Origin of the sequence: Streptomyces antioxidans (genome assembly GCF_000968685.2) — a bacterium.
Lineage (GTDB): Bacteria > Actinomycetota > Actinomycetes > Streptomycetales > Streptomycetaceae > Streptomyces > Streptomyces antioxidans.
In genome coordinates, this window is sequence record NZ_LAKD02000113.1 from 1 (window position 1) to 56,463 (window position 56,463).

At 70.6% G+C, this 56,463-nt stretch carries 52 protein-coding genes, 2 tRNA genes, 1 other RNA gene and 2 pseudogenes (1 of these 57 only partly in view); 23 read left to right on the forward strand and 34 right to left on the reverse strand.

Translation table 11 applies throughout. The features are described from left to right. Positions 1–104 precede the first annotated feature (104 nt). A complete protein-coding gene (locus VT50_RS32035; protein ID WP_240529392.1) occupies positions 105–1,349 on the reverse strand; it encodes a polysaccharide deacetylase family protein in 1,245 nt (414 codons plus the stop codon). Between the two features lie 727 nt (positions 1,350–2,076). Between VT50_RS32035 and VT50_RS32040 the strand changes: the two are divergent. The 6 genes and pseudogenes from VT50_RS32040 to VT50_RS40720 form a co-directional block, all read left to right on the forward strand. Continuing rightward, positions 2,077–3,168 (forward strand): annotated as a pseudogene (locus tag VT50_RS32040) (carbonic anhydrase); the annotation flags it as partial. Between the two features lie 114 nt (positions 3,169–3,282). Next, positions 3,283–5,244, forward strand: a complete 1,962-nt coding sequence (gene acs / locus VT50_RS32045; protein ID WP_046088196.1) for an acetate--CoA ligase — start codon at positions 3,283–3,285, stop codon at positions 5,242–5,244. A gap of 227 nt (positions 5,245–5,471) precedes the next feature. Then, complete coding sequence (gene nhaA / locus VT50_RS32050; protein ID WP_046088173.1) at positions 5,472–6,863, forward strand: Na+/H+ antiporter NhaA; 1,392 nt, start codon at positions 5,472–5,474, stop codon at positions 6,861–6,863. 104 nt (positions 6,864–6,967) lie between these two features. Further along, on the forward strand, positions 6,968–7,429 hold the full coding sequence (locus VT50_RS32055) for a phage holin family protein (protein WP_046088174.1): 462 nt from the start codon (positions 6,968–6,970) through the stop codon (positions 7,427–7,429). Then, entirely contained in the window at positions 7,426–8,352 is a 927-nt protein-coding gene (locus VT50_RS32060) for an alpha/beta fold hydrolase (RefSeq protein WP_046088175.1), read from the forward strand. Before VT50_RS32055 ends, VT50_RS32060 begins: the two co-directional genes overlap by 4 nt. 143 nt (positions 8,353–8,495) lie before the next feature. Then, the gene (locus tag VT50_RS40720; RefSeq protein WP_075200444.1) at positions 8,496–8,699 is read left to right on the forward strand and encodes a hypothetical protein; all 204 of its coding nucleotides are present in this window, start codon (positions 8,496–8,498) and stop codon (positions 8,697–8,699) included. Between the two features lie 60 nt (positions 8,700–8,759). Here the strand turns inward: VT50_RS40720 and VT50_RS32070 are convergent, their stop codons facing one another. Genes VT50_RS32070 through nth form a run of 3 tightly spaced genes read right to left on the reverse strand, consistent with a single transcriptional unit; the run spans position 8,760 to position 11,524 of the window. Beyond that, positions 8,760–9,962: a MarP family serine protease gene (locus tag VT50_RS32070; RefSeq protein ID WP_046088176.1), complete on the reverse strand. Its 1,203-nt coding sequence runs from the start codon at positions 9,960–9,962 to the stop codon at positions 8,760–8,762. A 12-nt stretch (positions 9,963–9,974) separates the two neighbouring features. Beyond that, a complete protein-coding gene (locus VT50_RS32075) occupies positions 9,975–10,658 on the reverse strand; it encodes an NUDIX hydrolase (RefSeq protein WP_206269518.1) in 684 nt (227 codons plus the stop codon). Next, positions 10,655–11,524 carry an endonuclease III gene (gene nth, locus VT50_RS32080; RefSeq protein ID WP_078840837.1) on the reverse strand — a complete coding sequence of 290 codons (870 nt, stop codon included), beginning with the start codon at positions 11,522–11,524 and terminating at the stop codon, positions 10,655–10,657. Before nth ends, VT50_RS32075 begins: the two co-directional genes overlap by 4 nt. 224 nt (positions 11,525–11,748) lie before the next feature. On the opposite strand from nth, the gene VT50_RS32085 reads away from it, so the two are divergent. After that, entirely contained in the window at positions 11,749–12,423 is a 675-nt protein-coding gene (locus tag VT50_RS32085; protein ID WP_046088179.1) for a Crp/Fnr family transcriptional regulator, read from the forward strand. Positions 12,424–12,608: 185 nt separating this feature from the next. Here the strand turns inward: VT50_RS32085 and VT50_RS32090 are convergent, their stop codons facing one another. The 4 genes from VT50_RS32090 to VT50_RS38725 all read right to left on the reverse strand — a co-directional run bounded on the left by VT50_RS32090 (position 12,609) and on the right by VT50_RS38725 (position 15,214). Beyond that, entirely contained in the window at positions 12,609–13,439 is an 831-nt protein-coding gene (locus VT50_RS32090) for an MBL fold metallo-hydrolase (RefSeq protein WP_046088180.1), read from the reverse strand. Continuing rightward, positions 13,436–14,416 (reverse strand): NUDIX hydrolase, encoded by a 981-nt coding sequence (locus tag VT50_RS32095; protein ID WP_046088181.1) that lies wholly within the window; start codon positions 14,414–14,416, stop codon positions 13,436–13,438. Before VT50_RS32095 ends, VT50_RS32090 begins: the two co-directional genes overlap by 4 nt. A gap of 172 nt (positions 14,417–14,588) precedes the next feature. Continuing rightward, positions 14,589–15,059 (reverse strand): RidA family protein, encoded by a 471-nt coding sequence (locus tag VT50_RS32100; protein WP_046088182.1) that lies wholly within the window; start codon positions 15,057–15,059, stop codon positions 14,589–14,591. Next, a complete protein-coding gene (locus VT50_RS38725; protein WP_087684235.1) occupies positions 15,059–15,214 on the reverse strand; it encodes a Sp36 family protein in 156 nt (51 codons plus the stop codon). The genes VT50_RS32100 and VT50_RS38725 overlap by 1 nt, the downstream gene beginning before the upstream one ends. 72 nt (positions 15,215–15,286) lie before the next feature. Here VT50_RS38725 and bagA point away from each other — a divergent pair, with 72 nt between their 5' ends. Both bagA and bagB read left to right on the forward strand, forming a co-directional pair. Beyond that, positions 15,287–16,264 (forward strand): ATPase BagA, encoded by a 978-nt coding sequence (bagA, locus tag VT50_RS32105; protein ID WP_046088183.1) that lies wholly within the window; start codon positions 15,287–15,289, stop codon positions 16,262–16,264. 53 nt (positions 16,265–16,317) lie between these two features. Then, positions 16,318–17,712, forward strand: a complete 1,395-nt coding sequence (bagB, locus tag VT50_RS32110) for an ATPase BagB (RefSeq protein ID WP_046088184.1) — start codon at positions 16,318–16,320, stop codon at positions 17,710–17,712. Positions 17,713–18,189: 477 nt separating this feature from the next. Here bagB and VT50_RS32115 read toward each other — a convergent pair whose 3' ends face one another. After that, positions 18,190–18,525, reverse strand: a complete 336-nt coding sequence (locus VT50_RS32115; protein WP_020870211.1) for a WhiB family transcriptional regulator — start codon at positions 18,523–18,525, stop codon at positions 18,190–18,192. Between the two features lie 385 nt (positions 18,526–18,910). Between VT50_RS32115 and VT50_RS32125 the strand changes: the two genes are divergently transcribed. Continuing rightward, complete coding sequence (locus VT50_RS32125) at positions 18,911–21,154, forward strand: transglycosylase domain-containing protein (protein WP_046088185.1); 2,244 nt, start codon at positions 18,911–18,913, stop codon at positions 21,152–21,154. 211 nt (positions 21,155–21,365) lie between these two features. On the opposite strand, the gene VT50_RS32130 is transcribed toward VT50_RS32125, so the two are convergent. After that, positions 21,366–21,836: a GatB/YqeY domain-containing protein gene (locus tag VT50_RS32130; protein ID WP_046088186.1), complete on the reverse strand. Its 471-nt coding sequence runs from the start codon at positions 21,834–21,836 to the stop codon at positions 21,366–21,368. A 77-nt stretch (positions 21,837–21,913) separates the two neighbouring features. Between VT50_RS32130 and VT50_RS32135 the strand changes: the two genes are divergently transcribed. The 3 genes from VT50_RS32135 (at position 21,914) to VT50_RS32145 (ending at position 23,513) form a co-directional block, all read left to right on the forward strand. After that, positions 21,914–22,843 carry a metallophosphoesterase gene (locus VT50_RS32135; RefSeq protein ID WP_206269519.1) on the forward strand — a complete coding sequence of 310 codons (930 nt, stop codon included), beginning with the start codon at positions 21,914–21,916 and terminating at the stop codon, positions 22,841–22,843. A 93-nt stretch (positions 22,844–22,936) separates the two neighbouring features. Further along, positions 22,937–23,010 (forward strand) — tRNA-Pro (locus tag VT50_RS32140). Positions 23,011–23,129: 119 nt separating this feature from the next. Beyond that, a complete protein-coding gene (locus tag VT50_RS32145) occupies positions 23,130–23,513 on the forward strand; it encodes a hypothetical protein (protein WP_046088188.1) in 384 nt (127 codons plus the stop codon). 82 nt (positions 23,514–23,595) lie between these two features. Here the strand turns inward: VT50_RS32145 and VT50_RS32150 are convergent, their stop codons facing one another. Further along, positions 23,596–24,000 carry a pyrophosphohydrolase domain-containing protein gene (locus VT50_RS32150; RefSeq protein WP_046088189.1) on the reverse strand — a complete coding sequence of 135 codons (405 nt, stop codon included), beginning with the start codon at positions 23,998–24,000 and terminating at the stop codon, positions 23,596–23,598. 111 nt (positions 24,001–24,111) lie between these two features. Here VT50_RS32150 and VT50_RS32155 point away from each other — a divergent pair, with 111 nt between their 5' ends. Then, a complete protein-coding gene (locus VT50_RS32155; RefSeq protein WP_046088190.1) occupies positions 24,112–24,534 on the forward strand; it encodes a TOBE domain-containing protein in 423 nt (140 codons plus the stop codon). Positions 24,535–24,597: 63 nt separating this feature from the next. Then, on the forward strand, positions 24,598–25,029 hold the full coding sequence (locus VT50_RS32160; protein ID WP_046088191.1) for a DnaJ family domain-containing protein: 432 nt from the start codon (positions 24,598–24,600) through the stop codon (positions 25,027–25,029). A gap of 79 nt (positions 25,030–25,108) precedes the next feature. Here the strand turns inward: VT50_RS32160 and VT50_RS32165 are convergent, their stop codons facing one another. Then, entirely contained in the window at positions 25,109–25,495 is a 387-nt protein-coding gene (locus VT50_RS32165) for a VOC family protein (protein WP_046088192.1), read from the reverse strand. A gap of 160 nt (positions 25,496–25,655) precedes the next feature. After that, positions 25,656–26,432 (reverse strand): VOC family protein, encoded by a 777-nt coding sequence (locus VT50_RS32170; RefSeq protein ID WP_046088193.1) that lies wholly within the window; start codon positions 26,430–26,432, stop codon positions 25,656–25,658. 308 nt (positions 26,433–26,740) lie between these two features. On the opposite strand from VT50_RS32170, the gene VT50_RS32175 reads away from it, so the two are divergent. After that, entirely contained in the window at positions 26,741–28,018 is a 1,278-nt protein-coding gene (locus tag VT50_RS32175; RefSeq protein WP_046088194.1) for a cytochrome P450, read from the forward strand. A gap of 147 nt (positions 28,019–28,165) precedes the next feature. On the opposite strand, the gene VT50_RS32180 is transcribed toward VT50_RS32175, so the two are convergent. Beyond that, the gene (locus VT50_RS32180) at positions 28,166–28,540 is read right to left on the reverse strand and encodes a nuclear transport factor 2 family protein (protein ID WP_046088058.1); all 375 of its coding nucleotides are present in this window, start codon (positions 28,538–28,540) and stop codon (positions 28,166–28,168) included. Positions 28,541–28,640: 100 nt separating this feature from the next. On the opposite strand from VT50_RS32180, the gene VT50_RS32185 reads away from it, so the two are divergent. Then, positions 28,641–30,506, forward strand: a complete 1,866-nt coding sequence (locus VT50_RS32185; protein ID WP_078840831.1) for a S9 family peptidase — start codon at positions 28,641–28,643, stop codon at positions 30,504–30,506. Here VT50_RS32185 and VT50_RS32190 read toward each other — a convergent pair. The 10 genes from VT50_RS32190 to ffs all read right to left on the reverse strand — a co-directional run bounded on the left by VT50_RS32190 (position 30,412) and on the right by ffs (position 41,343). Next, positions 30,412–31,347: an SURF1 family protein gene (locus tag VT50_RS32190; RefSeq protein WP_046088057.1), complete on the reverse strand. Its 936-nt coding sequence runs from the start codon at positions 31,345–31,347 to the stop codon at positions 30,412–30,414. The genes VT50_RS32185 and VT50_RS32190 overlap by 95 nt on opposite strands. Before the next feature lie 142 nt (positions 31,348–31,489). Further along, the gene (locus tag VT50_RS32195) at positions 31,490–32,542 is read right to left on the reverse strand and encodes a hypothetical protein (RefSeq protein ID WP_240529393.1); all 1,053 of its coding nucleotides are present in this window, start codon (positions 32,540–32,542) and stop codon (positions 31,490–31,492) included. 251 nt (positions 32,543–32,793) lie between these two features. Further along, positions 32,794–33,369: a SigE family RNA polymerase sigma factor gene (locus tag VT50_RS32200; RefSeq protein ID WP_030829843.1), complete on the reverse strand. Its 576-nt coding sequence runs from the start codon at positions 33,367–33,369 to the stop codon at positions 32,794–32,796. A gap of 378 nt (positions 33,370–33,747) precedes the next feature. Further along, positions 33,748–34,824 (reverse strand): aspartate-semialdehyde dehydrogenase, encoded by a 1,077-nt coding sequence (locus VT50_RS32205; protein ID WP_046088055.1) that lies wholly within the window; start codon positions 34,822–34,824, stop codon positions 33,748–33,750. Further along, positions 34,821–36,101, reverse strand: a complete 1,281-nt coding sequence (locus VT50_RS32210) for an aspartate kinase (protein ID WP_046088054.1) — start codon at positions 36,099–36,101, stop codon at positions 34,821–34,823. Before VT50_RS32210 ends, VT50_RS32205 begins: the two co-directional genes overlap by 4 nt. 427 nt (positions 36,102–36,528) lie before the next feature. After that, the gene (locus tag VT50_RS32215; RefSeq protein WP_046088053.1) at positions 36,529–37,194 is read right to left on the reverse strand and encodes a DUF5063 domain-containing protein; all 666 of its coding nucleotides are present in this window, start codon (positions 37,192–37,194) and stop codon (positions 36,529–36,531) included. Next, on the reverse strand, positions 37,187–37,786 hold the full coding sequence (recR, locus tag VT50_RS32220; RefSeq protein WP_020870189.1) for a recombination mediator RecR: 600 nt from the start codon (positions 37,784–37,786) through the stop codon (positions 37,187–37,189). The genes VT50_RS32215 and recR overlap by 8 nt, the downstream gene beginning before the upstream one ends. A gap of 262 nt (positions 37,787–38,048) precedes the next feature. Beyond that, positions 38,049–38,384 carry a YbaB/EbfC family nucleoid-associated protein gene (locus VT50_RS32225; RefSeq protein WP_046088052.1) on the reverse strand — a complete coding sequence of 112 codons (336 nt, stop codon included), beginning with the start codon at positions 38,382–38,384 and terminating at the stop codon, positions 38,049–38,051. A 129-nt stretch (positions 38,385–38,513) separates the two neighbouring features. Continuing rightward, positions 38,514–41,174 (reverse strand): DNA polymerase III subunit gamma and tau, encoded by a 2,661-nt coding sequence (locus VT50_RS32230; RefSeq protein ID WP_046088061.1) that lies wholly within the window; start codon positions 41,172–41,174, stop codon positions 38,514–38,516. 74 nt (positions 41,175–41,248) lie between these two features. After that, an RNA gene (gene ffs / locus VT50_RS32235) (signal recognition particle sRNA small type) lies at positions 41,249–41,343 on the reverse strand. A 74-nt stretch (positions 41,344–41,417) separates the two neighbouring features. Between ffs and VT50_RS32240 the strand changes: the two genes are divergently transcribed. Beyond that, a tRNA-Ser gene (locus VT50_RS32240) sits at positions 41,418–41,502 on the forward strand. Between the two features lie 78 nt (positions 41,503–41,580). Here the strand turns inward: VT50_RS32240 and VT50_RS32245 are convergent. Further along, on the reverse strand, positions 41,581–42,381 hold the full coding sequence (locus tag VT50_RS32245; RefSeq protein ID WP_078840830.1) for a CPBP family intramembrane glutamic endopeptidase: 801 nt from the start codon (positions 42,379–42,381) through the stop codon (positions 41,581–41,583). 179 nt (positions 42,382–42,560) lie between these two features. Beyond that, a complete protein-coding gene (locus tag VT50_RS32250; RefSeq protein WP_046088050.1) occupies positions 42,561–43,508 on the reverse strand; it encodes an alpha/beta hydrolase family protein in 948 nt (315 codons plus the stop codon). 61 nt (positions 43,509–43,569) lie between these two features. On the opposite strand from VT50_RS32250, the gene VT50_RS32255 reads away from it, so the two are divergent. The 3 genes and pseudogenes from VT50_RS32255 to VT50_RS32265 form a co-directional block, all read left to right on the forward strand. Continuing rightward, entirely contained in the window at positions 43,570–44,139 is a 570-nt protein-coding gene (locus VT50_RS32255; protein WP_046088049.1) for a helix-turn-helix domain-containing protein, read from the forward strand. A gap of 89 nt (positions 44,140–44,228) precedes the next feature. Beyond that, on the forward strand, positions 44,229–44,663 hold the full coding sequence (locus tag VT50_RS32260; RefSeq protein ID WP_046088048.1) for a hypothetical protein: 435 nt from the start codon (positions 44,229–44,231) through the stop codon (positions 44,661–44,663). Positions 44,664–44,719: 56 nt separating this feature from the next. Next, a pseudogene (locus VT50_RS32265) lies at positions 44,720–45,058 on the forward strand (response regulator transcription factor); the annotation flags it as partial. 121 nt (positions 45,059–45,179) lie between these two features. Here the strand turns inward: VT50_RS32265 and VT50_RS32270 are convergent. Then, complete coding sequence (locus VT50_RS32270) at positions 45,180–45,956, reverse strand: ABC transporter ATP-binding protein (protein WP_046088047.1); 777 nt, start codon at positions 45,954–45,956, stop codon at positions 45,180–45,182. Between the two features lie 300 nt (positions 45,957–46,256). Here VT50_RS32270 and gdhA point away from each other — a divergent pair, with 300 nt between their 5' ends. After that, complete coding sequence (gdhA, locus tag VT50_RS32275; RefSeq protein ID WP_046088046.1) at positions 46,257–47,603, forward strand: NADP-specific glutamate dehydrogenase; 1,347 nt, start codon at positions 46,257–46,259, stop codon at positions 47,601–47,603. 65 nt (positions 47,604–47,668) lie between these two features. Here the strand turns inward: gdhA and VT50_RS32280 are convergent, their stop codons facing one another. The 5 genes from VT50_RS32280 to VT50_RS32300 all read right to left on the reverse strand — a co-directional run bounded on the left by VT50_RS32280 (position 47,669) and on the right by VT50_RS32300 (position 54,273). Further along, positions 47,669–48,727: a PP2C family protein-serine/threonine phosphatase gene (locus tag VT50_RS32280; RefSeq protein WP_046088045.1), complete on the reverse strand. Its 1,059-nt coding sequence runs from the start codon at positions 48,725–48,727 to the stop codon at positions 47,669–47,671. Between the two features lie 234 nt (positions 48,728–48,961). Further along, entirely contained in the window at positions 48,962–49,741 is a 780-nt protein-coding gene (locus VT50_RS32285) for an IclR family transcriptional regulator (RefSeq protein WP_046088044.1), read from the reverse strand. Positions 49,742–49,884: 143 nt separating this feature from the next. Then, on the reverse strand, positions 49,885–50,343 hold the full coding sequence (locus VT50_RS32290; protein ID WP_046088043.1) for an SRPBCC family protein: 459 nt from the start codon (positions 50,341–50,343) through the stop codon (positions 49,885–49,887). 86 nt (positions 50,344–50,429) lie between these two features. After that, complete coding sequence (locus VT50_RS32295) at positions 50,430–51,854, reverse strand: amidase (RefSeq protein WP_046088042.1); 1,425 nt, start codon at positions 51,852–51,854, stop codon at positions 50,430–50,432. A gap of 22 nt (positions 51,855–51,876) precedes the next feature. Further along, on the reverse strand, positions 51,877–54,273 hold the full coding sequence (locus VT50_RS32300) for a terpene synthase family protein (RefSeq protein ID WP_240529394.1): 2,397 nt from the start codon (positions 54,271–54,273) through the stop codon (positions 51,877–51,879). A 329-nt stretch (positions 54,274–54,602) separates the two neighbouring features. Here VT50_RS32300 and VT50_RS32305 point away from each other — a divergent pair, with 329 nt between their 5' ends. Then, positions 54,603–55,058 carry a tellurite resistance TerB family protein gene (locus VT50_RS32305; protein ID WP_046088041.1) on the forward strand — a complete coding sequence of 152 codons (456 nt, stop codon included), beginning with the start codon at positions 54,603–54,605 and terminating at the stop codon, positions 55,056–55,058. A gap of 56 nt (positions 55,059–55,114) precedes the next feature. Here the strand turns inward: VT50_RS32305 and VT50_RS32310 are convergent, their stop codons facing one another. Then, on the reverse strand, positions 55,115–56,062 hold the full coding sequence (locus VT50_RS32310; protein ID WP_046088040.1) for a M56 family metallopeptidase: 948 nt from the start codon (positions 56,060–56,062) through the stop codon (positions 55,115–55,117). 3 nt (positions 56,063–56,065) lie between these two features. Further along, a protein-coding gene (locus tag VT50_RS32315; protein WP_046088039.1) for a BlaI/MecI/CopY family transcriptional regulator crosses the window boundary here: on the reverse strand, positions 56,066–56,463 show its 3' portion. Its footprint extends 13 nt past the window's final position; the window shows 398 of its 411 coding nt (coding positions 14–411); its start codon lies off the right edge, out of view; its stop codon occupies positions 56,066–56,068.

A 56,463-nucleotide genomic window follows, 5' to 3' on the forward strand; every position in this document is an offset into this window, starting at 1 on the left:
ACTGCTCACGCATCTCCGGACCAGCTCACTAGTCCCACTCCCGCCTAGCCGTCTCTACTCCCCGCTCCCGCTCAGCCGTCTGCGCGTGGTGCCCGGACGTCCGCTCACGAGCCGTCTCGCCGATCGGACGTCCGCCCCGGCTCGGCGGCCAGATAGCTCTTCCAGCCGCCCGGCGGCCGCATCCCGACGTCCAGCACCCGCAGTTTCTCCAGGACGCGGGGGTTCTGCGCGTCCAGCCAGTCGGCCAGTTGCTTGAAGGACACACAGCGCACCCCCGCGCGCGGGCAGACCTTCTTGATGACGTCCTCCACGGCGCGCATATACGTTCCGCCGTTCCAGGACTCGAAGTGATTGCCGATGAACAGCGGCGCCCGGTTGCCCTCATACGCCCGGTCGAAGGCGGCGAGCATGCCGTCGCGCATCGGACGGCCCCAGGTGGAGCGCTTGGGCCGCTTCCCGTTCTTCTTGGGCGGCTTGTTGGCGAGGAAGTTGTAGTCCATGGAGAGCGTCTCGAACGCGCGGCCCGGTACCGGGATCTGCTGCAGCGGGAAGTCCCAGATGCCGTCGATCTTGCCGGGCCAGATCTGAAGCCCGCCGGGTGAGCTCGCGTCATAGCGCCAGCCCAGCTTGGCGGCCGCCCGGATCAGGTTCTTCTGCCCCTGGAGGCAGGGGGCGCGACCGCCGACGAGCTCCTTGCCGTAGTCGAAGGGGAGCGGCTTCTCGTGCGCCAGACCCGCATTGGTCTTCCAGTTCTCGACGAACGACCGGGCCTGCTGGATCTCGCTGGTCCACTGCCGCGCCGACCAGGTGTCGACTCCACGGCGGCGGTCGCAGAAGTGGCCGTTGAAGTGGGTGCCGATCTCATTGCCGTCCAGCCAGGCGCCGCGCAACTGCTCCACGGTGGCCTTGATGCCCTCGACGTCGTTGAAGCCGATCGACGAGGCGCCGCGCCGGTGCTCGGGCGGATCGTAGAGGGAGCGCTTCTCCGAGGGCAGCAGGTACACCCCGCTGAGGAAGTACGTCATCGTCGCGCCGTACTTCTTGCCGACCGTGCGGAAGTGGGAGAACAGCTTCTGCTTGTCCTGGCCGGCGCCGTCCCAGGAGAAGACGACGAACTGCGGTGGTTTCTCGCCGGGTTGAAGCGGCTCGGCCTTCGGCTGATGGGGCTGGGGGCCGGTGTCGGAGGTCGATCCGTCGCCGATGAGCCGGATTGTCTTCGGAGCTTTGTCGGGGTGGATCGACGCCCCCGGACCCTTCTGCGGACTGTCCCTGTCTTGGCGCGAGCCCGCGGTGGCGCCCGGTTCATGGGCGGAGTCTTCCGAGCAGCCGACCGGCGCGGAGAGTGCCACCGCCGCGGCCAGCAGTGCAGTGACGTTTCTTCTGGCTCTCCCGGCCCCTCCAGCCCTTCTGGCCCTTCCGACCCCTCCAGCTCTTCGGGCTCTTCCGGCCCCTCCGGGTTTTCTGGCCCTCATGCCGCCACCTCGTCCCTCGTGTCGCACCCTGTCCCGCGGGAGATCCGTCTGGATAGGAGCAAACCTCGCATGGACGGATAAAAAGACAGAGGATGACAAGGCGTTTTAAATGACTATTCACCCTATAGAGGGAATACCGGATCACTCTCTCCCAAAAGTCTTCCCAGCGACTTTACTCAGCATTACGATTCATTTACCAATCCTTGGAAGTCCATACCGCAGTACGCCGTGACCCACGGCCGCGCGCCCATCCGCGACCGAAGCCCCGGAGGAGACGGGAATGTTGAAGCTCTTAAAACGGATCCACCGGGTCTCCCGCCTCAGACGAGGCGGTCTCTCCCCGTCAGCCCTTCTCTTCCGATTCGCCGTTCCTCTCTCACTGGGCATCGCCTCCGTCTCGCTGGGCATCACATCGGCCTGCGGCGCCTCGCTCCGGGCCGGACTCATGGCCGCCGCCCTGGCCTTCGCGATCACCCTCCTCACGGCGCTCCTCCGCACCTCGGGCTCCCGACAGCCCTCCGGCTCCCGGCGACCTTCGGGCTCCAGACGAACGGCAGGCTCCGAGTGGACGGCAGGCTTCAGGAGGGCGGCAAGCTTCAGGCGGACGGCAAGCTTCGGGCGGGTGTCGGCCGATGGGCGACCGGCCCGCGACAGACGGGCGGCGCGGTGGGTCGCGGAGGCGGGCGACGCCCGGGCCTGCCGACCGTGGACGCCTTGGCGTGATCACCACTGCACCCGTCCGGCCCCGGCGGCCATGGGCGTCGGGGCGAGCGTCGCTGCAAGCGGGGACGCGGACGGTCAGCTGCTCGGCGGGGTGAGCGCGTTTCAGCGCCATACGGCACCGCTGGTCCGCGATGAGCTGGCCCGGCTGGCGCGGGAGGGGCAGCGGCCCAGCCAGCTGTTCCTCACCTGTGCCGACTCCCGCCTGGTAACCAGCATGATCACCTCAAGCGGCCCCGGTGATCTGTTCACCGTGCGCAATGTCGGCAATCTGGTGCCGCCACCGGGCTCCGATGACTCCTGTGACTCGGTGGGGGCGGCGATCGAGTACGCGGTGGAGGTGCTGAAGATCAGCAGCATCACGGTGTGCGGTCACTCCGGATGCGGTGCGATGCAGGCGCTGCTCGACTCATCGGCGCCGGTCCGCACACCGCCCCAGCCAGGGGCGTCCACCGGCGGGGCCGAGGCATCCGGCGCCACCGGCATGGCCGGGGCATCCGGCCGAGCTGGGGCGCCCTCCGGTGGGCCCGGGGCATCCGCCCATGCGGACCGGACGCCGCTGGAGCGCTGGCTGCGCCACGGCAGACCGGCGCTGGCGCGGATGGAGCGGATCGGTCGGCTGGGGCGCGGCGAGGTCGCCCTGTCGAGCCGGGCGGTGGCCGACGATGTGGAGCGGCTGGCGCTGGTCAATGTGAGACAGCAGCTCGACCATCTGATGGAGCACGCCTGTGTGGCGCGGCGGGCGGCGGAGGGCGGGCTGGCGCTGCACGGCATGTATTTCCAGGTGGCGGAGGCCCAGGCGTATGTCCTGGACAAGGGCACGGGGAGCTTTCTGCCCGTACGCCCGGACCATGGCGTGCCGATGCCCGTCTGCCTCGCCACCGCGACGGCCCCCGCCCGGCCCGGAAGCGGCCGTTCCGTCGTGACTGAGCGGGGCTGCGAGCCCGCCCAGGGCGCCCTGGAGCTGGGACGGTAACCTAGCCAGCGACAGGTCTAAACCAATTTTCGGCGACAACCCTTGTCAGGGTGTGCCGTTGGCTGATGAGCTATGGCCTGGGACACAACGGACACCCTGGGAATGGGAGATGTCGTGAGTAACGAGAGCCTGGCCAACCTTCTTCGGGAGGAGCGTCGCTTCGCGCCGCCCGCCGAGCTGACCGCGAACGCCAATGTCACGGCCGAGGCGTATGAGCGGGCGAAGGCGGACCGCCTGGGCTTCTGGGCCGAGCAGGCCCGTCGGCTGTCCTGGGCGACCGCGCCGACCGAGACACTCGACTGGTCGAACCCACCCTTCGCGAAGTGGTTCGCCGACGGCAAGCTCAATGTGGCGTACAACTGCGTCGACCGGCATGTGGAGAACGGGCTGGGCGACCGGGTGGCGCTCCACTTCGAGGGCGAGCCCGGCGACACCCGCTCCCTCACCTACGCCGAGCTGCAGCGGGAGGTCTCCCAAGCGGCCCACGCGCTGACCGAGTTGGGGGTCCGGTCGGGCGACCGGGTCGCCATCTATATGCCGATGATCCCGGAGACCGTGGTCGCGATGCTGGCCTGCGCCCGTATCGGTGCCCCGCATTCGGTGGTCTTCGGCGGCTTCTCGGCCGACGCTCTCGCCACCCGCATCCAGGACGCCGACGCCCGGGTCATCATCACCTCCGACGGCGGCTACCGCCGTGGCAAGCCGTCCGCGCTCAAGCCCGCCGTCGACGAGGCGCTCACCCGGCCCGGCACCGAGAACGTGCGCAATGTGCTGGTCGTCCGCCGCACCGGCCAGGAGGTGGACTGGAGCGAGGGCCGTGACGTCTGGTGGCACGAGATCGTGGACCGCCAGCCGGAGCAGCACACCCCCGAGGCGTTCGACGCCGAGCACCCGCTGTTCATCCTCTACACCTCGGGTACGACCGGTAAGCCGAAGGGCATCCTGCACACCTCCGGCGGCTACCTCACCCAGGTCTCCTACACCCACCACGCCGTCTTCGACCTCAAGCCGGAGACCGATGTCTTCTGGTGCACGGCGGACGTCGGCTGGGTCACCGGCCACTCGTACATCGTCTACGGTCCGCTCTCCAACGGCGCCACCGAGGTGCTCTACGAGGGCACCCCGGACACTCCGCACCAGGGCCGCTGGTGGGAGGTGGTCCAGAAGTACGGGGTCACCCTCCTCTACACCGCCCCGACCGCGATTCGCGCCTGCATGAAGTGGGGCGACGACATCCCGGCCAAGTTCGACCTCTCCTCGCTGAGGATCCTCGGCTCCGTCGGCGAACCGATCAACCCTGAGGCATGGGTCTGGTACCGCAAGCACATCGGCGCGGACACCACGCCCGTCGTCGACACCTGGTGGCAGACCGAGACCGGCGGCATCATGATCAGCCCGCTGCCGGGCGTCACCGCCACCAAGCCCGGTTCGGCCCAGGTCGCACTGCCGGGCATCGCCGCCACCGTCGTGGACGACGAGGCCAATGAGGTGCCGAACGGCCATGGCGGCTATCTGGTGCTCACCGAGCCGTGGCCGTCCATGCTCCGCACCATCTGGGGCGACGACCAGCGCTATCTGGACACCTACTGGTCCCGCTTCGACAAGCGTTACTTCGCGGGCGACGGCGCCAAGAAGGACGACGACGGCGACATCTGGCTGCTCGGCCGGGTCGACGATGTGATGCTGGTCTCCGGCCACAACATCTCCACGACCGAGGTCGAGTCGGCGCTCGTCTCGCACCCCAAGGTCGCCGAGGCGGCGGTCGTCGGCGCGACCGACCCGCAGACCACCCAGGCCATCTGCGCGTTCGTCATCCTTCGCGGCGGCGCGGCCGAGGACGAGGGCCTGGTCGAGGAGTTGCGGGCGCATGTGGCCAAGCACCTCGGCCCGATCGCCAAGCCCAAGCGGATCCTGCCGGTGGCCGAGCTGCCCAAGACCCGCTCCGGCAAGATCATGCGTCGTCTGCTGCGCGATGTCGCCGAGAACCGGGCGCTGGGCGATGTCACCACGCTCACCGACTCCTCCGTCATGGAACTGATCCAGAGCAAGCTGCCCTCCGCCCCCAGCGAGGACTGACCCCGGCGCCCGTGCCGGACGGCCGGACGGCCGGACGGCAAGCGAACAGATGAGGGGCGCTCCCGCCTGGCGGGGGCGCCCCTTCGCCGTCGCAGGTGGCTGCCGCATAAGAATCAGGTGGCTGTCGCATAAGAATTGCGACAAGATGATGGACAGGAGCGCCGGGAAGTCTGGTCGGCATACGCCATACGTGTATCCGCACCTCGACCTACCCAGGAGGCCCGCCCGTGGCCGCGCCCACCAGCCGCAAGTTCCTTGGACGCCTTTCGCTGCCCGAGCGGACGTTCGTCATCGACGCGCTGCGCGCCGAGACCGTCGGTGGTGTGATCCTCCTGGTGGCCGCCGTCGTGGCGCTGATCCTCGTCAACACTCCCCTCAGCGGCGTCTACGGCGACGTCAGGGACTTCTCCTTCGGCCCCCAGGCGCTGCATCTGCACCTCTCGGTCGCCTCCTGGGCCACCGACGGTCTGCTGACGATCTTCTTCTTTGCCGCCGGAATCGAGCTCAAGCGCGAGCTGGTCGCGGGCGAGCTGCGCGACCCCAAGGCCGCCGCACTGCCCGTGATCGCCGCCATCTGCGGCATGGCCGTACCAGCGCTCGTCTACGTCATCGTCAGCGCGAGCGGCGGCGGCAGCCTCAAGGGCTGGGCCGTGCCGACCGCCACCGATATCGCCTTCGCGCTCGCCGTCCTCGCCGTGATCGGCACCGCGCTGCCCGCCGCGCTGCGCGCCTTCCTGCTCACCCTCGCGGTCGTCGACGACCTCGGCGCGATCCTCATCATCGCGATCTTCTTCACCCATCGCATCAACGTCGTCGCCCTGGTCCTCTCGGTCGCCGCGCTCGCCCTCTTCTGGCTGCTGCTCCGCAAGGGCGTCCGGACGGCCTGGATATACCTCCCGCTCGCCGTGGTGATCTGGGCACTGATGCACGCCAGCGGTGTGCACGCCACCGTCGCCGGCGTCGCGATGGGCCTGATGCTGCGCTGCACCGTACGGGAGGGTGAGGAGCGCTCCCCCGCCGAACGCGTCGAGCACCGGGTGCGACCGGTGTCGGCGGGTGTGGCGGTGCCGCTGTTCGCCCTGTTCGCCGCCGGGGTGCCGCTCTCCGGCGGCGCGATGGCGGATGTCTTCACCCGCCCGGAGACCCTAGGTGTCTTCCTCGGCCTCGTCGTGGGCAAGACCATCGGAGTCTTCGGCGGCTCCTGGTGCGCCGCCCGTTTCACCAGGGCCGAGCTGAACGAGGACCTGGCCTGGGCCGATGTCTTCGCCGTGGCCGCCCTCGCCGGAATCGGCTTCACCGTCTCCCTCCTCATCGACGAACTCGCCTTCCCGGGCGATCCCACGCTCGCCGAGGAGGTCAAGGCGGCGGTCCTCATCGGCTCGCTGAGCGCCGCCCTGTTCGCCGGGATCCTTCTCAAACTGCGCAACACCAAGTACCAGCGGCTGTGTCAGGAGGAGGAGCGGGACGAGGACATGGACGGCATCCCGGACGTCTATGAGCTCGACAGCCCCGCGTACCACCTGCGGATGGCCGCCATCCACGAGGCAAAGGCCGCCGAACACCGGCGGCTTGCCGAAGTGGCTGCCGCGAACGACTCCGGCGACGATGGTCCGGCATGATCTGAGAGGCTTGACACCCGCAGAAATGCGCAGAAGACGTAGCAAGCACTGACGACGCACCGAGCACTGACGCACAAGAAGCACAAGAGCAGAGGGAGATGGCGATGAGCGCAGCCGACGACGGCGGCAACCGCAGCCTCGGCCAGCTGGTGGCGACGGCGACCACCGAGCTGTCGGCGCTGATGCACGACGAGATCGCGCTGGCCAAGGCCGAGCTCCGGGTGGGGGCCAAGAAGGCCGCGGTCGGCAGCGGCGCGGGAATGGTGGCCGGAGTGCTGCTGCTGTTCTCGCTTCCGGTGCTGAGTTTCGCCCTCGCCTACGGCATGCGCTCATGGACCGGCCTCGGCCTCGCCTGGTGCTTCCTGATCGTGGGCGGGATCTACTGGCTGTTCGCCGGGATCCTGGGCCTGCTGGCGATGCTGAAGTTCAAGAAGGTCAAGGCGCCGAAGCGGTCGATCTCCTCGTCCAAGGAGACGGCCGCCGTACTGGGGAGCGTCAAGCCGCATCCGCGTGCCGGGAGCAATGGCGGACGCTCGGCGCGGGATGTGACACGCTCGTCGGCATGACCGTCCCTGATACCTCCGCGTCGGTCGTACGGCTCGATGGCCCCTGGACCCACCGGGATGTCGCGGCCAACGGCGCACGCTTCCACATCGCCGAACTGGGTGACGGCCCGCTGGTGCTGCTGCTGCACGGCTTTCCGCAGTTCTGGTGGACCTGGCGGCACCAGCTGCCCGCGCTCGCCGACGCCGGTTACCGCGCGGTCGCGATGGATCTGCGCGGGGTGGGCGGCAGCGACCGTACGCCGCGTGGCTACGACCCGGCCAACCTCGCCCTCGACATCACCGGTGTGATCCGCTCGCTGGGCGAGCCCGATGCCGCGCTCGTCGGCCATGACCTGGGCGGATACCTGGCGTGGACGGCCGCGGTGATGCGGCCGAAGCTGGTGCGGCGGCTCGCGGTGGCCTCGATGCCGCATCCCCGCCGCTGGCGATCGGCGATGGTCGCGGACGTCAAGCAGAGCGCCGCCGGCTCGCACATCTGGGGGTTCCAGCGGCCCTGGCTGCCCGAGCGCCAGCTGGTCGCGGACGACGCGGCGGCCGTGGGGCGACTGATCCGGGACTGGTCAGGACCCCGGCTGCCCGAGGACGAGGCGGTGGAGGTCTACCGGCGGGCGATGTGCATCCCCTCGACCGCGCACTGCTCGATCGAGCCGTACCGCTGGATGGTGCGGTCGCTGGCACGGCCGGACGGCTTCCAGTTCAACCGGCGGATGAAGCGGCCGGTGCGGGTGCCGACCCTGCATCTGCACGGGTCACTCGACCCGGTGATGCGCACCCGCAGCGCGGCGGGCTCCGGGGAGTATGTCGAGGCCCCCTATCGCTGGCGGCTCTTCGACGGCCTGGGCCACTTCCCGCACGAGGAGGATCCCCGGGCCTTCACCACCGAGCTGATCAACTGGCTGAAGGACCCGGAACCCGACCGCTGAGCGTCATCGGACGTACGCATTCCGACCATCCCTCCGCACACGGGCGAACATCTGTTTTTCGAACAGCCAATTGCCTGGAGCATAGGCCAATTGCCGCAGCCAGCGGCGATTACGGACCTTGGGTCAGGGGCACACACCGAGGTATGGGCTGGACGCACGACTACCGTGACGCACCAAACAGCCGCGGCCCCGAGGCCGCCGCTACCGCCAATGCCGCGCTGAGTGTTTCCGAGCGGGGCGGCTCCGGGCCTACCCAAGGCCATGACCCGAACATCGGGATTCCCCGCATCATCCGCCGCCGGGCCCGGTGGGTCTCGGCGCGGCTGCGCCATCCACGCAGCCGCTAGTAGCAGCAGCCGCTAATAGGTGACTCCGGCGCGGCGCGGGGAACACGGCGACACCGGAAGCTAAAGGGCACATCCCTGGCTGTCCACGGGCTGGTCGGCCGTGCGCCCCTTCTGGATGTCCTCGCTCACCTCGTCCGCCGTCAGCGCGTATCCGGTGTCGGCGTCGTCGAGGGACTTGGCGAAGACCACGCCGTACACCCGCCCCTGCGGGGTGAGCAGCGGGCCGCCGGAGTTGCCCTGCCGCACGGTCGCGTACAGCGAGTACACATCGCGGTGCACGGTGGAGCGGCGGTAGATGTCGGGGCCATTGGCCTCGATACGGCCGCGGACGCGCGCGGCGCGCACATCGAAGGCGCCGTTCTCCGGGAACCCGGCGACGATCGCGCCATCACCGGTGCGCGCGTCGTTCTGCGCGAACTGCAGCGCCGGGGCCTGCAGCGAGGGCACATCGAGGACCGCGATATCGCGCTTCCAGTCGTAGAGCACGACCTTGGCGTCGTAGAGCCGGCCCTCGCCGCCTATCTGCACGGTCGGGTCGCTGACGCCGCCGACGACGTGGGCGTTGGTCATGACCCGGTTCGGGGCGAAGACGAAGCCGCTGCCCTCGAGGACCTTGCCGCAACTGGGGGCGGTGCCGACGACCTTGACGATGCTGTCCTGCGCCCGCGTGGCCACCGGGGACTGGGCGAGCGCGGGGTCGGGCTGCGGCACCGTGGTGATCGGCTCATTGGCGAACGGCGAGAAGACCTGCGGGAACCCGTTCTGCGCGAGCACCGAGGAGAAGTCGGTGAACCAGGTGTTCGCCTCCTCGGGAACGACGCGGGAGACCCCGAGCAGCACCTTGGAGTCTCGGACCTCCCTGCCCAGGGTGGGGAGCGAGGTCTGCGCCACCAGGGAGCCGATCAGCCAGGCCACCAGCAGCATCGCCAGGACGTTCACCAGCGCGCCGCCGGTCGCGTCCAGGGCGCGCGCCGGTGACCAGGTGATGTACCGCCGCAGCTTGTTCCCCAAGTGGGTGGTGGCCGCCTGGCCGACCGAGGCGCACACGATCACCAGGACGATCGCCATCACGGCACCGACGGTGCCGGGGGAGGTCTTGTCGTCGGTGGTGCCGTCCCATATGAGCGGCAGCAGATAGATCGCGATCAACCCTCCTCCGATGAACCCCGTCACCGACAGCACGCCGACGACGAAACCCTGGCGGTAGCCGACGATCGCGAACCACACGGCGGCGAGCAGCAACAGGATGTCCAGCACATTCACCGGAACACCGTCTCACGCGCGCCAGTCGAGTGGGACGCGCTTGGCTCGGTCCCACGGTCGCTCCCACCCCGCGTGATGCAGGATGCGATCGATCACTCCGGCGGTGAAACCCCAGACCAGAGCGGATCCCACCAGGAAGGCGGGCCCCCGGTGGCCGCTGGGGTGGACGGTGGTGGTCCGGTTCGCCGGATCCGTGAGATCCGCCACGGGGACCGTGAAGACCCGGGCCGTCTCGGCGGGGTCCACCGGCCCGACCGGGGTGGGCCGGCGCCACCAGCCAAGCACCGGGGTGACGACGAAGCCGCTCACCGGGATGTAGAGCCTCGGCAGCACCGCGAAGACCTGGACGCCCGAGGGGTCGAGCCCGGTCTCCTCCTCGGCCTCGCGCAGCGCAGCGCGCAGCGGGCCGTCCTCCTCCGGATCCCCGTCCTCCGGGTCGAGGGCACCGCCGGGGAAGGAGGGCTGACCCGCGTGCGAGCGCAGTGAGCCGGAGCGCTCCATGAGCAGCAGCTCCGGGCCGTCGGGGCCCTCACCGAAGAGCACCAGCACGGCGGAGGGGCGGCCTCCGCCCTGCGCGGGCGGCAGATACCGGCTCAGCTGGCGCGGCTCGATCGTCTCGGCCAGCCGGGCCACCGGGAGCAGCCACTCGGGCAGCCCCTGGGCGCTGACCTCCACCTCCCCGTACGTGCTCGTCACTCGGCGGCCCCGAGGGGGGCGGCGGGCCGGCCGGGGTAGTCGGACGGAGGGCGCAGGCGCTGGCCCGGCTGACCGCCCATCTCGTACTTGAGCAGCTTCTTCGCCTTCTCCGGGTCGGTCTCGCCCTCCCCGTACGCCGGGCAGAGCGGGGCGATCGGGCAGGCGCCGCACGCGGGCTTGCGGGCGTGGCAGACACGGCGGCCGTGGAAGATGATGCGGTGCGAGAGCATCGTCCACTCGCTCTTGGGGAAGAGCGCGGCGATGTCCGCCTCGACCTTCTCGGGGTCCTCCTGGGCGGTCCACTTCCAGCGCCGCACCAGCCGCCCGAAGTGGGTGTCCACGGTCAGGCCCGGCACCCCGAAGGCGTTGCCGAGCACCACATTGGCCGTCTTACGGCCGACACCGGGCAGGGTGACCAGGTCCTCGAGCCGGCCCGGGACCTCGCCGCCGAAGCGGTCGCGGAGGGCGGCGGACAGGCCGAGCAGCGATTTGGCCTTGGCACGGAAGAAGCCGGTGGGCCGGATCAGCTGCTCCAGGGCCTCCGGGTCGGCGGCCGCCATGTCCTCGGGCGTCGGATACGCGGCGAAGAGCGCGGGGGTGGTCTGGTTGACCCGCAGATCGGTGGTCTGGGCCGAGAGGACCGTGGCCACCAGCAGCTGGAACGAGTTCTCGAAGTCCAGCTCGGGATGGGCGTACGGATACACCTCGGCGAGCTCGCGGTTGATGCGCCGGGCGCGGCGGACGAGGGCGAGCCGGGACTCGGGGCGGGCACCCTTCGAGCCCTTGACCGATTTATGTGGTTTCGAGGCTTCTGTTGAGTCGGCGGATTTTTGTTCGCCCACAGCGGAATTACGAGGTGCGGTCACCCGTCCGGCCCCCTTGCCCTGTGCTCTCACCGGCGTATTGGACACCCGGCCAGCCTAAGCCCACCCACTGACATCCGGCCCGACCACCGTGAAGAGGCCCCCAATCGGACCCCTGCCGCACTGCTCGGCAGGCCAGTGCGTCAAACTTGTGATTGATCGCACTGTTTTACCGTCCGGCATCATGGGGACGTCGGTCCCCTGTGCATGTCGACAAGGAGAGACTCGTGGACGACGTTCTGCGGCGCGCCCCGCTCTTCGCGGCGCTCGATGACGAGCAGGCCGCTGAGCTGCGCGCCTCCATGGGAGAGGTCACCCTCGCGCGGGGTGACGCGCTCTTCCACGAAGGGGACCCCGGCGACCGCCTGTACGTGGTCACCGAGGGCAAGGTGAAGCTCCACCGCACCTCTCCCGACGGCCGCGAGAACATGCTGGCCGTGCTCGGCCCCGGCGAGCTGATCGGCGAGCTGTCGCTCTTCGACCCGGGCCCGCGCACCGCCACCGCCAGCGCCCTCACCGAAGTCAAGCTGCTCGGCCTCGGCCACGGCGATCTCCAGCCGTGGCTGAACGCCCGGCCCGAGGTCGCCTCCGCGCTGCTGCGCGCGGTCGCCCGGCGCCTGCGCAAGACCAATGACCAGATGTCGGACCTGGTCTTCTCCGACGTTCCTGGCCGGGTCGCCAGGGCCCTGCTGGACCTGTCGCGCCGCTTCGGCGTGCAGTCGGAGGAAGGCATCCACGTCGTCCACGACCTGACCCAGGAGGAGCTGGCCCAGCTGGTCGGCGCCTCCCGCGAGACCGTCAACAAGGCGCTCGCCGACTTCGCGGGCCGCGGCTGGCTGCGCCTGGAGGCGCGCGCGGTGATCCTGCTGGACGTCGAGCGGCTGGCCAAGCGCTCCCGCTGACGCCGCCGGACGGAACACAGAGGCACAGAGACCGACGGAACACAGAGACCGTACGTAAGGGGCCCATCGGATTCCGGTGGGCCCCTTACGGCGCCCGTGAACGGCTGGACTCAGGCGCTCAGCCCGTGCTCGCCCAGTCAGATCAGTCCATGCCCGCCCAGTCAGATCAGCCCGTGCTCGCGCAGTCAGATCAGCCCGTGCTCGCGCAGATAGTCCAGCTGGGCCCGGACCGACAGCTCCGCCGCGGGCCACAGGGACCGGTCCACATCCGCGTACACATGCGCCACGACCTCCGAGGGCGTCCGGTAGCCGTCCTCGACCGCCGTCTCCACCTGCGCGAGCCGGTTGGCGCGGTGCGCGAGGTAGTACTCCACGGCGCCCCGGGCGTCGTTCAGCACCGGTCCGTGGCCCGGCAGGACGGTGTCCACCCCGTCGTCCACCGCCAGCGAGCGCAGCCGCCGCAGCGAGTCCAGATAGTCGCCGAGCCGCCCGTCCGGATGCGCGACCACGGTCGTGCCCCGCCCGAGCACCGTGTCGCCCGTAAGGACCGCGCCATCGGCCGGAAGGTGGAAGGACAGCGAGTCGGCGGTGTGGCCGGGCGTGGACACCACCCGCAGCTCCAGACCGCCGGTGGTTATGACGTCCCCCAGCTCCAGGCCCTCGTCCCCCAGCCGCAGCGCCGGATCCAGCGCCCTTACGGACGTCCGCGTAAGCTCCGCGAAGCGCGCCGCACCCTCCGCGTGGTCCGGGTGGCCATGGGTGAGCAGCGTCAGCGCCACCCGCCTGCCCGCCCGCTCGGCGGCCGCGATGACCTCCTTGAGGTGGGCGTCGTCCAGCGGCCCGGGGTCGATGACGACGGCGAGGTCGGAGTCGGGCTCGGCGACGATCCAGGTGTTGGTGCCGTCCAGGGTCATGGGCGAGGCGTTCGGGGCCAGGACGCAGACGGCCCGGTCGGTGGCCGGGCCGCCGATGGTGCCCCCGCGCGGCTGGCCGGGCAGAGCGGACGCGTACGTCATACGGAAGGTCCCCCCGCGGCTCCCGGGATGTGCTTGGTGAACTCATCATGGCCCGGCCAGCTCAGCACCAGCTCGCCGTTCTCCACCCGCGCCCGGGCCAGGACCGGCGTCAGATCCCGGTCGGTCGCGGCGGCCAGCGCGTCGGTGACCGAGTCGTAGGCCGCGAGCTGGCGCAGCGTCGCGATCGTGGGCGGCATCATCAGCAGCTCGCCCCGGTCGTAGCCGTCGGCCGCGTCACCCGGACGTATCCAGACGGTCCGGTCCGCCTCCGTGGAGGCATTACGGGTGCGTTGCCCCCGCGGCAGCGCAGCCACGAAGAACCAGGTGTCGTAGCGGCGCGGTTCGAACTCCGGGGTGATCCAGCGCGCCCAGCAGCTCAGCAGGTCCGAACGGAGTACCAGCCCCCGGCGGTCCAGGAACTCCGCGAAGGACAGGTCCCGGGCGACCAGCGCCGCGCGATCCGTCTCCCAGTCGTCCCCCGTCGTGTCCGCGACCACGGTGTGCGGCGTCGGGCCCGCGAGCAGCACCCCCGCCTCCTCGAAGGTCTCGCGTACCGCCGCGCACACGATGGCCTGCGCCTGCGTCCCCTCGCTCGGCTCCAGGCCCAGCCGCCGCGCCCACTGCGCCCGCGAGGGACCGGCCCAGGTGACCATCCGCTCGTCGCGCGGGTCCACGGAACCGCCCGGATAGGCGTACGCGCCTCCGGCGAAGGCCATGGAGGCGCGTCTGCGGAGCATGTAGACCGCGGGACCGGCGGCGGGACCTCCCACCGCGTCGAACTCGTCCGGTGCGTGCTCCTCGTCCCCGCCCTGAGCGTCCTGTGGTGCGTCCTGCCCGGCCGTTCCGTACGGTCCGTCCCGCAGCAGCAGGACGGTGGCGGCCCGGCGCGGTGTCACCGGTGTGAGCTCACCGGCCGACAGGAGCCGGATCCGCTCTGGCCACTCGGGTGGGTACCACTGGCCATTCGTAGTGGACATGGCCGGATGCTATGCGTTTACGGGCTGATGTTCGAGTGGCCCCCGCGGCGCCACGCCGGGGCCGGTCCGCGCACCGGCGGTCACACCGGTCCGCGTCCGCATACGCCCGCGCGCCCACAGGACCGCCAGCGGGGCCCCCATGGCCCCTCGCCGGTCCGCGCCCCGCAGCCCGCTAGTCCGCGACCTCGACCTGGATCTCGACCTCGACAGGCGCGTCCAGGGGCAGCACCGCCACGCCCACCGCGCTGCGCGCGTGCACACCCGCGTCACCCAGGGCCTCGCCCAGCAGCTCGCTCGCCCCGTTGATGACGCCCGGCTGGCCGGTGAAGTCCGGCGCCGAGGCGACGAAGCCCACGACCTTGACGACACGCACGATCCGGTCGAGGTCGCCGATGACCGACTTCACGGCGGCCAGCGCGTTCAGCGCACAGATCCGCGCCAGGTCCTTGGCCTCCTCGGGGGTGACCTCCGCGCCGACCTTGCCGGTCACGCCCAGCTTCCCCTCGACCAGCGGCAGCTGGCCCGAGGTGTAGACGTACGGGCCGGTGCGGAGCGCGGGCACATAGGAGGCCAGGGGTGCCGCGACCGCGGGCAGCGTCAGGCCGAGCCGGGCGAGCCTGTCCTCGGCCGTGCCGCCCGCCATCAGCCCTTCTCCCGCTTCAGATAGGCCACCAGCTGCTCCTGGTTCGGGCCGGGGACCACCTGGACCAGCTCCCAGCCGTCCTCGCCCCAGGTGTCCAGAATCTGCTTCGTGGCGTGCACGAGCAGCGGTACGGTCGCGTATTCCCACTTGGTCATGGGGCCGACTGTAATGCCTCTCCGCCGGGCCCTGGTGCGTAGGGCGAGGGGGGACTGGTTAGGCTCCCCACTGTGAGCAGGCTCCATGTCGTCAGTGGCAAGGGCGGAACCGGCAAGACCACGGTCGCCGCCGCACTCGCGCTGGCCCTCGCGGCCGATGGCAGGCGCACCCTGCTGGTGGAAGTCGAGGGCCGTCAAGGTATCGCGCAGCTCTTCGAGACGGGGCCGCTGCCCTACGAGGAGCGGAAGATCGCCACCGCACCGGGCGGCGGGGAGGTGCACGCCCTGGCGATCGATCCGGAGTTCGCACTCCTGGACTACCTCCATATGTTCTACAAGCTGGGCTCGGCCGGACGCGCCCTCAAGAAGCTCGGCGCGATCGACTTCGCGACCACCATCGCCCCGGGGCTGCGGGACGTCCTGCTGACCGGCAAGGCGTGCGAGGCCGTGCGCCGCAAGGGCAAGGACGGCCGCTTCGTCTACGACTCCGTGGTCATGGACGCGCCGCCCACCGGCCGCATCACCCGCTTCCTGAACGTCAACCACGAGGTGGCCGGGCTGGCCAGGACCGGCCCGATACACAATCAGGCCCAGGCCGTGATGCGCGTCCTGAAGTCTCCCCAGACCGCGGTCCACATGGTGACCCTGCTGGAGGAGATGCCGGTCCAGGAGACCGCGGACGGCATCGCCGAGCTGCGCGCCGACGGCCTTCCGACGGGCGGGGTCATCATCAACATGGTCCGGCCCGCGATCCTCGACCACGAGGCCGTCGAGGTGGTCGCCAACGGACAGCGCACGGCCGTCGCCAAGGCGCTCTCCCGGGCGGGCCTGGGCGGTGCGCGCCGCGGCGGCATGGCCGAGCGGCTGGTCGACCCGCTGCTGGAGCAGGCGCGCGAGCACGCCGAGCGGGTGGCGCTTGAGCGGGCGCAGCGCGCCGAGCTGACCGGTCTTGGGGTGCCGCTGCACGAGCTGGAACTGCTCACCGACGGCATCGACCTGGCCGGGCTGTACCGGCTCGCGGCGGATCTGCGCAAGCAGTGGCCGGAGTGAGCGGCGCCCGCCGTAAGGGCGCCACGGACGACGAGTCGTACGCAGGAGGCGGCATGAGCATGGACGTGGCACCCCGGCTGGACACCGACGTCCTGCTGGACGATCCGCAGACCCGCATCGTGGTGTGCTGCGGCTCCGGTGGCGTCGGTAAGACCACCACCGCCGCCGCCCTGGGCGTACGGGCCGCCGAGCGCGGCCGTAAGGTCGTCGTCCTCACCATCGACCCGGCCCGCCGGCTCGCGCAGTCCATGGGCATCGACGCGCTGGACAACATTCCGCGCCGGGTGGAGGGCATCGGCGGCGGGAACGGCGGCGAACTGCACGCCATGATGCTCGACATGAAGCGGACGTTCGACGAGTTCGTCGAGGCGCACGCCGACCCCGAGCGCGCCCGGGCGATCCTCGCGAACCCCTTCTACCAGTCCCTCTCGGCCGGTTTCGCTGGCACGCAGGAGTACATGGCCATGGAGAAGCTCGGCCAGCTGCGGGCCCGCGACGAATGGGACCTGATCGTCGTCGACACCCCGCCCAGCCGGTCGGCGCTGGACTTCCTGGACGCGCCGAAACGTCTCGGCTCCTTCCTGGACGGGAAGTTCATCAAGGTCCTGATGGCCCCGGCCAAGGTGGGCGGCAAGGCCGGGATGAAGTTCCTGAACGTGGGCGTCTCGATGATGACGGGCACGGTCAGCAAGGTGCTCGGCGGGCAGCTGATGCGGGACGTGCAGACGTTTGCTGCCGCGATGGACACCATGTTCGGCGGATTCCGCACTCGCGCGGAGGCCACCTACCGGCTACTGCAGGCTCCGGGGACGGCGTTCCTCGTGGTGGCCGCGCCCGAGCGGGACGCCCTGCGGGAGGCCGCGTACTTCGTGGAACGGCTGGCCGCGGACCAGATGCCGCTGGCCGGGCTGGTGCTGAACCGGGTCCACGGCAGCGGTGCCGAACAGCTGTCGGCGGAACGGGCGTTGGCCGCCGCGGAGATCCTTATCCTGGCGAGCGATCCCGCCGATCCCGCCGATCCGGATGGCCCAGACGACCAGGACGATCCCGCCGATCCGGAGGATGCGCTCGCGAACGCCGCGGAGGGAAGCGATCCGGCCAAGAACGGTGCCGCGGCAGAAAATCTTGCCGACGGCGGATTTGTCGATCCCCCCTCAGGGAATGCTCAAGCGCGGAACCCCTCGGCAGTGGACCCCGACGTCTCCCCCACGTCGGCGGACTCGTCGGCGGAGCGGCTCGCCGCGGGACTGCTTCGGCTGCACGCGGAGCGTATGCAGGTGCTCGGACGCGAGCAGCGCACACACGACCGCTTCACGGCGCTCCACCCCGAGGTTCCGGTGGCCCAAGTGGCCGCACTCCCTGGCGATGTACACGACTTGGCAGGGCTGCGGGCGATCGGCGAACGCCTCGCGGTCCCGCCGGAGCGGGCCAATCGCGTGGCGGGCTGAGTCGGTGCCCGCCGGGTGGTCGGGCCGCCCGCGTATGGATGGAGACGCACAACAGCGCGAGCACCAGCACCAGCACGGCAGACAGCACGCATAGCGAACGGCGAGCGACAGCGGCTGCGGTGATGGACCGTAGACCGTATGGCGTGCGCGCCGTACCTGGACCTCGGGCTTCCGGCTTCGGCGGCGCCGTCCGCCTAACCGGCGGCTACGGCACACACAGACCCGGCCCCTACACCCGCCCTACACGCAGGCACGCAGGCACGCAGGCACGCAGGCAGACCACAGTCACCAGCGGCTGAGGGCGTCACCAGCGGCCTGGGCGTCGGGCCAACTCCCGGCCTGCGGCGGCGTGTTAGCTCACACGCGTCCCCACAGCCCCATGACTGACCACGGCCCTGGCCGCGACCACCCCCGGAGGCGTGCGCGTGCCCGTTACCCACCCCTGACGAGGCGCGACCGTACTCCCGCCCCCACGGTCTACCCGACCGCGGCGAAGCGCTCGTAGTCCTCGTCGTCGAAGGGCAGAATCCCCGCGCTGCGCTCGTACTCGATGCGCGCGGTCTCCAGGAGCCTGCGCCAGGAGGTCACCGTCGGCCGACGGCGCAGCAGTGCTCGCCGCTCCCGCTCGGTCATCCCTCCCCACACACCGAACTCCACGCGGTTGTCCAAGGCGTCCGCAAGGCACTCGGTGCGCACCGGGCATCCGGTGCAGACCGCTTTGGCCCTGTTCTGTGCCGCGCCCTGGACGAACAGTTCATCTGGATCAGTAGTGCGGCAGGCGGCCTGCGCACTCCAGTCGGTTACCCAGCCCATGCTGGCGCCGTCCTCTCCCGAATCGGAGCTCCCCCACGGCGACAAACGGCATATTCACCGTCGCCAGTTGAGGACGTTACGGAAGTGAGACACAGCGCAACACCCCCTGCAGGCCCAAACTTGGATGGTCCGAACGGACTATGGGTACGCGGCAGATCACCCAACGGAGTGAGCTGGCGACATTTGCGATTACTAGTGCAAACCAGGGCAGTTCACGCAGCGAACAGCGGGCAGCTCAGGACAGGGGCCGCAATCCGGGCAGGCCTCATCACTCACTTGAGTGATGGTGGAGGTGTGGCTCAGCCACACAGCTGTGACTGGCGTGAAACAGCGTATGCGAACACCCGGTCCCCTGTCCGGCGATTCGAGACGTAGGCTGCGTCCTATGGGAAACACGCGCTCGAGCGGAGGGCTGTCCGCCGCTCAACAGGCCGCCAAGTTCCTCGGCGTCAGCGCGCTGGCCGGTGCCGTGATGGCCGGGCTCGCGCTTCCCGCCGTCGGGGCGCTCGGCCTCGCGGCCAAGGGAACGGTCGAGGAGTTCGACGGAATTCCGGCCAATCTCAAGACTCCGCCGCTCAGCCAGCGGACCACGATCCTGGACGCCAAGGGCGGGGAGATCGCGAAGGTCTACTCCCGCGACCGTACGATCGTGAAGCTGAACGACATCTCCCCGTACATGCGGCAGGCGATCGTCGCGATCGAGGACGCCCGCTTCTACAAGCACGGGGCGGTCGACCTCAAGGGCGTGCTGCGCGCGGTCAACAGCAACGCACAGGACGGCGGGGTCTCCCAGGGCGCCTCCACGCTGACCCAGCAGTATGTGAAGAACGTGTTCGTCGAGGAGGCGGGCGACGACAAGGAGAAGGTCGCCGAGGCCACCCAGCAGTCCATCGGCCGCAAGATCAAGGAACTGAAGTACGCGATCAAGGTCGAGAAGGAGCTGGGCAAGAAGCGGATCCTCGAGAACTACCTGAACATCACCTTCTTCGGGCAGCAGGCGTACGGCATCGAGGCGGCCTCCCAGCGCTACTTCAGCAAGCCCGCCAAGGATCTGAAGCTGGAGCAGGCGGCGCTGCTGGCCGGTCTCGTCCAGTCGCCCAGCCGCTACGACCCGATCAACGCCCCGCAATCCGCCAAGGCACGCCGCGACACCGTTCTGCGGCGCATGGCCGAGGTGAAGGACATCACTCCGGCGCAGGCCGCCGCGGCCCAGAAGAAGCCGCTCGGCCTCAAGGCCAGCATGCCAAGGAGCGGCTGCATCACGGCCGTCAAGGGCGCCGGGTTCTTCTGTGACTACGTCCGCGAAACCCTGCTCAACGACCCGGCCTTCGGCAAGACCGTGAAGGCGCGCACCAAGCGCTGGGCCCAGGGCGGTCTGACGATCCGCACGACGCTCGACCCGCAGGCCCAGGCGTCGGTCCAGAACTCGATCAAGAAGCATGTCTACCAGTCCGACCCGGTGGCCACCGCGGTCACGCTGGTCGAGCCGGGCACCGGCAAGGTACTGGGGATGGGCCAGTCCAGGCCGTACGGCTTCGGTGAGAACGAGACCCAGATCAACCTGTCCGCGGACAAGTCCATGGGCGGCTCGAACTACGGCTTCCAGGTCGGCTCCACCTTCAAGCCGATCACCGCGGCGGCCGCCATCGAGCAGGGCAAGAAGCCGTACCAGCGCTACTCCTCGCCGTACAAGATGAAGTACCCGAGCCCGGTCACCACATGCAAGGGCACCTGGAGCAACAGCGAGGGCGCCACGGTCGAGAACGAGAACGAGAAGGAAGTCGGCCCGTACGGGATGAAGGAGGCGACCGCCAAGTCGGTCAACACCTACTTCGTCCAGCTGATCAGCGACATCGGGGTCTGCCCGGTGACGCAGATGGCCGACAAGATGGGGGCGAAGCGCGCCGACGGCCAGGAGCACAACCAGGTGCCCTCGCTCACCCTCGGCTCGGAGGGCTTCTCGCCGCTGACGATGGCCAACGCCTACGCGACCTTCGCCAACCGCGGTGTCTACTGCTCGCCAATCTTCATCGAGTCGATCACCGGCCCCGGAGGCGAGAAGCTGGAGGTGCCGCAGTCGAAGTGCGCCCGCGCGATGTCGGAGAAGACCGCGGACACCATCAATACGCTGCTGCGCGGCGTGGTCGAGGACGGCACCGGCAAGCAGGCCGGGCTCCAGAGCCGCCCGAGCGCCGGTAAGACGGGTACGACGGACGAGCGCAGGGCCGCGTGGTTCGTCGGCTACACCCCGAACATGGCCGGTGCGGTGTGGGTCGGCGGCCCGGGCGCCAAGGGCGTCAAGATGGAGAACATCACCATCGGCGGCGTCCCCCACGACAAGGTCTACGGCGCGGACACCCCCGGCCCGATCTGGAAGGACGCGATGGGTGGCGCGCTGGACGGCAAGCCGGCGCCGAACTTCGTGAACGTCCAGATCAAGGACCCGCACGAGCGCAAGCCCCACGGCAAGAAGCCGGGCAAGCACAAGCCGGGCCGCGACAGGGGCGACGACAACGGCGGTCCGGACAACCCGTGGCCGGACATCTCCGTGCCCCCGGACCTGATCGGCGGCGGCAATGGGAACGGCGGGAACGGCAACGGGAACGGTGGCTGGAACTTCCCGCGGTAGCGATGGCTCGTGATGGAGCGCTGCTCGTGATGGAGCGCAGAAGGGGGTCGGACGGAGACCGTCCGACCCCCTTCTTATAGGTGCCTACAGGTGCGCGTGGTGCCCATAGGTGCGCGTATACGGGTGCGGGGATCCTTACGGTGCCCACGAGCCCACGACTCAGCGCACACACCCCACAACGCAACGCGACAAGGCGCCCTCCGAGCGCGGACTACCCGCCCGCGAGCTGCCGCTTCACCGCGGCGGCGACCCGGCCGCCGTCCGCCCGCCCGGCGATCTTCGGGTTCACGACCTTCATCACGGCGCCCATGGCCCGCGGCCCCTCCGCACCGCCCGCCGCGGCCTCCCGCACCGCCTCGGCCACCAGGGCGTTCAGCTCGTCGTCCGTAAGGGGCTTCGGCAGATACTCGGCGAGCACCTCGCCCTCCGCCTTCTCCCGCTCGGCCTGCTCCGCGCGTCCGCCCTTCTCGAACGCCTCGGCGGCCTCACGGCGCTTCTTGGCCTCCCGCGCGATGATCTTCTCCACCTCGGCGTCGGACAGCTCACGTGCGCTCTCGCCCGCGACCTCTTCCTTGCTGATCGCGGTGATGGTGAGCCGGAGAGTCGAGGAGCGCAGCTCGTCGCGCGCCTTGATCGCCGTGGTGAGATCGTCCTGCAGCCTGGACTTGAGCGTGGTGGTCATGGCGTCGAGTGTGCCAGCACCGGCCGGGAATCACCCGAAGATTTCTCCCCCGGCTGCGTTCTGCGACCATGGAGACCATGCGCGCGCGATACGGAGTACCCCTGGGAATCACGGCGGTCGGCGCGGCCGGTCTCGCCTACGCCGCCTGCTTCGAAGTCCGGTCCTTCAGACTCCGGCGGATCACCGTTCCGGTGCTCCCACGCGGGATGCGCCCCCTGCGCGTCCTGCAGGTCTCCGACATCCACATGGTGAGCGGCCAGCGCAAGAAGCAGCGCTGGCTCCAGTCCCTGGCCGGGCTGCGCCCCGACTTCGTGGTGAACACGGGGGACAACCTCTCGGACCCGGAGGGCGTGCCTGAGGTCCTGGACGCGCTGGGCCCGCTGATGGAGTTCCCCGGTGCGTACGTCTTCGGCTCGAACGACTACTACGGTCCGATGCTGCGCAACCCCGCCCGCTACCTCTTGGAGAAGACCAGCGGTAAGCACGGCCTGAACGGCAACCCCCCGGCCGTCGGTGCCATCCACAACCCGTGGACGGAGCTGCGCGACGCCTTCGACGCGGCCGGCTGGGTCGGGCTGTCCAACACCCGTGGCCGCCTGAAGCTGGAGGACATCGAGATCGCCCTCACGGGCCTCGACGACCCCCACATCAAGCGCGACCGCTACGCCGAGGTGGCCGGTGGCCCCGACTCGGGCGCCGACCTCTCCCTGGCCGTGGTCCACGCCCCGTACCTGCGCGTCCTCGACGCCTTCGCCGCGGACCGCTACCCCCTGATCCTCGCGGGCCACACCCACGGCGGCCAGCTGTGCATCCCCTTCTACGGCGCCCTGGTCACCAACTGCGACCTGGACACCCGCCGGGTCAAGGGCCTCTCCCAGCACCAGGCCGGCGGCCACACCTCCTACCTCCATGTCTCCGCGGGCTGCGGCACCAACCGCTACACCCCGGTGCGCTTCGCCTGCCCCCCGGAGGCCACCCTGCTCACCCTCACCCCCCAGACCCCCTGACCCCGCCCACCGGGACCGCCCCGACCTGCGAGAGACCGCGAAAACCGGATTTCGTCTCTGGCCACGGGTCCGCTAAAGTAGAGCTCGTTGCTTCGGGGTGTAGCGCAGCTTGGCAGCGCGCTTCGTTCGGGACGAAGAGGTCGTGGGTTCAAATCCCGCCACCCCGACTGAAGGAACACCAGGTCAGGGGCCTGATCCGCGAAAGCGGGTCGGGCCCCTGACGCGTTGGGGAACCATCTTGGGAACCACTTGGGAGCCGACCTCGACATCCGGCAGGGAGGGCAGGATGGGCCTCGTGCTCTTCCCCGGAGACGGCGATGTGACGAGCCCGGATGTCTCCTGGTCCTACACCGGCTTCAACAGGTTCCGGGAATGGCTGGCCCGGGCTGAGGGATTCGCCCTCGACGAGATGCGGGGCTTCGGCGGGGACCGCCCGTGGAGCAGCGTTTCCACCACACTGGCACCGCTACTCGACCATCCGGACGACGGCGCCCCCGACCTCACGCCCGGTCAATGCGCGGCCATGCTGCCCCGGTTGGAGGCGATCATCGACCAGCGGCAGCACGATGGCAGCGATCCCGTTCTCCAACGCCACACCGATGACGCCCGCCAGCTGGTCGCCGTCATGCGGTTCTGCATGGCCAAGGACGCCGAGCTCATCTTCGGGTGACCACCGGACCGCAGGTCCCTTGGCCCGGTGGTAGCTGCCCGACTTCACGGTCTCGACGGGGCAACCGTCGCTGACGGGACGCCTATTCGGCGGTGTCGGTCCAGCCCTGGCGGCGGAGGACGGCCGGGATGTCGGGGGCCTGGTAGTGGGCGCCCTTGAGGACCTTGCCGTCGGCGCGGAGGGTGGGGCGGCCGTCGGGACCGAGTTTGGTCATATTGGCCCGGTGGATCTCGGCGATCACCTCGTCGAGGTCGATGCCGTGGACCAGGGCGGTGCCGTAGGCGACGTAGACGACGTCGGCCAGTTCATGGGCGAGATGGCCGAGGGTGCCGTGGGCGCTCGCCTCGGCCACTTCGGCGCACTCCTCGGCCAGCAGGTCCTGGCGGTGGGCGGCGAGTTCCGGTGGGACCTCGGTGGGGGTCTTACGGGCGTCCAGGCCGAAGGCCAGATGGAATTCGCGGACGAGGTCGGCGGGAGAGCGGCGCATTCGTCCGATCGTACGTGGGAGGCCGCTGTGCGTCGGCGCGCGGATCCCTGGGTGGGTGCCTAGGGTGAGGCGTATCAGGCCCTCGACCTCCGCCTCCGGGGTGGTGCATCCATGAGTCTCAGCATCCGCAATCAGCTTCCCGCCACCGTCGTCTCCGTGACGGCTGGGGAGGCCATGGCCACGGTCCAGGGGCGGCTGTCCGGTGGGCAGACGGTGACGGCCGCCGTGACCTTGAGCGCCGTGAAGGAGCTCGGTATCGGGGAGGGCTCCCAGGTGACGGCGCTGGCCAAGTCGACCGAGGTGGCGCTGGCCACCGGGGAGGTATCGGGGCTGAGCATCCGCAATCGCTTCCCGGGCACCGTCAGCCGACTCACCCTCGGGACCGCCATGGCCACCGTCGTCATCGACATCGGCGGCGGCCAAGCGCTCACGGCCGCCATCACCCAGGACGCGGCGGCGGACCTGGGGCTCGCCGAGGGCAGCCGCGTCACCGCTCTGATCAAGTCGACCGAGGTGTCGCTCGCGACCGCGTAGGCCGCTGGGGAGGCTCCCTGCGACCTGTGGCGCGTTCCGCGCCGCCCGAGGGAGAATCTGAGGGTGACCGAGCGAAAGCCACCGGGTATCAGTTTCGAAACGTGGGCCGACCGACAGATTCGTGAGGCGGAGGAACGCGGCGCGTTCGCCAACCTCCGGGGAAAGGGAAAACCGCTCCCCCATCTCAACGAGCCCTACGACGATCTGTGGTGGGTCAAGGAGAAGATGGCCCGCGAGAATCTGTCGTTTCTGCCGCCGACACTCGTACTGCGCAAAGAGGCGGAGGACGCGCTCGCCGCCGTGGAGAAGGCGCCGTCGGAGCGGACGGTGCGGGAGATCCTTTCGGAGGTCAATGACAAGATCCGTGAGGCGATCCGTCGGCCACCGCCCGGCCCGCCGCTCAATCTCGCGCCCTTCGACATCGAGGAGGCCCTACGGGCGTGGCGGGAGCGGCAGGAGCGGGGGCGGGACCGCGGACAGGGAGCGGACGACTGAGCGGGTGGGCCGGGGGTGCACACCCGGGGTGCCCCCCGGGCCACCCGTAATCCAGGGCCAGCCTCAGGGCCTCCCGGGACTACTCCTCGTTGCCGTACGGCCGAGTGATGATCTCCATGCCATGACCGGCCGGGTCCAGGAAGTACAGCCCGCGCCCGCCGTGATGGTGGTTGATCTCGCCCGGCTGCTTCAGATGGGGATCGGCGTAGTACGTGACCCCCTGCTCCCGTATCCGCCCGAAGGCCGCGTCGAATTCCTCGTCCGAGATGAGGAAGGCGTAATGCTGCATGACGATCGACTCGCCGGGAATGGTGGCGAAGTCCAGGGTGACACCGTTACTGGTCTCCAGCGGAACGAACGGGCCCCATTCCTCTCCCACCTCGAGGCCAAGGATATTCGCCAGGAATTCCGCGGATTCGTGGTTGTCCAGAGAATGGACGATCGTGTGATTCAACTCAACAGACACTGTGGAATGCCTCCGTAAGGCAATCTCACGGGCACCTCCATGCCTCACCCAGCCGGTGACCGACACGCGATGCCGTACTTTCGATCGTAGGCGCCGGCGCCCACAGCCGTCGAGGGCCCCAGCTTCCTCTCCCTCAGCCCCGCCCCCACAGCCAGAACCCTCAGCCGGAACCGCCGGGCTCCCCGTCCGCGGGCCCCTTCCGCACGGCGGCCACGCTGAAGATCCCGCCCTCCGGGTCGCGCAGCACCGCGACGCGCCCATAGGGAGTGTCGGCCGCTGGGGAGATGACACCGCCGCCGAGCTCCGTGGCCCGTTCGGCCACCTCGTCGACGTCCTTCACGCAGAAGTAGACCCGCCAGCGGGGCCGGACGTTCGGGTCCGGGGCGGCCTCGATGGCGCCACCGCGCAGCCCCGCGACCGCCTTACCGTCGATATGGAGGACCACCCGGTCGTGTTCGAAGCGGACGTCACAGCGCTCCCGCCCCTGGGTGTCCCAGCCGAAGACCTGCCCGTAGAAGAGCGCCGCCTCGAAGGCGTCACGGGTGCGCAGCTCCAGCCATACGGGCGCGCCCGGTCTGCGCTCGCCCCACCAGGCGGAGGTCAGATCGCCCTCCCAGATACCGAAGTTGGCTCCGTCCGGGTCGGCCGCCCAGGCCACCCGGCCGCTGCCGAACTCCAGCGGCCCGACCGCGACCGTGCCGCCGCGTTCCTGGACGCGCGAGGCCACGTCGTCCGCGCTGTCCGCCGCGAAGTACGTGGTCCAGGTGACCGGCAGGCTCACCCCCGACGACGGCGACGAGGCGCCGATGCCGACGGTCGGTACGCCGCCCTCGGTGTACGCGATGGTGTAACGGCCGTGACCCTGCCGGGTGGGGCGGAAGCCCCAGCCGAAGACCTCTCCGTAGAAGTGGTGCGCGCGGTCCAGATCCGCTGCCATGAGGCTCACCCAGCAGGGCGCGCCCTGGACAGCACGGAACCTCTCCCGCAAGGCCGCTCACCTCACTCATATCCCTGGGGGCGCCACAGACGTTTCGCAGGCAGCCGTCATCGCTCGGACTTCATGCCCGATATTTACACTTTCCTCCGATTTCGTGGTCCGCGCCACCTTGGTACCCACCGGCGCGTTGACGCCACCCGTGCGAGTGCCCGCGCAGGGAGGGCGCACACACCGTTGTGGCGCATCACACCGGAGCGCGTCCGGCATCGGAGCATGGCCGCCCGGGCATGGCAGGGCAGTATTGCGCCATGTCGAATCTTCGCTCAAACGTCGTCGCCTGGCTGGGCCGTAAGTACTTTTCGAGAATTCAGAGGAACGGCTTCGACTTGTCCAAGATGTCGTTCCTCCCGGACGCCACGCTGGCCCCGCTGAGGCGCGATGGCCTCGACCCCATTTCCGATCTGTCCCGAACCAGGGCAAAAGAACCCATCAGCAAGATATGGCTGCCTTTCGGGATCAATGCCTGGCTTGTCACCGGATACGACGAGACCAAGGCGGTGCTCGGAAAGGCGAAGGGCTTCAGTTCCGATTTCACCAACCTCGCGGAACGGAACATCGGCGTCGCCCCGCAGCAGAATCCGGGAGGTCTCGGTTTCAGCGATCCACCGACGCATACGAGACTGCGACGCCTGCTGACGCCCGAATTCACCATGCGGCGGCTCAGCAGGCTCACCCCGCGCATCCACTCCATCGTGGAGGAGCGCCTTGACGAGATGGCCGCGGCCAAGGGCCCGGTGGACCTCGTGCAGGCATTCGCGCTTCCCATTCCGGCGCTGGTCATCTGCGAGCTGCTCGGTGTGCCGTACGAGGACCGCGATGACTTCCAGCGCCACAGCACGGCGCGGTTCGACCTCTTCGGCGGCGCGGACGCCTCACTCGGCGCGATATCGGATTCCCTCTCCTATCTGCACGGGATCGTGCGGAAGCAGCGCGAGACGCCCGGCGACGGGCTGCTCGGCATGCTGGTGAAGGAGCACGGCGACGAGATCGACGACCAGGAGCTGGCCGGGCTCGCCGACGGGGTGCTGACCGGCGGTCTGGAGACGACCGCGAGCATGCTGGCACTCGGCACGCTGGTGCTGCTGCAGGCCCCCGAGCAATTCGCCGCGATACGTGACCGGGACGATGTCGTGGACCCGTTCGTGGAGGAGCTGCTGCGCTATCTCACCGTGGTGCAGGTGGCGTTCCCGCGGTTCGCCCGCGAGGACATGGAGATCGCGGGCACCCGGATATCCGCCGGTGATCTGGTGCTGTGCTCACTGAGCGGGGCCAACCGGGACGAAAAGCTGGGCCCGGACATGGAACGGGTCGATCCGCACCGGCAGGCGCCCTCGCACCTGGCCTTCGGGTACGGCATCCACCGCTGCATCGGCGCCGAACTGGCCAAGATGGAACTCCGGGCCGCCTACCCCGCGCTCATACGGCGGTTCCCGCGGATGCGGCTCGCGGTACCGGCGGAGAAGCTCTCGTTCCGGAAGCTCTCCATCGTCTACGGCGTGGAGCAGCTGCCGGTGCTGCTGAAGTAGCCGGGACCGGCGAGGGGAGCGGAGAGGACGGGGGACGGGACGAACGGGAGGAGTGGGGGCCGGAGGGGCAAGGGGCAAGGGGCGGGGGTCGGGGTCGGGGCTCGGATATCGGTTACCGGTTATCGGATTCAGTTATCGGGAGGGCATTCAGAAGCGCTCGACCAAGTGCTCACGCTCAGGCGGTGGCTCGTAGGACGCGGGCCAGAAGTCGGTGATGGTCTGGATCCGGCCGTCCGCCGAGGCGGTGAAGAAGCTGATCGCCTGCGTCTCCTCCTCATCCACGCTGAAACTCACCCAGGAGACCGCCTGATCGCCGTCGGTGATGACGCGCTCGACCTCCAGGCTCCACTCGCCCACGTGCTCCGCGTTGAAGCGGACCACGCCGTCCCGGCCGAGCACCCGCTCGCGGGTCTGCGGCAGCTCGTAGCGGACGTCGTCGGCGAGGGTGGCGCCGAACGCCCGCCAGTCCCTGGCCTGGGCCGTTGCCCAGTACGTCTCCACCGTCGCGCCTATGTCGGCCATCAGCTCCCCCTCGGTGTACGGGCCCGGCGTCCATCCCCGTCGGGAACGTTATCCACAGGCGCGGGGCGACGCCAGCGCGCATGTCGGGGTGCGGCGCAGAATGGTGGACATGACTGAGAGCACGGAGTCCATGCCGGACTGGGAAAAGCGCTTCCGGGCGCCGCGAGTGGGGCTGCCCGACTGGGCGGAGGACGCCCCGGATCACTCGCTGTTCGTCTCCAACGCCACGGGGACGTACGAGCTGTACGCATGGGACCGGGCCACCGGCGCGCAGCGGCAGGTCACGGACCGGCCGAACGGGACGACCGACGGGGTGCTGTCGCCGGACGGCCAGTGGATCTGGTGGTTCTCCGACACCGACGGCGATGAGTTCGGGGTGTGGCTGCGCCAGCCGTTCAGCGGCGGCGGGGGTGACGAGGGTGACAAGCGCCCGGCCGACGAGCCCGCGACGCCGGATCTGGCCCCCTCCTACCCCGCGGGGCTCGCGCTGGGCCGCGACGGCACGGCGGTCGTCGGGCGGTCCACCGATGAGGACGGCTCGACCATCCATGTGATGCGTCCGGGCGGCGGGTCCGAGGAGATCTACCGGCACCGCGAGTCCGCCGGAGTGGGCGATCTCTCCCATGACGGGACGCTGATCGCGATCGAGCACACCGAGCACGGCGACGCGATGCACTCGGCGATCCGGGTCCTGCGGCTGGATGGAACGGCCGTCGCGGAGCTGGACGACACCAAGGGCGGCACCGAGGAGCTGGGCCTGTCCGTGATGGGCTTCGCGCCCGTGGAAGGGGACACCCGGCTGCTGGTCGGGCATCAGCGGCGCGGCCGGTGGGAGCCCATGGTGTGGGATCCGACGACCGGTGTGGAGACCGCGCTGGCGATAGACCTGCCCGGTGATGTGGGGGCCGACTGGTTCCCGGACGGATCGGCGCTGCTGGTCGAGCACAGCCATCAGGCCCGCAGCGAGCTGTGGCGGTACGACCTCGCCGCAGGTGAGCTGACGCGTCTGGAGACCCCGGCGGGCACGATCTCGGGCGCCACGGCGCGGCCGGACGGCACGGTGGAGTTCCTGTGGTCGTCGGCCGAGAAGCCGCCCCAGGTGCGCTCGACGAGCGGGCGAACGGTGCTGGACGCGCCCGGATTCACCGCCCCGGAGTCGGTGCCGGTCACCGACGTCTGGGTGGACGGTCCCGGTGGGCGGGTGCACGCGCTGGTGCAGAAGCCCGCGGGTGAGGGCCCCTTCCCGACGGTCTTCGACATCCACGGCGGGCCGACCTGGCACGACAGCGACGCCTTCGCGGCGGGCCCAGCGGCCTGGGTGGACCACGGCTTCGCCGTGGTGCGGGTCAACTACCGCGGCTCCACCGGCTATGGGCGGGCGTGGACGGACGCGCTCAAGCACCGGGTCGGGCTGATCGAGCTGGAGGACATCGCGGCCGTGCGGGAGTGGGCGGTGGCCTCCGGGCTCGCCGATCCCGAGCGGCTGGTGCTGGCCGGGGGCTCCTGGGGCGGCTATCTGACGCTGCTGGGGCTCGGCACCCAGCCGGCTTCCTGGGCGCTGGGGCTGGCCGCGGTCCCGGTAGCGGACTATGTGACGGCCTACCACGATGAGATGGAGGCCCTGAAGGCGATGGACCGCACCCTGCTGGGCGGCACCCCGGAGGAGGTGCCGGAGCGGTTCGAGGCGTCGTCCCCGCTGACCTATGTGGACGAGGTGCGGGCGCCGGTCTACATCTCGGCGGGGGTGAACGACCCGCGCTGCCCCATTCGGCAGATCGACAACTATGTGGAGCGGCTCGAGCGGCGCGGCGCCCCACATGAGGTCTACCGCTATGACGCGGGGCACGGCTCGCTGGTCGTCGAGGAGCGGATCAAACAGGTGCGCTTGGAGATCGAGTTCGCTCGGCGTCATCTGGGGTCGGGTCCGCACCCGGCGCCGTCGGAGCCGTCGGCTCGGGCGGTGTGATGCCGAGGGCCAGATCGCGGGCCGTCTCGGCCTCGCGGCGGAACAGCCGGAACCACATGAAGACCACGAACCCCGCGAAGACGAACCACTCACCGGTGTAGCCCAGGTTCTGGAACGCCTTGATGTCGAGCCCGGTGCCCTCCGCCACCGTGGGGGGCACCGGCTTCAGGGCCCCGGGAGCCTCGGCGGAGGTGACCCAGGCGTCGTACACCCGGTACGGCACCAGGTTGACCAGGGAGGCGGCGCTGATCATGCCGAGCTGACCATGGGGGAGGCCGCCGCTCGCGCTCACCCCGTCGCCGCCCTGGTGCTCGGACGCCTGCAGCGCACCGGTGACGGTCACCTCGCCGGAGGGGGGTGCGGGCACCTTGGCGGTGGCCGCCGGATCGTCGGCGTCGCCGGGGAGCCAGCCTCGGACGACGGGCAGCGCCAGCGCCTTGGCGCCGTCCTCGGCCGTGTCCTCGCCCCTGCGTCCGGCGTCCTTGCCCTCACCCCTGCCCCCGTCCTTGCCCTCATCCACACGCAGCAGAGTCAGCACATAGAAGCCGTCGCGGCCGTCCAGCCGCCGGTCGGGAACGAGGAGTTGATGTGCGGTGTCGTATCGGCCGGTGGCGGTGGCCCGCTCCCCGGAGGTCTTCACGGTGACCGGCAGCAGATCGCCCAGCGGCCGGGCCGCGGCCTTCCGCCCGGCGGACGCCTCGTCCTGCTGCTGGTGGTGGGTGTTGACACGCGTCTCGAAGCGGCCGAGCTGCCAGCTGCCCATGAAGAGACAGACCGGGATCGCCAGCAGGGTGAACACGTTGATCACCCACCAGCGGGGTGTCAGCAGAAACCGATACACACCCCCACGGTACGGGCTTCGCGCCGCCGCCCCGGCGGCGGGGCCGTGCCACGGAGCCCCGTGGCACGGCCCCAGGATCGCCGCGGGGCGCGCCAGGACCGCCGCTGAGCAGTGGCGAGCCCTGGCGGGAGAGCGGCGGGCTCTACGACGCCAGCAGACCGGTGCGGTAGATCGTTCCGGCGCAGGCGCCGCCGATCGTCACGCTCGCCGCGGCCGGGTCGCCCGCCTCCGGGGTATGGCTGACCAGGACGCTCGCATCCTGCGGCGCACCGCCACCGCCGCCCGGGGTGCCACCCGGATCGCCCGCGCTGGGGCCGTTCTGCGGTCCGTTCTGCCCCCCGTCCGTGGAGGGGTCGGGGGTCGGGGTGCCGGTGGTGGAGCAGCCGCTGGCGCCGCCCGACGACGGGATCCAGGCGAACTTCACCTCGTACGCCTGACCGGGCCCGAGGATGACCGTGCCCGGCTGGGTGGAGGGGTCGGGCAGCCCCGCCGCCGCGTCCCCGGCCGTATGGTCCACGACCAGGATCCGCGAGGCGTCCGCACCGCCCTGGGCGCTCGCGCCCACCGAGCCGCTGCCCTCGACCGTGCAGGACCGGTCCGAGATGTTCGCGACGCGGAACGAGCCGTAGACCCGGCCCTCGGCGTCGGCCGCTCCGACCGATCCGGCGCCACCGCTGGTGAGTTGGGCACGGCTGCAGGTGGGGGAGGTGGCGTTCAGCGTGTCGGAGGGGTCGGGGTCCGCACCGCCGGAGCCGCCCTCACCGCCCTTCGGCGGCCTGTCCTCGTCCTTGTCCTTGCCCTTGTCGCCCTTGTGCTCCTCGGCCGAGCCGGAGGGACCGTTGGCGTCCTTGCCGCCGCTGCTCTCACCGTGCTGGCCGCCGTTGGCCTCAGGGGTCCGGTGGCTGCTGGCGGCATTGGCCGGGCGGTCGTTCGAGCCGTCACCGGTGGTCGCGACGTGCACCAGCGCCGGGACGGCCGCACAGCCGAACACCAGCGCCGCAGCGGCCCCGACCAGGGCCTGGCGCCGCCGCGCACGTCGGGCGGGCACGGCGCGCCGCAGATGCTCAAGGGACTCGGGGGACGGCTCGAGGTCGTCGACGGCGCGGTGCAGCAGCCGCCGCAGCGCCTCCCCGTCCTCACCGCCGTCCTCACTGCCGGGCTCATCGTCGTCGAGCTGAATGCGGAGGGGCGTCACCCGCCCCGGCTCGGACCGCCCGGCGGGCTCTTCGTCCGCCGCGGGCTCCCCGTCCGTTGTGGACGCCGCGGGCTCCGTGGACGCCGTGGGCTCCCCGTCCGCCGTGGACTCCGTGGATGCCGTGGGCTCCGTCGCCTCTACCGGCTCCCTGGGCCCTGTGGTTTCCCTGGACTCCCCATGCTCCCTGGACTCTGGCTCGTGGCCGTGCCCCCGGCCGGAATCCCCCGGGTCCGGCGTAGATGTGATGTCGTTCATGCCGGAGCCTCCATGGCGACGCGGAGCGCCGCGATGCCGCGCGAGCCGTACGCCTTGACCGAGCCGAGCGATATGCCCAGCGTCTCGGCCACCTGGGCCTCGGTCATATCGGCGAAGTAGCGCAGCACGAGAACCTCGCGCTGACGGCGCTGAAGTCCCCTCATCGCCTTGATCAGTTGATCGCGTTCTAGCTGTTCGTACGCCCCCTCCTCGGCACTGGCCATATCGGGCATCGGCTTGGAGAGCAGCTTCAGCCCGAGGATGCGCCGACGCAGCGCGGAGCGGGAGAGGTTGACGACCGTCTGCCGCAGATAGGCGAGGGTCTTCTCGGGATCCCGGACTCGCTTGCGCGCCGAGTGCACACGGATGAACGCTTCCTGCACGACGTCCTCGCAGGACGCGGTGTCGTCGAGAAGGAGTGCGGCGAGACCGAGCAGCGACCGGTAATGGGCGCGGTAGGTCTCGGTGAGGTGATCGACTGTGGTGCCCGCTGCCATCGCGTCGTCAGTGTCCTCGCGCCCTGTGGTGATGTGCGCGGGGCGGGCCGTCGGCCATGGCGCGATCACCGGCATGCCACCGGGGGCACGCGGGGGGCGTAGTGCCGCGCCGCCATGCCCTGGAACCGTTGCGATGCCGAATACCTCTGCCACGCCTGTTGGACACGCCGCCCCCTGTCAGGGTTGTACGCGTGAGGCATCGCTTTTGACAATGCGTTGAATGCCCCCATGCGCACCAACTCTTCCCCAATGCCCCGGTCATCTCAGTGCCCACTAAGGGGCGGCTGGAAAGACGCTCCCCGCCCGCTGCCGGTTGCAGCGGGCGGGGAGCGAATCCGTCGATCACATCAACGGCCCAGTTCATCTGGTCCAGGCCAGTGACACGCGCACAGGATATTCACATCTAACGGTCTACCACACTGGCGAAACGTCACTTTAAGACGATCGCTCACCTTACGACGTCAGCTCGGCCGCGACGACCTCCGCGATCTGCGCGGTGTTCAGCGCCGCGCCCTTGCGCAGGTTGTCACCGCAGACGAACAGCTCCAGCGCCCTCGGATCGTCCAGCGACCGCCGCACCCGGCCGACCCATGTGGGGTCGGTGCCCACGGCGTCGGCGGGCGTCGGGAACTCGCCCTCCCCCGGGTTGTCGCACAGCACCACCCCGGGGGCGGCCGCCAGAGTCTCGTGCGCCGCCTCGACCGTCACCTCGTTCTCGAACCGCGCGTGCACGGCCAGCGAATGCGTGGTGATCACGGGCACCCGTACACAGGTCGCGGTGACCCTCAGCTCCGGCAGCCCAAGGATCTTGCGGGACTCGTTCCGCACCTTGAGCTCCTCGGAGGACCAGCCGTCCTCCTTGAGCGAACCGGCGAACGGCACCACGTTGAGCGCCATCGGCGCCGGGAACGGCCCGGTGTCGCCCACCGCCCGCCGTACGTCCCCGGGATGGGTGCCCAGCTCGGTACCCGCGACCAGCGCGATCTGCTCGCGCAGGGCGTCGATGCCGTCCTTGCCCGCGCCGGAGACCGCCTGGTACGAGGAGACGATCAGCTCGCTCAGCCCGAACTCGGCGTGCAGCGCCCCCATCGCGACGATCATCGACAGAGTGGTGCAGTTGGGGTTGGCGATGATGCCGAGCGGGCGGACCCGGGCCGCGTGCGCGTTCACCTCCGGCACCACCAGGGGGACATCGGGGTCCATCCGGAAGGCACCGGAGTTGTCGACGGCCACCGCGCCCTTGCTCACCGCGATGGGCGCCCACCGCGCCGAGACCTCGTCGGGGACGTCGAACATCGCGACGTCGACGCCCTCGAACGCCTCCTCGCTCAGCGCGATGACCTCGACCTGCTCGCCCCGGACGGCCAGCTTCCGCCCGGCCGAGCGGGGCGAGGCGATCAGCCGGATCTCGCCCCAGATGTCGGCGCGCTCCGAGAGGATCGAGAGCATGACGGTGCCGACGGCGCCGGTGGCCCCGACGACCGCGAGGGTGGGCTTGTCGCCACCGGCGGCACCGCCATGGCCGGTCATCGTCCGGTCCCTCCGTAAACCACAGCTTCGTCGCTGTCGCTGTCCAGGCCGAAGGCGCTGTGCACGGCCACGACCGCGTCCTTCACATCGTCGGCGCGGGTGACGACCGAGATGCGGATCTCGGAGGTCGAGATCAGCTCAATGTTGACCCCGGCGTTCGACAGTGCCTCGAAGAAGGTCGCGGTGACCCCCGGGTTGGTGCGCATACCGGCGCCGATCAGGGAGATCTTGGCGATCTGGTCGTCGTAGCGCAGCGAGTCGAAACCGATCAGCGACTTCGCCTTGGTCAGCGCCTCCATCGCCCGGTGGCCGTCCGTCTTCGGCAGCGTGAAGGAGATGTCGGTCAGCCCGGTCGACGCGGCGGAGACGTTCTGCACCACCATGTCGATGTTGATCTCGGCGTCGGAGATGGTGCGGAAGATGGCCGCGGCCTCACCCGGCTTGTCCGGCACCCCGACGACCGTGACCTTGGCCTCGGACGTGTCGTGCGCGACTCCGGAGATGATCGCCTGCTCCATGCCTTCTTCTCCCTCTCCCGCTGCCGGCCGGTTGCGCACCCAGGTGCCCTGGTGACCGGAGAAAGACGACCGTACGTGAATGGGGATGTTGTACCGGCGCGCGTACTCCACGCAGCGCAGATGCAGCACCTTGGAACCGCTCGCGGCCAGCTCCAGCATGTCCTCGTACGGAATCTCGTTGATCTTGCGAGCCTTCTTCACCACGCGCGGATCGGAGGTGAACACGCCGTCCACGTCGGTGTAGATCTCGCACACCTCGGCGTCCAGGGCGGCGGCCAGCGCGACCGCGGTGGTGTCCGAGCCGCCCCGGCCGAGGGTGGTGATGTCCTTGCTCTTCTGGGACACGCCCTGGAAGCCCGCGACGATCGCGACCGCGCCGAGCTCGAGCGCGTCACGGATGCGGCCCGGCGTGACGTCGATGATCCGTGCTTTGTTGTGAACCGCGTCGGTGATGACTCCCGCCTGGCTGCCGGTGAACGACAGCGCCTCGTGACCGAGGTTTTTGATCGCCATGGCCAGCAGGGCCATGGAGATCCGCTCTCCCGCGGTCAGCAGCATGTCGAACTCGCGCCCAGTAGGAATCGGGGATACCTGCTCGGCGAGATCGATCAGCTCGTCCGTCGTGTCGCCCATCGCGGAGACCACGACGACCACCTGGTGGCCGTTCTTCTTGGCTTCCACGATTCGCTTGGCGACCCGCTTGATGCCTTCGGCATCGGCAACGGAGGAGCCTCCGTACTTCTGCACGACAAGGCCCACGTGCGCTCCTCGCAGCTCTCAATAATGCGGTCGGCTCAGTCTAGCGAGCGGCCGGAATATGCCCTCCCAATATCACATAGCGAGACGAATACCTCGCAAAGTGACCAGGGCCGGGGGAGGACGAGGGGCATCACACGGGCAACGTCCACGCGCCCGCGAGACTCCCCGCATCCCTCCCACCCGCTCAGCGACGAACCCTGCCCGCTCACCGCGGAAGCACACGGGAACGTAACCCACTTCACAGGATCGGACGGCCTGGTGGACGCCCGGCAGATCGCCTGGCGGACCGCGTCGCGGGCGTCTCGTGCCGAACCCGCCCGGCGGCCGTATCGAACGTTCTCAGCGCGAACCCGAGCGCCGCTCAGCGCGAACCCGAGCGCCGCTCAGCGCGAACCCGAGCGCCGCTCAGCGCGAACCCGAGCGCTCCTCAGCGCGGTCCCGAGCGCAGGCCGAGCGGTCCCGCGATCTCCGCCGCCATGACCCGCCCGGCCTCCTCCGCAAGCTGCTCGTCACCGCCCGCGTTGCTGTCCGTGTCCAGGCCGTTCAGCTCGTCCAGCGGGCTGTCCAGCCGTACGTGCGCGACGAGCGACTGCAGGGCGCGCAGGGCCGCCGAGGCGGTCGTCCCCCAGTTGGAGAGGTACGAGAACTGCCACCACCACAGTGCCTCGCTGATCCGGCCCTCGCGGTAGTGCGCCATGCCGTGCCGCAGATCGGTGATGATCCCGGCCAGATCGTCGGAGATCCGGCAGGCGACCGGCTGGCTGCGCGGCACGTAAGGGTCGAAGACCTCCGAGTAGATGTCCACCGGCTCCAGCAGCCGGGCGAAGCGCTCACGCAGCTCGTCGACGTCCGGCTCCGGGCCGACGTCCGGTTCGTACCGCTCGTCCGGGACGAAGTCCTCGTGCGCGCCGAGCCGACCGCCCGCGAGAAGCAGCTGCGACAGCTCGAGCAGCAGGAACGGCACAGCGCTGTCCGGCTCGTCCCCCTTGGCGACTTCGGTGACCGCGACGATGAAGCTCTCGATCTGGTCGGAGATCTGGACCGCGAAGTCGTCCGGGTCCGGGTGGGCGTCGTGCAGCGTTGCGTCAGACATCGAGAAGTCTTCTCCCTTCGAAGGCACGACCCAGCGTGACCTCGTCCGCGTACTCCAGGTCTCCACCGACAGGGAGGCCGCTGGCCAGGCGGGTGACCTTCAAACCCATGGGCTTGATCATGCGCGCGAGGTACGTGGCGGTGGCTTCGCCCTCCAGATTCGGATCGGTGGCCAGGATGAGCTCGGTGACCGTACCGTCCGCGAGCCGCGCCAGCAGCTCCCTGATCCGCAGATCGTCCGGACCCACGCCCTCGATGGGGCTGATCGCCCCGCCGAGCACGTGGTAGCGGCCCCGGAACTCACGCGTCCGCTCGATCGCGACAACGTCCTTCGGCTCCTCGACCACGCAGATGATCGCGGGGTCGCGACGGGGGTCCTGGCAGACGCGGCACTGCTCGGCCTCGGCGACGTTCCCGCAGACAGCACAGAACCGCACCTTCTCCTTGACCTGCGTCAGGGCTTGCGCGAGACGGCGGACATCGGTGGGCTCGGCCTGCAGGATGTGGAAGGCGATCCGCTGCGCGCTCTTGGGACCGACGCCGGGCAGCCTGCCCAACTCGTCGATGAGGTCCTGGACCACGCCCTCGTACACGCCTTCATCCAATCTCGCGCCGACACGCGGTGGCCGTACTTCACATGAATATTCGGTTGCGCCGCGCCCTCATGGCCAGGGGGCGCCAGGCTGGTGCGGCCGGGCCACCGCGACGACCCTCACGGCTGCCGCGGCTCCTGCGGTCGGGCCCGGGTGGCCCGAGAACCTGGGACCCGGGGGACCCAGACCTACCCCAGGGCGCCCTGGGAACCAGGAGATCCCGGAGATCTCGGAAAACCCGGAGATCCCGGAGAATCCGAGGTCAGAACGGGAGCCCGGGCATACCGCCAAGCCCCTGGGCGAGCGGGCCGAGCTTCTGCTGCTGGAGCTCCTGCGCGGCGTGGTTGGCGTCACGGACGGCCGCGACGACCAGATCCGCGAGGGTCTCCGTGTCTTCAGGATCCACGGCCTTGGGATCGATGACCAGGCCCTGCAACTCACCGGAACCGTTCACGGTCGCCTTCACCAGGCCACCGCCCGAGGAACCCTCGACGGGAGTGCGGGCCAGCTCCTCCTGGGCCGCGGCGAGGTCCTGCTGCATCTTCTGAGCCTGCTGCAGCAGCTGCTGCATGTTCGGCTGGCCACCACCGGGGATCACGGCTTCGCTCCTGGCGCTCGACAGTCGTTCTCTTCGATAGCCCGAGCCTACGTGCTCCCAGAGCGCCTTGCTCTACGCCGTACGGAGGAGACGCGGCGGCGCGGGACGCGGGTGCGGGGCCCGCGCCTCCTACTCGTTGACGATCTCCTCGATCACCGTGGCGCCCAGCTCGCGGACGATCAGGTCGTGCCCGCTCAGCGCGGTGTCGTCCAGATCCGGATCGTCCTCGGCGGGCATGTCTTCCTCGAGCGAGACCCGAGGCGGCTCGGGCTCCCGGTAGGTCGCCGCGTCGGGGGGCGGGCCCGCGTCCGAGGAGCCGGACGGCGCGGAGGACGCGGACGGCGATGAGGGCGCGGCCGGAGGGGAGGCGGCGGGAGCGGACCGGGGCGCGGACTGGCGGGGCGGGGTGGACTGGCCACCGCCGCCGGTGCCTGGTCCGCCACCGAAGCCGCTACCGCCGGTGGCACCTCCGGCACCGGCACCGCCTCCGCCGTAGCTACCACTGCCGCTGCCTCCGCCGTAGCCGCCGGGACCACCCGGGCCGCCGGGGCCGCCGAAACCGCCCGGACCACCTGAGCCACCCGGACCGCCTGGGCCGCCGCCCTGCTGTCCGGCGCCGCCCGAGGGGTCGACGATCGCCTCGATCCGCCACTGCACCCCTATGGCGTCCTGAAGCGCCTGCCGCAGGACGTCCTCGCTGCCGCCGCCCACGAAGCTGTCGCGCGCGCCCGCATTGGAGAAGCCGAGCTGGAGGGTGGTGCCGTCGAAACCGGACACCGTCGCGTTCTGGCTCAGCAGGATCCAGGTGAAGCGGCGGCGGTTCTTGACCGCCTCCAGGATGTCCGGCCACATCTGTCGTACTTGTACGGCGCCCTGCGCCATGCTCGGCGCACCCGGCACGGGTGCGGAGGACCCGGACGCGGAGGACGCGGGCCCGGGCCCGGCGGCGGGGGCGGAAGGCGCGGTCGGGCCGCTCGGGGTGGTCGGCGCGGAGGGCGCCGCGGGTGGCTGCGCGGAGGGGCCGCCGCCCTGCCCCGGCGCGGTGGCCGTCGGCCAGCCGCCGGGCTGCCGGGCGGGCGCCCCGGCGCCCTGTCCACCGCCACCACCAGAGGCACCACCCGCACCAGAGGCACCGGAAGCGCCACCCGCACCCGCACCGGCACCGGCACCGGCACCGGACGGTCCAGCCCCGGAACCGGGTGCGGAGGCGGTGGGCCAGGCTCCGGGCCGCGATCCGCCGCCCTCGGCGGCCGGGGCCTGGGCACCCGACGGCCACGCTCCGGGCCGCTGCCCGCCACCGTCCTCCGGGGGCGCGGCCGCGGCCGGTGCACCACTCTGCTGTCCACTGTCTACGGCGCCGCCCTGGCCACCGCCCGCGGCGGGCCGTGCCCCGGCGGGCCACCCACCGGGCGCCTCGCCGCTCCCCGAACCCTCCGGCTCCCCCGGACCTCCTGGGGCCTGCCCCTGACCGGGCCCGCCCCCGGCCATCGCCGCACGCGCGGCGGCCGGACCGGAGGGCCCACCGGCGGGGGGGCCGACAGGAGCATGAGCGTCGGGCCCCGGTACGTACCCCATGGCGGCCCCGCCCCCCGCGACGCCGCCACCACCAACGCCCCCCAGGCCGCCCGCGAGGGCCCCACGCTCCAGCCGCTCCAGCCGCGACTGGACGGACCGCTCATCGTCGAAGGCGGCGGGCAGCAGCACCCGGGCGCAGATCAGCTCCAGCTGGAGCCGCGGCGAGGTGGCGCCGCGCATCTCCGTAAGGCCCTCATTGACCAGGTCCGCCGCGCGGCTCAGCTCGGCGCCGCCGAAGACCGACGCCTGCGCCTGCATCCGCTCCACCACATCGGCCGGAGCGTCGATGAGCCCCTTCTCCGCCGCGTCCGGCACGGCGGCGAGGATCACCAGATCGCGCAGCCGCTCCAGCAGATCGGCGACGAACCGCCGCGGGTCGTTGCCCCCCTCGATCACACGGTTGACGATCTCGAACGCCGCCGCCCCGTCGCTCGCCGCGAAGGCGTCCACGATCGAGTCCAGCAGCGAGCCGTCCGTATAACCGAGCAGTGAGGTCGCCATGGCGTACGTCACGCCGTCGTCGGCCGCACCCGCGAGCAGCTGGTCCATCACCGACATCGAATCCCGCACGGACCCGGCACCGGCCCGCACCACCAGCGGCAGCACCCCGTCCTCGACCGGAATCGCCTCGCGCCCGCAGACCTCCCCCAGATAGTCGCGGAGCGTCCCGGGCGGCACGAGCCGGAACGGATAGTGGTGGGTACGCGACCGGATCGTGCCGATGACCTTCTCCGGCTCGGTGGTCGCGAAGATGAACTTAAGGTGCTCCGGGGGTTCCTCGACCACCTTCAGCAGGGCGTTGAACCCCGCCGAGGTGACCATATGGGCCTCATCGATGATGTAGATCTTGTAGCGGCTGGACGCGGGCCCGAAGAACGCCTTCTCCCTCAGCTCACGGGCGTCGTCCACACCACCGTGCGACGCGGCGTCGATCTCGATCACATCGATCGACCCCGGCCCGTTCCGCGCGAGGTCCTGGCACGACTGGCACTCGCCGCACGGCGCCGGGGTGGGACCCTTCTCACAGTTCAGACAGCGGGCCAGGATGCGCGCACTGGTCGTCTTGCCACACCCGCGGGGACCGCTGAAGAGATACGCGTGATTGACCCGGTTGTTGCGCAGCGCCTGCTGCAGCGGGTCGGTGACATGCTCCTGCCCGATGACCTCCGCGAAGGTCTCGGGGCGGTAGCGGCGGTACAGCGCGAGGGACGACACGCTTACGACGATATCGGGGACCACGGACAACGGGCCCACCCCCGCCATCCCCACACCCGCTCACACCCACAGACGCAAGGGCCCCTCACGCACCCGCCAGAGCTCACTTACCCTTGCTGCCTTCCGGCCCTGGGGGAGTTCGGTGAGATAGCGCCACGTGAGGGGCTGGCCCCCACCCTAGCGGATAGACCGGGGCGGGAACGAGTTCGCAAGCACTCCCGATCGTCTTGTACAGTCTCCAGCGGAGGATTCGCCTAGAGGCCTAGGGCGCACGCTTGGAAAGCGTGTTGGGGGCAACCCCTCACGAGTTCGAATCTCGTATCCTCCGCCTCCGCCCAGCAGGGCAAGTGAAGGGCCCGACCGCATGTGGTCGGGCCCTTTGTGGTTTTGCGGCTCGGGCTCGGTGTCAGCGCCGACGGTGATCGGTGAGGGTGGGGATCGATGGGGCGGGCTTGTTGGTGGGGCGGGTGGTGGTGAGGAGGAGGGTGGCCAGGATGGTCTGGACTCCGATGATCATGGCCTGGGTCACGGGGGCCTTGACGTCCAGGAGGACCATCGTCGTGTTGACCGCGAAGTGCACCGCGATCGACGCGATGACGCCCGCGCGTTCGTAGGCGTAGGCGGTGAGCATGGCCATCGGGATGGTGCTGACGGCGAAGAGCACGCCGCTCGGGGACTTCAGGCCCAGTTCGTTCTGGACGGTTCCGTCGATGAAGAACAGCGGCAGGTGCCATACGGCCCAGATGGCGCCGAGTACCAGGCCGGCCCGGAAGCGACCCATCGACGCGCGCATCCTCGGGTAGGCGGTGCCGCGCCAGCCCGGCTCCTCGGACAGGGGGCCGGAGATCACCATGCTGACGAGGAACGCGGCGGGCCCGCCGGCGTCCTGCATGACTTCCTTCGCGTCGTTCCAGCTCAGCGCGGGACCGCCCGCGGGGTGTGCCAGCAGTGCGGCCGACAGCACGGTCGCCGAGGCCAGCGCCAGGAGCAGGGGTGCCCAGAACAGGGTGGTCCGCCGGATCCGGACCACATGTTCGGGGGCGGGCTCACCTCGGCGGCCGCGACGGACCCGGATCACCAGGGCGCCTATCAACGGGCCGAACGCACCGAAGAGGAAGGGCAGGACCGTGGGGGCCTGCTTCACCGATCCGCCGAGCCCGACCGCCGTGAACCACGACGCCCAGCTCACGCCGAAGGCGATGACCATGAACAGCGTCAGGTCGCTTCGGTGGCGGTCTGGGGATGAAGGGGCCGCAGAGGGGGCTACGGAGGGTGTGCATGTGTTTGAAGTAGGCATGCCAAATCTTTCGGTGTAGGTGTCCGTGGCGTCTTACGGGGGCTCGGGCGCGCGGGGGCTCGGGGGCTCGGGCGCTCGGGCGCCCGGGATCAGGACGGGCGCGTTCGTTCCTCGGCGCGCATCTGCCCGGGTGCCGCGCCCAGTTGGCGGGCCAGCCAGGCCGTGATGAGGTTCACGAGGTCAGGGTCGACCGGGTCGCGCAGGAGGCGGCGATAGGAGCGGAGGGTGTGGCGCCCGGGGTCGCGGCGCAGGATGTGCGTGAGGTCGGGCACGCGGTGGATCTCCGCCCCGCCCGGCACCAGTCGACGCATCTCGTCCAGGTCGGCGGGGTCCACCTGGAGGTCCTTGTCGCCGGTGACGGCCAGGACGGGCGCGTGGATGGCGACGAGGTCGGCACGGGTGTCGTGGGCGAGGTTCTCGCGCATCCAGCGGGCGTTGACCGGGAATCCGGCGATGCGCGCCACGTCCGTACGGGTCTTCTTGATCCGGGCGAGGACCCGGTTGCCCAGGGCCCCCAGGGGGCGGCGCAGGAGGCGGACGGGGGCGGGCAGGCCCTGGATGATCGAGCGGGCCTGCCAGCGCAGGGCCTCCTCGCCCCGACGGGCGTAACCGGCCAACAGCACCACCGCGCCCACGTCATGGCGTGCCGCGAGACTCATGGCGTGCAGGGCGCCTTCGCTGTGGCCGATGACGCCGACGGCGTCGGGGCGTACGGCGGGGTGCTCGGCCAGGGCGCTCAGAGCGGCGGCCGCGTCCTCGCAGTGGTCGGTGAAGCCGGTGGCCCGCCAGGCGCCGGGGCTGGCACGGGCGCCGTGGCGGTCGTAGCGCAGCACCGCGAAACCCTCCGCCGCGAGGGCGGCGGCCAGCGGTCGGCCCAGATTCATGGCGACCTTACGGGTGTTGCCGTCGCGGTCCAGGGGGCCGGAGCCGTGCAGAAGCAGGACGGCGGGGTGCGGGCCGGGGCCGACGGGCAGGGTCAGGGTGCCGGTCAAGGGGGTCCCGTCCACCGCGGTGACCGTCATGTCGATCTCGGGCAAGGCTCCGCCTCTCATTGTTCTCAACTACGAGAACGTTATCAGATGTGAGAGCATTGGAGTCATGCCAACCGCGAACCTTCTCCTCCATCCCGTCCGGATGCGCATCCTGCAAGCCCTGGTCGGCGCCGACGAACTGACCACCGCACAGCTGCGCGACCGGCTGCCCGACGTTCCGCCGGCCACGATGTACCGGCACATCGCGACCCTCACCCAGGCGGGCATCCTGGAGGTGGTTCACGAAAGGCAGGTGCGCGGCACCGTCGAACGCAGCTACCGGGTGCGCCAGGAGAAGGCCGTCGTGGACGCCGACGCCCGTACCGCCATGACCAAGGACGATCACCGGCAGGCCTTCACCGTGTTCACCGGAGCCCTGATGGCCGACTTCGACCGCTATCTCTCCCGCGACGATGCCGATCCCGCCCGCGAAGGTGTCGTCTACCGGCAGGGCGCGGCATGGCTGACCGACGATGAATTCGCCGAACTCGTCGAAGAAGTCGAAGCCGTCGTCGCCCGCCGCACCCACACCGCCCCGGGTGACGGCCGCACCCGCCACATCATCAGCTTCGTGGTCCTGCCCGACAACAATCCCACGGGGGCCGGGGCCGATACCGGGGCCGATACCGGAGGCTGAGCGATCCGGGGGCGTACTTCGAAAAACGCTTGGGCGGTCGCCCTTCGGGGGCGGTACGTTGGCCCGTATGACCAGCCATCGAAAGGGCCATGCCGCGTAGGCGCCCAGCAGCCCTGCGGGGCGACATTCCGACCCGTCTTCTGAGCCGTCGGCGGTATCCGCCGATCGACCGTCTCTCCGGTTCCTGCGCCGCCGATCTGCGTCGGCTCGAGCGCACCCGCTTCTGGCCCGAGGCGGTCGAGGAAGCCTTCTGGCACTGGCGGGCCCTGGCCCACGGTCCGCTCAGAGGTGTGACCAGTGCCTTCGGTGCGCCTCGATGCGGGCTTTATGAGTGTGGCTGCGACCCCGGGTACTTTCGCGGCCTCCTCGAGACCGCGCTCCACGCCCTGCCCAAGAAGAGCGCGCGCGAGCTGCGGGTGCTCGTCCTGGCACTCGACGCCAAGATCACGGCGAGGGCCGGGATCATCCGCGCGGACGCTCCGGACAGTCCGTGGTGGTGGGACGCATTCGAGGTTTCGAGGTGAGGCAGCACGTAACAGGAGCCGTCGCGCCCGCTCAGACGGTGCGGCGGTCGCGCCCGCTCAGGTTCCTGGACGCGCTGGAACGGGTGGTCGCGGGCGGTACGGCGCTGGACCCGGAGGTAGTCAAGGAGCTGATGACCCGGCGCCGGGACGATCCCGTGGACTCCTTGACGCCGCGCGAACGCGAGGTGCTGCACCTGATGGCGGAGGGCCGGGACAACACGACGATCGCCCGGTCGCTGGTGGTCTCGGAGCGCGCGGTCAGCAAGCACATCGGCAATGTCTTCGCCAAGCTGGGCCTGCCGCCGAGCGACAGCGGGCACCGACGGGTGCTGGCGGTCCTGGCGTATCTCAACAAGGGCGCGACGAACGAGGGGGAATCGGCGGACAGGCGGTGAGGACGGGGCCGGGGGCGGTGCTGGTCCCGGTCCCGGCTGGGGATCACGGCCCCGGTGGAGGCCCCGGCCCGGTCCCGGCTGGGGATCACGGCCCCGATAGCGTTCGCGGCTCCGGCGGGGATCACGGCGTCCGCCCGTCCAGGTCCTTGAGGACGCGGCGGATGTCGGCCGCCTCCGGCCGCTCCTGTCGCCAGACCAGCTTCCCCCGCATCAGGAACAGCGCCTCGTCGGCCCGGGCGGCGGCGAACGGGTCGTGGGTGACCATGACGACCGTATGGCCGTCACGGTCGACGGCCTGCCGCAGCAGCGTCAGCACCTCCTCCGCGGCGGCGGGGCCGAGCGCCCCGGTGGGCTCGTCGGCGAAGACGATGTCGGGCGAGGTCACCAGCGCGCGGGCGATCGCCACCCGCTGGCACTGCCCGCCGGACAGTTCGTGCGGCATGGTGCCGCCCCAGTCCCCCAGCCCGACCGCGGTGAGGGCCCGCAGATCCCGGCCGTCGACACTGTGGCCGCCGAGCACCAGCGGCAGGGAGACGTTCTCGGCGACGCTCAGCGACGGCACCAGGTGGTGCTCCTGGAAGACGAAGCCGATCCGCTCCCGCCGCAGCCGGGTCAGCGCCGCCGCGTTCAGCGGGGGCAACTCCGTGCCGCCGATGCGCACCGTGCCCGCCGTCGGCCGGTCCAGCCCGGCGGCGCACCGCAGCAAGGTCGACTTCCCGCACCCCGGGGGGCCCATCACCGCGAGGAACCGTCCGCGCGGCACCGCCAGATGGATGGGGTGCAGCGCCACGGCGCCCGGCCGGTACTCCCGGGTGACCCCGTCCAGGGTCAGCGCATGGTGCCGGGTCCCCGTCCGCTCCGCGGTGGCCGTCCCAAGGCCGCGCCACTGCCGGTTCATCTCTCCGCCCCTCCGTCGTCGCGCCGGGCGGAGCGAAGGGTCCGCCGGTCACGAAGAACGCTAGAGACGGGCGCGGCCGGGCGGGAGGGAGCGCGCTCCCCTACCGGTAGGGGTACGGGACTACGGCCCGGGGGTGGAGCTGGCTCCACCCCCGCTCGATCTCCGCAGGTCTGTCCCGTCTTCCCCAGTCCTCAGTCCTCCCCGGGCGCGCCGCCATGGTGAACCCCGCCGGGGACAAGATCCTGGATCCCCACAGGACCGGCATACGAGACAGAAGCCACAGAGAGGCACCAGGCACCCATGGACGTCAGCGCCCGTATCGAGGCCGTCTACGCGCAGATCGTGCACCGCAACCCCGGGGAGTCCGAGTTCCACCAGGCGGCGCGCGAGGTGCTGCCGGCGCTCGCCCCCGTGCTCGGCGCGCATCCGGAGTATCTGGAGGCCCGGATCGTGGAGCGGCTGTGCGAGCCGGAGCGGCAGCTCGTCTTCCGGGTGCCATGGGTGGACGACGACGGCGAGGTCCAGGTCAACCGGGGCTTCCGGGTGGAGTTCAGCAGCGCGCTCGGCCCCTACAAGGGCGGCTTGCGCTTCCACCCCAGCGTCGATCTGGGCATCGTGAAGTTCCTCGGCTTCGAGCAGATCTTCAAGAACGCGCTGACCGGCCTGGCCATCGGCGGCGGCAAGGGCGGTGCGGACTTCGACCCCAAGGGGCGCTCGGACGGCGAGGTCATGCGGTTCTGCCAGTCCTTCATGACCGAGCTCCACCGCCATCTGGGCGAGCACACCGATGTGCCAGCCGGGGACATCGGGGTGGGCACCCGCGAGATCGGCTATCTCTTCGGCCAGTACAAGCGGCTGACCAATCGTTTCGAGGCCGGTGTGCTGACCGGTAAGCCCGTCGCCTGGGGCGGTTCACCCGTGCGTACCGAGGCCACGGGGTACGGCACCGTCCACTTCGTCCAGGAGATGCTGCGCACCCGCGAGAGGGATTTCGACGGCCTTACGGTCGTCGTCTCCGGGTCCGGCAATGTGGCCCTCTACGCCATCGAGAAGGTCCACGCCCTCGGCGGGCGGGTGGTGGCCTGCTCCGACTCCTCCGGCCATGTGGTCGATCCGGACGGTATCGACCTCGCCCTGCTCAAGGAGATCAAGGAGGTACGGCGGCAGCGGATCTCCGCGTACGCCGACGCCAAGCCGGGTGCCGTCTTCTCCGCCCGCGGCTCGGTCTTCGAGGTGCCCTGCGGGGTCGCGCTGCCCTGCGCCACCCAGAACGAGCTGACGGAGCAGAGCGCGATCGCCCTGGTCAAGAACGGGGTCCTGGCCGTGGCAGAGGGCGCCAACATGCCCTGCACCCCGGCGGCGACCGAGATCTTCCGGGAGGCCGGTGTGCTCTTCGGCCCCGGTAAGGCCGCCAACGCGGGCGGGGTGGCCACCTCCGCGCTGGAGATGCGGCAGAACGCCTCCCGCGAGCGCTGGACCTTCGCCCAGACCGAGACCCGCCTCGCCGCCGTCATGACCGAGGTCCACACCCTGTGCCGTACCACCGCCGACCGCTACGGCTGCGCCCCCGACGACTACGCCCTGGGCGCGAACGCCGCCGGATTCATGCGGGTGGCTGAGGCGATGGCCGCCCAGGGCATCGTCTGAATCGACCGTCGGCTCATATCGTCTGAGCCGACCGCCGACTCATACGGAGGTCGGACGGCCATGGCTCACGCCGACGCCACATCCGCCACCCTGCGCACCGCGCCCAGCACCGGCTTGCGGAGCAGCAGCAGCGCCGCGTCGTCGTGGAGCCGGCCGCCCACGTGGGACAGCAGCTCGTCGTGGAGCGAGGCGAGGGTGCGGGACGGCTCGTCGCAGATGTGCCGCGGCACCCGTTCCAGCAGCGGGAAGTACGTCCGGCCGCGGTCCCGCGCCTCGATGACCCCGTCGGTGTAGAGCAGCAGTTGCTCGCCCTCGGCGAACGGCACCACCTGGAGGCTGGGCAGTTCACCGCCCAGCGAGGCCAGGCCGAGCGGCGGGGCCGGGCGGATGGGCTCCACCGCCGTGATCCCGGTCTCGCCGACCAGCAGCGGCGGGGCGTGGCCGCAGTTGACGAGCTCCATACGGCCCTCACTGGGGTATCCGGCGACCACGGCGGTGACGAAGTCGTCGGGCGCCAGGTTGCGGGAGAGGCTGCGCTCGATCCTGGCGACGACGTCGAGCAGGTCCGGCTCGTCGTAGGCGGCCTCGCGGAAGACGCCGAGCACCAGGGCGGCCGTGCTCACCGCGGGCAGCCCCTTGCCGCGCACATCGCCGACGATCAGCCGGACCCCGAACGGGGTCGGCAGCAGGGCATAGAGATCGCCCCCGACCCGTGCCTCCGCGGCGGCGGCGCTGTAGCGGACCGCCACCTGGAACTGGCCGACCCGGGCGGGCACCGGTGTGAGCAGGGCGTTCTGGGCGGCCTCCGCGACCGAGCGTACGGCGGCGAGGACCTTCTCACGGCGTCTGCGCAGGGCGCTGGCCCCACAGCTCGCCAGGGCCACGGCGGCGGGCGTGGCCAGCATGATCGCCTGGGTGCGCACCGGTTCATCACCCTGGGTGCCCAGCAGCGCGCCCACCGCCACCGCGAGCACCCCGATCCGGATCACTCCGTACGGTCCGCAGTGGGCGGCGGCGAGCGCCGGTCCGACGGCGAGCAGTGGCAGCCAGGCCAGTCCCTCGGAGGTCACGAGGGCGAGCAGGGCCACACCACAGATGATGATGACGGGGACCGCGCGGGCCATGAGCCCGGGGCTGTCCGGTTGATCAGGGTCGTACGGGCGGAGTCGGGCCGGGAACATGACCTGCTTCGCTGCTCTCTCTCCACGGGGGCAAGTGATACCGGGGGATGCCGGGCGATACCGGGCGGGGATGCCGGGGCGATATCGGGGGATACCGGAGTGATGCCGGGGGGATACGGCGATATCCGTTTCATCCAGAGAAACAGCGATTCGATAGATCCGGCAAGACCCGCGATTTCAGATAGTGAGCGAGAGGTTCCTGCTCACCCGGCTCGCCGTCGGCACCAGGCGGGTCCGGAACAGCTCCCGGTACGGATCGGCCTTCGTCAACCGGGCCAGCCGGTCCACCCCCAGCGAGACCCCGAGCGAGCCGAGCCGGTCCCCGTAGCGGATCGGCACCGCGAAGCAGACCGTGCCCACGGCGTACTCCTCCAGGTCCGCGACCAGGGGACTTCCGGTCGGGGAGTCCAGGCGGCGCAGCAGGTCGTCGGAGCGGGTGACGGTGCGCGGGGTGAGGTCGACGAGCGGATGGCGGGAGAGGTAGTCGTAGCGCGCCTCGTCGTCCAGCTCGCGCAGTACGCACTTCCCCAGCGCGGTGGCGTGCCCGGCCTCCTCGCACCCCACCCACAGATCGACCCGGGGCGCCTGCGGGCCGTCGACGATGTCCGCGATCCGGATCTCGCCCTCGTCGTAGAAGGTGAGGTACGCGGCGGCGGAGAGCTCATCGCGCAGCGCGGCCAGGGTGGGCCGGACCCGGGCGAGCACCGCCTGCTCACGGCTGCCGGACTCGAGGGCCCGCAGCTTGTCGCCGATCACGAAGCCGCCGTCGTCCAGCCGGGACAGATAGCCTTCGTGGGCCATGGTCCGCAGCAGGTGGTACGTGGTGGCGAGCGGCAGCCCCGTCTCCCGGGCGAGCCGCTTGGCCGGGGCACCGCCCTCGTGCGCGCCCACTGCCTCCATCAACCGGAAAGCCCGCTGTACGGATGAGATCAGCGTAGGCGCCGTTTGAGCACCCATATATCCAGCTTGCTCCTGCTATGACCGGATGGGCAAGATCTGATCTCGCAGGATGCGATCCCCATGGAGACGCGCGCGAGCACGAGCGAGGCCGCCGACCGGTGTGGTCGGCGGCCTCTCGGGGGCGGTGTGGTGCGCCGCGGTCAGCCCGGGGAGAGCCGGCCGCGCCAGGCGCCCTCCGCCTCACCGCGCTGTTCGATGAAGTCCTTGAACCTCTGCAGGTCCCCCTTCACCCGCCGGTCGAGCGTCCCGGTCATGTCCGCGGCCTTCTCCGCCATCCCGCTCGGCTCGAAGACCAGCGCCAGATTGACCCGGGTGTGGAGCTCGTCCAGGTGCTCGAAGGTGACCAGGCCCTGCTGCTGGACGTCACCGGAGGTGGTGCGCCAGGCGATGCGCTCGTCGGGGAGCTGATCCACGATCTCGGTGTCGAACTCCCGGTGCACACCGGCAATGGAGGTCGCCCAGTGGTTGTGGCGGTCGTCCACCTGGGTGACCTGGTCCACGCCTTCCATGAACCTCGGGAACTCGGTGAACTGCGTCCACTGGTTGTACGCGGTGTGGAGCGGAACCCCAACCTCGACGGACTCCCGAACGGTGCTCATCGGTGACTCCTTTCGACGTTGTCGCGTCGCGCACCACGGCGGGTTTCCGGGACCGCCGAGCCGAAACATGCTCCGGGGGGCGTGCGCTACTCGATCTCCGCCGGGCGCCGCCGCCAGTGCCCGGTGGCCCGCTCGAAGGCATGGCCGACCTGGAGGACCGCGAAGTCCGCCCGGTGCGGCCCGACGATCTGCACCCCGACGGGAAGCCCGCCGGGCGTGAACCCGGCCGGTACGGACAGCGCGGGGCTGCCGGTCGCGCTGACCAGATACGCCGAGCGCATCCAGTCCAGATAGTCGTCCATGGCCACCCCGGCGACCTCGGTCGGGTACTCGATGCCGACGTCGAAGGGCACCACCTGGCTCACCGGGAGCAGCAGCACGTCAAAGCGGCCGAAGAACTCCCGGACGCGGTGGTAGAGCAGGGTGTGCAGCACCTCCGCGCGGCCGATGTCCGGCCCGGTGAGCTTGCGCCCCTCCTCGGCGTTCTCCCGGATCGTCCGCTTCAGCCCGGCGGGGTGGCGGTCCATGAGCGCGCCGAAGGCGACCTCGAAGGCCGAGGCGCGCAGCGTACGGAAGACCTCATCGGCCCCGGTCAGGTCCGGGCAGTCCCGCTCCACGACGCAGCCGAGGCCGGTGAAGACCTCCGCCGCCGACTCGACCGCCGCGACCACCTCGGGTTCGACCGGCACCAGCCCCCCGAGATCCGGCGACCAGGCCACCCGCAGCCCCGTCAGATCGCGGTCCAGGGGGCGGGCGAAGCGGGCGCCTGGCTCCTCCAGGGCGATCGGCGACCGGGCGTCGGGCCCGGCGATGGCGGACAGCAGCAGGGCGGCGTCGGCCACCGTACGGGCCATCGGCCCCTTGACGCCGAGGGTGCTCCAGGCGGTCAGGGAGGGCCAGTTGGGGACGCGCCCGGGCGAGGGGCGCAGACCGACGACATTGCAGAACGAGGCCGGGTTGCGCAGCGAGCCGCCGGTGTCGCTGCCGTCCGCGACCGGGACCATGCCGGAGGCCAGCGCGGCGGCCGCGCCCCCACTGCTGCCGCCGGCGCTGCGGCCCAGGTCGTACGGGTTGTGGGTGGCGCCGAAAAGGGGGTTGAAGGTGTGCGAACCGGCGCCGAACTCGGGCACGTTGGTCTTGCCGAGGGTGATCGCCCCGGCGGCCCGTATCCGTTCGATCAGCAGATCGTCCTCGTCGGGCACGCCGTCGGCGAGCGGTGAGCCATGGCTGGTGCGGATGCCCGCGGTGTTGTGGAGGTCCTTGTGGGCGATCGGCAGCCCGTGCAGCGGCCCGGGCTCCTCCCCCGCCGCGATCCGCTCATCGGCCTGCCGGGCGGCCTCGCGGGCGCGGTCCGCGACGAGGGTGACGATCGCGTTGACGGCCGGGTTGACCCGTTCGATGCGGGCCAGATGGGCGTCGAGGAGTTCGCGCGCGGACAGCTGGCGGGAGCGCAGCAGCGCGCTGAGGTCCAGTGCGGTCCTGAAGCAGAGGTCGTCATCCGTCGTGGTCACGGTCGCTCGCCTTCCTGGATGGTCATCGCCGCGCGGGGCGGGTCGTCGGACCCTGGGCGCGGACTCCATGGTTGGCGAAACGGCCGGGCGCCAGAACCCGCGCGGCCGAGGTGCCGAGCCCGGTGGGCCCGTGCCAGGGGGCCACCGGCCGCGCTCCGGTCCCGGCGCCCGGCACGATCCCGGTCCCCGTGCCCGTCAGGGCCCCGGCCCCGTTCCCCACCGGCCGCCGCTGGACGCGGACCAGCTCCTCCTCCCGGTAGCGCGGGACCTCACGGTGCCAGTTGAGGATCCCGGACATCCAGTCGCGCAGCTCCTCCACATAGCCGTCCATCGCCGCCCGGGCCTCCGGATCCAGGCCGAAGTCGTCGTACAGCACCGGGAACTCATGGGCCGCGACATGCTCGAACTGCCGCATCCGGGACGTCATCAGATCGTTCACGACGGCGACCCCGGTCGGATAGTCGCAGTCGAAGAAGTTCTGGACGACGAGGACGCCGTTGTGGACCTCACCCTCGAACTCGATCTCCTTCTGGTACGAGAAGACGTCGTTGAGCAGCGTCGCGTAGTCCATGGCGGCATTCTCCAGCGACCGGACCGGGCCGCTGCGGGAGAGCTCGGGCGGCACCCGGCGTCCGCGCGCCAGTCGGCACAGGCTCATGGTGAGGTCGGAGCCGAAGGTGTGGCGACGCATCTCGATGTAGTCGACCGGGTCGGGGATCCGGTTCTTCGCGTGGTTGGCCAGCTCCCACAGCCAGCTGGCGGTCATGTTCTCGATGGCCTTACGGAGTTCATGGCGCGCCGAGTCCTCCATGGGGCCCGCCGTACGGCTCCACAGGTCGGCCAGCGAACGCTCCAGCGCGTTCGCCGGGGCCGGGGTGGGGCCCGCGTCGAGCGGCATGAACGCCCCGAGCCGGGCGTTGCAGACCCGGGCCCCGGCCAGGTCGTGGGTGGGGCCGAAGACCGCCGGGTAGTAGTCGTCCGCGTAGGTGCCCCAGGCCAGCCAGCCCGACGCCAGATCGAGCTCGTCCAGGGAGCCGTCCGGGTGAATACCGGCCGCGCACAGCGGCAGGTCGGCGGCGAGCATCCGCCGCTCGTCCCAGACGTACGAACCGGGGACGCCGGGCTGCGGTCCGAGGATGCCCATCCGGTGTGCCCACTCGGCCAAGTGATCGCGGGCGGTGGGCAGATGCGGATTGAGCCGGAGGGTGAACGGCATGAAGAAGTCCGGCAACAGGGACGGCCCGGTCTTCCGGAACGGAACATGGCTGAACCTGCGGGTCCGGGCCGCCTCCGCCCGGCCCGTGGTCGGCGGCGGGCTGGCCGCGGAGACGCCGAGGCCGCTGAGCGCGAACGGCGACCACGCCGGGGCCTCGTCCGGGCGGTCCGTAGCGTCCGGGCCGTTCGTACCGCCCGGACCGCCGGCACCATGTGCGCCATTCATGTACCGGCTGGAGCGCATATGCCACTCATGGCCGCCGGACTGCCAGTCCTGGAGCCCCTTGACATAGGCGAGGACCCCCGCGCAGGCCGCCGGGTCCAGTCCGTGCTCGGCGAAGAGCGGCCCGAGCTCGGTGAGGGCGGTGTCCTCGAACTGCTGCAGCCGCGAGGTGAGCAGCTCATTGACGGAGTCGGCCGCCTCCTGGGTGGTGCAGCACAGGAACGTCTCCAGGACCAGGACGCCATTGCTGAGCTCGCCCTCCTCCTCGATCTCCCGCTGGTACGAGAACAGGTCGTTGCGCAGGTGCACCGCGTCCGCGAAGGCGTCCCGCAACACCCGCATCGGCCGCGATCCGGCGATCACCTCCGGCACCTCGGCCCCCACGGCATGCTCCACCAGCCCGGCCGACCAGGGCGCGCCGCCGACCTTACGGCGCATCTCGATGTACTCGACCGGATTGGGGACCCGGTCGATGTTGATGTTCGAGAGCTCCCAGAGCGATTCGTTGAGCAGCTGCTCGGTGGACTCCCGGAACCGCGCCCGCCAGTCCGGCGACATCGAGGGCACCGTCCGCGCCCACAGGTCCGCGAGCCCCGCCTCGACCGGGTTGGCGGGCTCGGGCAGCCCGGCGGCCGGATCCATCGGCATGAAGGCGGGCAGCCGGTCGAGATACGCCTTACCGGCCGCACGGTCCTGGGAGCGCTTGAACGTCTCCAGGAAGTGGTCGTCGAAGAAGAACACCCACACATACCAGTCGGTGACCAACGAGAGCTCCGCATCGGAGCAGTCGGGGTGGGTGTACGCGCACAGCAGGGCGTAGTCGTGGGCGTCGAGATCGTCCTGCTCCCAGATCCCCGAGCCCTCGAGCATGCCCATCGCGCGGGCCCACCGGGTGGAGTGCTCCCGTGCCGCCCGGACATGGGGGTTCAGCCGCGCCGGATACGGCATGTAGAAGTCGGGGAGTCGAAAGGGCTGTGTCACCGCGGGTCCGGCACCTCTCCGTGCGACGGTGGCCCGTAGTCGCCGTACGGCTACGGACCGGGGTCGGCTACGGGCTACCCAAGCCGCAACTGGCCTATCCGAAAGCCCAATTAGTCACACAAGTGAGCCCCAAAGGGCTCAGCTCTCGCGTACGACGGTTTACACGCGTCCCAGCACATCCGCCGCCTCCCCGACTTGGGAACTTCTTTACCTCTCCGATCAGTTCACTCAGTGCTGAAGAGGGGCCGATTCACGCGGCCTTGACCGACCCCGCCTGCTAGCTTCTACACAACTGTAGATCCTAACGACCCTATGGAGTGTGAGTGGCCATGGCCCTGTGGGACCGCATCAGAGAGTCCGCCCAGACGATGCAGACTCAGCTCGTCTCGAAGAAGAACGACCTGAAGAGCGGCGCCTTCCGCGACGCGAGCATGGCGATGTGTGCCCTGGTGGCGGCGGCGGACGGCTCGGTCGATCCGTCCGAGCGGCAGCGCGTCGCCCAGCTGATCGGCACCAACGAGGTGCTGCAGAACTTCCCGGCCGACGATCTGCAGCGCCGCTTCAACGACTACGTCAACAAGCTCACCGCGGACTTCGAGTTCGGCAAGGTGAGCGTGATGCAGGAGGTCGCCAAGGCCAAGAAGAAGCCCGCCGAGGCGCGCGCCGTGATCCAGATCGGCATCGTCATCGGTGGCGCGGACGGCGACTTCGACAAGACCGAGCAGGCCATGGTCCGCGAGGCGTGCTACACGCTGGAGCTCCCGCCGGCCGAGTTCGACCTGTAAGACGGGGCGAGGCGTAACGGCCGTAAGGGCGCGATCCGTGCCCAACAGCTCCGCGCCTACAGCGGGGTCGCGGCGTGCAGGACGAGGACCAGGGCGACCGCCGCGTTCGCCGAGGACAGCGCGGACGCGGCGGTGCCCACCGCCGCGATCCACAGGGCAAGCCCCGCCGCCGTCCACGTCGGCGGCCAGCGCCGGGACGGCTCCACCGGCTCAAGCAGCGCCGCGACCCTGCGCGGCACCGGCCCCGGCGCGGCGAACCCGGCGAGCGCCGCCCCCGGCGCGCCCCGGGAGACCAGGGCGGCCTTGCCGACCGCCCGCGCCGTGACCCGGCGGTCGCCGACCTCCCGGGCCGCCTCCTCGTCCGCCCAGCGCTCGGCGCAGTAGTCCACCGCGGCCCGCAGCGGCCGCAGCAGCGGGTTGGCCCGCGCCGCGAGCTGTGCGGCCAGCAGAAAGCGGTGGTGGTGCGCGGTCAGATGGGCGCGCTCATGCGCGATCAGGGCGCGCCGCTCACGGGTGCTGAGGCTGTCCAGCATCCCGGTGGAGACGACGATCCGGCCCGGCGTCCCCGTTCGCCCCGAGGTCCCGGGCAGCGCGTACGCGTACGCCCGGTCGTCCGGCAGCACCGCGACCGGCGACTCCGGCAGCCCGGCGAGCGCCAGCCGGGCGTCCCGCCGCACCCGGCCGTGGCGCAGACAGGCGGCCGTACAGGAGACGGCCACCGCCAACAGGGCGCCGATCGCCACCTTCCCGGCCACCGCGTCAAAGGGCACCGCGGCCCGTACCTCCGGATCCGACCAGCTGTCCGGCAGCGGATTGCCGGGCAGCTGCGCCGTGCCGACGACCATCAGCAGCCCCAGGCACAGCGTGGAGCACACCGCGAGGACGGTGCCGACGAGCGTCAGCAGCCGGGTGGCGGTGCGCGGATGGAGATGTTGCTCGGCGAGCCGGGCGATCGGCAGCGCCGTCAGGGGCAGAACCAGCGGGAGGAAGACGAAGACACCCATCGGTCAGCCCTCCGGCTCCTCCGCCGCGTCGCTCAGCAGGTCGCGCAGCAGCCGCTCGTCGTCCTGGGTCAGCCCGGTCACAAAGCTGGCCAGGACCGCCCCGCGGTCGTCCTGGCCGTCCAGCACCCGGCGCATCCGCAGCGCCGCGAGGCCCGCCTCGTCCGACGCCGCCCGCCAGACGAAGGAACGGCCCGCGCGTTCCCGCGTCACGGCCTGTTTGGCGTGCAGCCGGGACAGGATGGTCATGACCGTGGTGTAGGCGAGCTCGCCCTCGATCCGCTCCTGCACCCACGCGGCGGTCACCGGCCCCGGCGCCCGGCTCAGCGCCACGAGCACCTGCGCCTCCAGTTCGCCCTGGCCGCGCCGACGGGGGCGGCGGGGCCAGCCGGGCCCGCCGGTCC

Bases quoted from the DNA above. Each gene is read 5' to 3' on its own strand.
- VT50_RS32180 (WP_046088058.1), bottom strand. From the start codon at position 28,540: ATGGCCGACATAGGCGCGACGGTGGAGACGTACTGGGCAACGGCCCAG.
- VT50_RS32055 (WP_046088174.1), top strand. From the start codon at position 6,968: ATGAGCGCAGCCGACGACGGCGGCAACCGCAGCCTCGGCCAGCTGGTG.
- VT50_RS32095 (WP_046088181.1), bottom strand. From the start codon at position 14,416: ATGTCCACTACGAATGGCCAGTGGTACCCACCCGAGTGGCCAGAGCGG.
- VT50_RS32135 (WP_206269519.1), top strand. From the start codon at position 21,914: ATGCGCGCGCGATACGGAGTACCCCTGGGAATCACGGCGGTCGGCGCG.
- VT50_RS32155 (WP_046088190.1), top strand. From the start codon at position 24,112: ATGAGTCTCAGCATCCGCAATCAGCTTCCCGCCACCGTCGTCTCCGTG.
- VT50_RS32205 (WP_046088055.1), bottom strand. From the start codon at position 34,824: ATGACCGGCCATGGCGGTGCCGCCGGTGGCGACAAGCCCACCCTCGCG.
- VT50_RS32150 (WP_046088189.1), bottom strand. From the start codon at position 24,000: ATGCGCCGCTCTCCCGCCGACCTCGTCCGCGAATTCCATCTGGCCTTC.
- VT50_RS40720 (WP_075200444.1), top strand. From the start codon at position 8,496: ATGGGCTGGACGCACGACTACCGTGACGCACCAAACAGCCGCGGCCCC.
- VT50_RS32115 (WP_020870211.1), bottom strand. From the start codon at position 18,525: ATGGGCTGGGTAACCGACTGGAGTGCGCAGGCCGCCTGCCGCACTACT.
- VT50_RS32290 (WP_046088043.1), bottom strand. From the start codon at position 50,343: ATGAGCACCGTTCGGGAGTCCGTCGAGGTTGGGGTTCCGCTCCACACC.
- VT50_RS32260 (WP_046088048.1), top strand. From the start codon at position 44,229: ATGCCGCGTAGGCGCCCAGCAGCCCTGCGGGGCGACATTCCGACCCGT.
- VT50_RS32200 (WP_030829843.1), bottom strand. From the start codon at position 33,369: ATGCCGGTGATCGCGCCATGGCCGACGGCCCGCCCCGCGCACATCACC.
- VT50_RS32125 (WP_046088185.1), top strand. From the start codon at position 18,911: ATGGGAAACACGCGCTCGAGCGGAGGGCTGTCCGCCGCTCAACAGGCC.
- VT50_RS38725 (WP_087684235.1), bottom strand. From the start codon at position 15,214: ATGACCAAGTGGGAATACGCGACCGTACCGCTGCTCGTGCACGCCACG.
- VT50_RS32185 (WP_078840831.1), top strand. From the start codon at position 28,641: ATGGTGGACATGACTGAGAGCACGGAGTCCATGCCGGACTGGGAAAAG.
- VT50_RS32175 (WP_046088194.1), top strand. From the start codon at position 26,741: ATGTCGAATCTTCGCTCAAACGTCGTCGCCTGGCTGGGCCGTAAGTAC.
- bagB (WP_046088184.1), top strand. From the start codon at position 16,318: ATGAGCATGGACGTGGCACCCCGGCTGGACACCGACGTCCTGCTGGAC.
- VT50_RS32280 (WP_046088045.1), bottom strand. From the start codon at position 48,727: ATGGCCCGCGCGGTCCCCGTCATCATCATCTGTGGTGTGGCCCTGCTC.
- VT50_RS32310 (WP_046088040.1), bottom strand. From the start codon at position 56,062: ATGGGTGTCTTCGTCTTCCTCCCGCTGGTTCTGCCCCTGACGGCGCTG.
- VT50_RS32090 (WP_046088180.1), bottom strand. From the start codon at position 13,439: ATGACGTACGCGTCCGCTCTGCCCGGCCAGCCGCGCGGGGGCACCATC.
- gdhA (WP_046088046.1), top strand. From the start codon at position 46,257: ATGGACGTCAGCGCCCGTATCGAGGCCGTCTACGCGCAGATCGTGCAC.
- VT50_RS32285 (WP_046088044.1), bottom strand. From the start codon at position 49,741: ATGGGTGCTCAAACGGCGCCTACGCTGATCTCATCCGTACAGCGGGCT.
- VT50_RS32130 (WP_046088186.1), bottom strand. From the start codon at position 21,836: ATGACCACCACGCTCAAGTCCAGGCTGCAGGACGATCTCACCACGGCG.
- VT50_RS32145 (WP_046088188.1), top strand. From the start codon at position 23,130: ATGGGCCTCGTGCTCTTCCCCGGAGACGGCGATGTGACGAGCCCGGAT.
- VT50_RS32170 (WP_046088193.1), bottom strand. From the start codon at position 26,432: ATGGCAGCGGATCTGGACCGCGCGCACCACTTCTACGGAGAGGTCTTC.
- VT50_RS32215 (WP_046088053.1), bottom strand. From the start codon at position 37,194: ATGTCTGACGCAACGCTGCACGACGCCCACCCGGACCCGGACGACTTC.
- VT50_RS32305 (WP_046088041.1), top strand. From the start codon at position 54,603: ATGGCCCTGTGGGACCGCATCAGAGAGTCCGCCCAGACGATGCAGACT.
- VT50_RS32100 (WP_046088182.1), bottom strand. From the start codon at position 15,059: ATGGCGGGCGGCACGGCCGAGGACAGGCTCGCCCGGCTCGGCCTGACG.
- VT50_RS32245 (WP_078840830.1), bottom strand. From the start codon at position 42,381: ATGGTCATCGCCTTCGGCGTGAGCTGGGCGTCGTGGTTCACGGCGGTC.
- VT50_RS32255 (WP_046088049.1), top strand. From the start codon at position 43,570: ATGCCAACCGCGAACCTTCTCCTCCATCCCGTCCGGATGCGCATCCTG.
- VT50_RS32270 (WP_046088047.1), bottom strand. From the start codon at position 45,956: ATGAACCGGCAGTGGCGCGGCCTTGGGACGGCCACCGCGGAGCGGACG.
- VT50_RS32060 (WP_046088175.1), top strand. From the start codon at position 7,426: ATGACCGTCCCTGATACCTCCGCGTCGGTCGTACGGCTCGATGGCCCC.